This window comes from Amycolatopsis thermalba, assembly GCF_003385215.1.
GTDB lineage: Bacteria > Actinomycetota > Actinomycetes > Mycobacteriales > Pseudonocardiaceae > Amycolatopsis_E > Amycolatopsis_E thermalba.
In genome coordinates this window covers 1-57,421 of record NZ_PQHW01000020.1, presented here as the reverse complement: position 1 = coordinate 57,421, position 57,421 = coordinate 1, and the positions used below count along the sequence as shown (strand labels likewise).

The 57,421-nt window shown below is 72.0% G+C and carries 53 protein-coding genes and 1 pseudogene (1 of these 54 cut by a window edge); 32 read left to right on the top strand and 22 right to left on the bottom strand.

Annotated elements, in window-relative coordinates; all coding sequences use genetic code 11:
• A protein-coding gene (gene cobT / locus D0D15_RS11410) for a nicotinate-nucleotide--dimethylbenzimidazole phosphoribosyltransferase (protein WP_094004328.1) crosses the window boundary here: on the top strand, positions 1 to 624 show its 3' portion. The gene continues 420 nt to the left of window position 1, outside the view; 624 of the gene's 1,044 nt are visible here — the last part of the coding sequence; its start codon lies beyond the left edge, outside the window; the stop codon is at positions 622 to 624.
• 7 nt (positions 625 to 631) lie between these two features.
• Here cobT and D0D15_RS11405 read toward each other — a convergent pair whose 3' ends face one another.
• On the bottom strand, positions 632 to 1,114 hold the full coding sequence (locus D0D15_RS11405; protein WP_233157133.1) for a TipAS antibiotic-recognition domain-containing protein: 483 nt from the start codon (positions 1,112 to 1,114) through the stop codon (positions 632 to 634).
• A 42-nt stretch (positions 1,115 to 1,156) separates the two neighbouring features.
• Positions 1,157 to 1,432, bottom strand: coding sequence for a MerR family transcriptional regulator (locus D0D15_RS36985; protein WP_233157132.1), 276 nt, complete (start codon positions 1,430 to 1,432; stop codon positions 1,157 to 1,159).
• Positions 1,433 to 1,564: 132 nt separating this feature from the next.
• Between D0D15_RS36985 and D0D15_RS11400 the strand changes: the two genes are divergently transcribed.
• The gene (locus tag D0D15_RS11400; protein ID WP_233157131.1) at positions 1,565 to 2,503 is read left to right on the top strand and encodes an amidohydrolase family protein; all 939 of its coding nucleotides are present in this window, start codon (positions 1,565 to 1,567) and stop codon (positions 2,501 to 2,503) included.
• 238 nt (positions 2,504 to 2,741) lie between these two features.
• Here the strand turns inward: D0D15_RS11400 and D0D15_RS11395 are convergent, their stop codons facing one another.
• Positions 2,742 to 3,845, bottom strand: coding sequence for a branched-chain amino acid aminotransferase (locus D0D15_RS11395; protein WP_094004327.1), 1,104 nt, complete (start codon positions 3,843 to 3,845; stop codon positions 2,742 to 2,744).
• A 60-nt stretch (positions 3,846 to 3,905) separates the two neighbouring features.
• On the opposite strand from D0D15_RS11395, the gene D0D15_RS11390 reads away from it, so the two are divergent.
• Entirely contained in the window at positions 3,906 to 4,214 is a 309-nt protein-coding gene (locus D0D15_RS11390) for a hypothetical protein (RefSeq protein WP_094004326.1), read from the top strand.
• Here D0D15_RS11390 and D0D15_RS11385 read toward each other — a convergent pair.
• Entirely contained in the window at positions 4,183 to 5,151 is a 969-nt protein-coding gene (locus tag D0D15_RS11385; RefSeq protein ID WP_233157130.1) for a hypothetical protein, read from the bottom strand. The genes D0D15_RS11390 and D0D15_RS11385 overlap by 32 nt on opposite strands.
• Before the next feature lie 108 nt (positions 5,152 to 5,259).
• On the opposite strand from D0D15_RS11385, the gene D0D15_RS11380 reads away from it, so the two are divergent.
• Positions 5,260 to 6,765: a leucyl aminopeptidase gene (locus tag D0D15_RS11380; protein ID WP_115944415.1), complete on the top strand. Its 1,506-nt coding sequence runs from the start codon at positions 5,260 to 5,262 to the stop codon at positions 6,763 to 6,765.
• 92 nt (positions 6,766 to 6,857) lie between these two features.
• Positions 6,858 to 7,049: a hypothetical protein gene (locus tag D0D15_RS11375; protein WP_208646171.1), complete on the top strand. Its 192-nt coding sequence runs from the start codon at positions 6,858 to 6,860 to the stop codon at positions 7,047 to 7,049.
• Between the two features lie 2 nt (positions 7,050 to 7,051).
• Here the strand turns inward: D0D15_RS11375 and D0D15_RS11370 are convergent, their stop codons facing one another.
• On the bottom strand, positions 7,052 to 7,393 hold the full coding sequence (locus D0D15_RS11370) for an oxidoreductase (protein ID WP_094004322.1): 342 nt from the start codon (positions 7,391 to 7,393) through the stop codon (positions 7,052 to 7,054).
• A 138-nt stretch (positions 7,394 to 7,531) separates the two neighbouring features.
• Between D0D15_RS11370 and lpdA the strand changes: the two genes are divergently transcribed.
• The 7 genes from lpdA (at position 7,532) to lipB (ending at position 14,622) form a co-directional block, all read left to right on the top strand.
• Complete coding sequence (gene lpdA, locus D0D15_RS11365; protein ID WP_094004321.1) at positions 7,532 to 8,905, top strand: dihydrolipoyl dehydrogenase; 1,374 nt, start codon at positions 7,532 to 7,534, stop codon at positions 8,903 to 8,905.
• 41 nt (positions 8,906 to 8,946) lie between these two features.
• Complete coding sequence (gene sucB / locus D0D15_RS11360) at positions 8,947 to 10,713, top strand: 2-oxoglutarate dehydrogenase, E2 component, dihydrolipoamide succinyltransferase (protein ID WP_115944414.1); 1,767 nt, start codon at positions 8,947 to 8,949, stop codon at positions 10,711 to 10,713.
• A 66-nt stretch (positions 10,714 to 10,779) separates the two neighbouring features.
• Complete coding sequence (locus D0D15_RS11355) at positions 10,780 to 11,850, top strand: serine hydrolase (protein ID WP_094004317.1); 1,071 nt, start codon at positions 10,780 to 10,782, stop codon at positions 11,848 to 11,850.
• A gap of 16 nt (positions 11,851 to 11,866) precedes the next feature.
• Complete coding sequence (locus D0D15_RS11350; RefSeq protein ID WP_094004316.1) at positions 11,867 to 12,319, top strand: ArsR/SmtB family transcription factor; 453 nt, start codon at positions 11,867 to 11,869, stop codon at positions 12,317 to 12,319.
• 41 nt (positions 12,320 to 12,360) lie between these two features.
• Positions 12,361 to 13,239, top strand: coding sequence for a TIGR01777 family oxidoreductase (locus tag D0D15_RS11345; protein ID WP_094004315.1), 879 nt, complete (start codon positions 12,361 to 12,363; stop codon positions 13,237 to 13,239).
• Complete coding sequence (locus D0D15_RS11340) at positions 13,236 to 13,868, top strand: phosphatase PAP2 family protein (RefSeq protein WP_094004314.1); 633 nt, start codon at positions 13,236 to 13,238, stop codon at positions 13,866 to 13,868. The genes D0D15_RS11345 and D0D15_RS11340 overlap by 4 nt, the downstream gene beginning before the upstream one ends.
• A 10-nt stretch (positions 13,869 to 13,878) precedes the next feature.
• Positions 13,879 to 14,622 (top strand): lipoyl(octanoyl) transferase LipB, encoded by a 744-nt coding sequence (gene lipB / locus D0D15_RS11335; protein WP_369806775.1) that lies wholly within the window; start codon positions 13,879 to 13,881, stop codon positions 14,620 to 14,622.
• A gap of 28 nt (positions 14,623 to 14,650) precedes the next feature.
• Here lipB and D0D15_RS11330 read toward each other — a convergent pair whose 3' ends face one another.
• Both D0D15_RS11330 and D0D15_RS11325 read right to left on the bottom strand, forming a co-directional pair.
• Positions 14,651 to 15,583, bottom strand: coding sequence for an LLM class F420-dependent oxidoreductase (locus D0D15_RS11330; RefSeq protein ID WP_094004312.1), 933 nt, complete (start codon positions 15,581 to 15,583; stop codon positions 14,651 to 14,653).
• A gap of 182 nt (positions 15,584 to 15,765) precedes the next feature.
• Positions 15,766 to 16,359, bottom strand: coding sequence for a TetR/AcrR family transcriptional regulator (locus D0D15_RS11325; RefSeq protein ID WP_094004311.1), 594 nt, complete (start codon positions 16,357 to 16,359; stop codon positions 15,766 to 15,768).
• 128 nt (positions 16,360 to 16,487) lie between these two features.
• On the opposite strand from D0D15_RS11325, the gene D0D15_RS11320 reads away from it, so the two are divergent.
• The 4 genes from D0D15_RS11320 (at position 16,488) to D0D15_RS11305 (ending at position 19,744) form a co-directional block, all read left to right on the top strand.
• Positions 16,488 to 16,985 carry a hypothetical protein gene (locus D0D15_RS11320; RefSeq protein WP_094004310.1) on the top strand — a complete coding sequence of 166 codons (498 nt, stop codon included), beginning with the start codon at positions 16,488 to 16,490 and terminating at the stop codon, positions 16,983 to 16,985.
• Positions 16,986 to 17,004: 19 nt separating this feature from the next.
• Positions 17,005 to 17,949, top strand: a complete 945-nt coding sequence (locus tag D0D15_RS11315; RefSeq protein WP_094004309.1) for an oxidoreductase — start codon at positions 17,005 to 17,007, stop codon at positions 17,947 to 17,949.
• A gap of 36 nt (positions 17,950 to 17,985) precedes the next feature.
• Positions 17,986 to 18,987: a lipoyl synthase gene (gene lipA / locus D0D15_RS11310; RefSeq protein ID WP_094004308.1), complete on the top strand. Its 1,002-nt coding sequence runs from the start codon at positions 17,986 to 17,988 to the stop codon at positions 18,985 to 18,987.
• A 100-nt stretch (positions 18,988 to 19,087) separates the two neighbouring features.
• Positions 19,088 to 19,744, top strand: a complete 657-nt coding sequence (locus tag D0D15_RS11305) for a DedA family protein (RefSeq protein ID WP_094004307.1) — start codon at positions 19,088 to 19,090, stop codon at positions 19,742 to 19,744.
• A 181-nt stretch (positions 19,745 to 19,925) separates the two neighbouring features.
• Here the strand turns inward: D0D15_RS11305 and D0D15_RS11300 are convergent, their stop codons facing one another.
• Positions 19,926 to 20,633: a copper homeostasis protein CutC gene (locus D0D15_RS11300; protein WP_094004306.1), complete on the bottom strand. Its 708-nt coding sequence runs from the start codon at positions 20,631 to 20,633 to the stop codon at positions 19,926 to 19,928.
• Between the two features lie 19 nt (positions 20,634 to 20,652).
• The gene (locus D0D15_RS11295) at positions 20,653 to 22,578 is read right to left on the bottom strand and encodes an acyl-CoA dehydrogenase family protein (protein WP_115944413.1); all 1,926 of its coding nucleotides are present in this window, start codon (positions 22,576 to 22,578) and stop codon (positions 20,653 to 20,655) included.
• 154 nt (positions 22,579 to 22,732) lie between these two features.
• Between D0D15_RS11295 and D0D15_RS11290 the strand changes: the two genes are divergently transcribed.
• Positions 22,733 to 23,602 carry a patatin-like phospholipase family protein gene (locus tag D0D15_RS11290; protein ID WP_094004304.1) on the top strand — a complete coding sequence of 290 codons (870 nt, stop codon included), beginning with the start codon at positions 22,733 to 22,735 and terminating at the stop codon, positions 23,600 to 23,602.
• On the opposite strand, the gene D0D15_RS37785 is transcribed toward D0D15_RS11290, so the two are convergent.
• A complete protein-coding gene (locus D0D15_RS37785) occupies positions 23,589 to 23,987 on the bottom strand; it encodes a hypothetical protein (protein WP_420836369.1) in 399 nt (132 codons plus the stop codon). The genes D0D15_RS11290 and D0D15_RS37785 overlap by 14 nt on opposite strands.
• On the opposite strand from D0D15_RS37785, the gene D0D15_RS11285 reads away from it, so the two are divergent.
• On the top strand, positions 23,875 to 24,939 hold the full coding sequence (locus D0D15_RS11285) for a L,D-transpeptidase (protein ID WP_425266782.1): 1,065 nt from the start codon (positions 23,875 to 23,877) through the stop codon (positions 24,937 to 24,939). The genes D0D15_RS37785 and D0D15_RS11285 overlap by 113 nt on opposite strands.
• A gap of 40 nt (positions 24,940 to 24,979) precedes the next feature.
• Positions 24,980 to 25,735 (top strand): SIR2 family NAD-dependent protein deacylase, encoded by a 756-nt coding sequence (locus D0D15_RS11280; RefSeq protein WP_115944412.1) that lies wholly within the window; start codon positions 24,980 to 24,982, stop codon positions 25,733 to 25,735.
• A gap of 333 nt (positions 25,736 to 26,068) precedes the next feature.
• Here the strand turns inward: D0D15_RS11280 and D0D15_RS11275 are convergent, their stop codons facing one another.
• Complete coding sequence (locus D0D15_RS11275; RefSeq protein WP_233157129.1) at positions 26,069 to 27,469, bottom strand: MFS transporter; 1,401 nt, start codon at positions 27,467 to 27,469, stop codon at positions 26,069 to 26,071.
• A gap of 365 nt (positions 27,470 to 27,834) precedes the next feature.
• Positions 27,835 to 31,425, bottom strand: a complete 3,591-nt coding sequence (gene dnaE / locus D0D15_RS11270; RefSeq protein ID WP_094004301.1) for a DNA polymerase III subunit alpha — start codon at positions 31,423 to 31,425, stop codon at positions 27,835 to 27,837.
• A 138-nt stretch (positions 31,426 to 31,563) separates the two neighbouring features.
• On the opposite strand from dnaE, the gene D0D15_RS11265 reads away from it, so the two are divergent.
• The 4 genes from D0D15_RS11265 (at position 31,564) to D0D15_RS11250 (ending at position 35,119) form a co-directional block, all read left to right on the top strand.
• A complete protein-coding gene (locus tag D0D15_RS11265) occupies positions 31,564 to 32,136 on the top strand; it encodes a TetR/AcrR family transcriptional regulator (protein WP_094004300.1) in 573 nt (190 codons plus the stop codon).
• Between the two features lie 69 nt (positions 32,137 to 32,205).
• The gene (locus D0D15_RS11260; protein ID WP_094004299.1) at positions 32,206 to 32,961 is read left to right on the top strand and encodes an SDR family oxidoreductase; all 756 of its coding nucleotides are present in this window, start codon (positions 32,206 to 32,208) and stop codon (positions 32,959 to 32,961) included.
• A gap of 56 nt (positions 32,962 to 33,017) precedes the next feature.
• Positions 33,018 to 33,935, top strand: coding sequence for an asparaginase (locus D0D15_RS11255; RefSeq protein ID WP_233157128.1), 918 nt, complete (start codon positions 33,018 to 33,020; stop codon positions 33,933 to 33,935).
• Positions 33,936 to 33,940: 5 nt separating this feature from the next.
• Entirely contained in the window at positions 33,941 to 35,119 is a 1,179-nt protein-coding gene (locus D0D15_RS11250; protein ID WP_162830553.1) for an aminotransferase class V-fold PLP-dependent enzyme, read from the top strand.
• Between the two features lie 4 nt (positions 35,120 to 35,123).
• Here D0D15_RS11250 and D0D15_RS11245 read toward each other — a convergent pair whose 3' ends face one another.
• Positions 35,124 to 37,424, bottom strand: a complete 2,301-nt coding sequence (locus D0D15_RS11245; RefSeq protein WP_115944410.1) for an ABC transporter permease — start codon at positions 37,422 to 37,424, stop codon at positions 35,124 to 35,126.
• Complete coding sequence (locus D0D15_RS11240) at positions 37,421 to 38,128, bottom strand: ABC transporter ATP-binding protein (RefSeq protein WP_094004295.1); 708 nt, start codon at positions 38,126 to 38,128, stop codon at positions 37,421 to 37,423. Before D0D15_RS11240 ends, D0D15_RS11245 begins: the two co-directional genes overlap by 4 nt.
• 120 nt (positions 38,129 to 38,248) lie before the next feature.
• Here D0D15_RS11240 and D0D15_RS11235 point away from each other — a divergent pair, with 120 nt between their 5' ends.
• Together D0D15_RS11235 and D0D15_RS11230 are read left to right on the top strand one after the other, a co-directional pair.
• On the top strand, positions 38,249 to 39,046 hold the full coding sequence (locus D0D15_RS11235; protein WP_115944409.1) for a sensor histidine kinase: 798 nt from the start codon (positions 38,249 to 38,251) through the stop codon (positions 39,044 to 39,046).
• Positions 39,043 to 39,699, top strand: a complete 657-nt coding sequence (locus tag D0D15_RS11230) for a response regulator (protein WP_094004293.1) — start codon at positions 39,043 to 39,045, stop codon at positions 39,697 to 39,699. The genes D0D15_RS11235 and D0D15_RS11230 overlap by 4 nt, the downstream gene beginning before the upstream one ends.
• Here the strand turns inward: D0D15_RS11230 and D0D15_RS11225 are convergent.
• Positions 39,666 to 41,978, bottom strand: a complete 2,313-nt coding sequence (locus D0D15_RS11225) for a beta-xylosidase/alpha-l-arabinosidase (RefSeq protein WP_094004292.1) — start codon at positions 41,976 to 41,978, stop codon at positions 39,666 to 39,668. The two genes, D0D15_RS11230 and D0D15_RS11225, sit on opposite strands and share 34 nt — an antisense overlap.
• Positions 41,975 to 42,961 (bottom strand): LacI family DNA-binding transcriptional regulator, encoded by a 987-nt coding sequence (locus D0D15_RS11220; RefSeq protein WP_369806776.1) that lies wholly within the window; start codon positions 42,959 to 42,961, stop codon positions 41,975 to 41,977. The genes D0D15_RS11225 and D0D15_RS11220 overlap by 4 nt, the downstream gene beginning before the upstream one ends.
• Positions 42,962 to 43,154: 193 nt before the next feature.
• Between D0D15_RS11220 and D0D15_RS11215 the strand changes: the two genes are divergently transcribed.
• The 3 genes from D0D15_RS11215 to D0D15_RS11205 are packed head-to-tail and all read left to right on the top strand — an operon-like array spanning position 43,155 to position 46,188.
• Positions 43,155 to 44,441, top strand: coding sequence for an extracellular solute-binding protein (locus D0D15_RS11215; protein WP_094004290.1), 1,287 nt, complete (start codon positions 43,155 to 43,157; stop codon positions 44,439 to 44,441).
• Entirely contained in the window at positions 44,438 to 45,370 is a 933-nt protein-coding gene (locus tag D0D15_RS11210; RefSeq protein WP_233157126.1) for a carbohydrate ABC transporter permease, read from the top strand. Before D0D15_RS11215 ends, D0D15_RS11210 begins: the two co-directional genes overlap by 4 nt.
• Positions 45,370 to 46,188: a carbohydrate ABC transporter permease gene (locus D0D15_RS11205; protein ID WP_094004289.1), complete on the top strand. Its 819-nt coding sequence runs from the start codon at positions 45,370 to 45,372 to the stop codon at positions 46,186 to 46,188. Before D0D15_RS11210 ends, D0D15_RS11205 begins: the two co-directional genes overlap by 1 nt.
• Before the next feature lie 97 nt (positions 46,189 to 46,285).
• Here the strand turns inward: D0D15_RS11205 and D0D15_RS37780 are convergent, their stop codons facing one another.
• Together D0D15_RS37780 and D0D15_RS37775 are read right to left on the bottom strand one after the other, a co-directional pair.
• Complete coding sequence (locus tag D0D15_RS37780; RefSeq protein ID WP_369806777.1) at positions 46,286 to 46,414, bottom strand: hypothetical protein; 129 nt, start codon at positions 46,412 to 46,414, stop codon at positions 46,286 to 46,288.
• 277 nt (positions 46,415 to 46,691) lie between these two features.
• Positions 46,692 to 46,784, bottom strand: a pseudogene (locus tag D0D15_RS37775) (IclR family transcriptional regulator); the annotation flags it as partial.
• Positions 46,785 to 47,033: 249 nt separating this feature from the next.
• Between D0D15_RS37775 and D0D15_RS11195 the strand changes: the two are divergent.
• The 3 genes from D0D15_RS11195 to D0D15_RS11185 are packed head-to-tail and all read left to right on the top strand — an operon-like array spanning position 47,034 to position 49,917.
• Positions 47,034 to 47,924, top strand: a complete 891-nt coding sequence (locus D0D15_RS11195; protein WP_094004288.1) for an alpha/beta fold hydrolase — start codon at positions 47,034 to 47,036, stop codon at positions 47,922 to 47,924.
• Positions 47,921 to 49,072 carry a macrolide family glycosyltransferase gene (locus D0D15_RS11190; protein WP_094004287.1) on the top strand — a complete coding sequence of 384 codons (1,152 nt, stop codon included), beginning with the start codon at positions 47,921 to 47,923 and terminating at the stop codon, positions 49,070 to 49,072. The genes D0D15_RS11195 and D0D15_RS11190 overlap by 4 nt, the downstream gene beginning before the upstream one ends.
• A complete protein-coding gene (locus D0D15_RS11185; protein ID WP_115944408.1) occupies positions 49,069 to 49,917 on the top strand; it encodes an alpha/beta fold hydrolase in 849 nt (282 codons plus the stop codon). Before D0D15_RS11190 ends, D0D15_RS11185 begins: the two co-directional genes overlap by 4 nt.
• Here D0D15_RS11185 and D0D15_RS11180 read toward each other — a convergent pair.
• From D0D15_RS11180 to D0D15_RS11165, 4 genes are all read right to left on the bottom strand, one after another.
• Positions 49,853 to 50,785 carry an ADP-ribosylglycohydrolase family protein gene (locus tag D0D15_RS11180; protein ID WP_094004285.1) on the bottom strand — a complete coding sequence of 311 codons (933 nt, stop codon included), beginning with the start codon at positions 50,783 to 50,785 and terminating at the stop codon, positions 49,853 to 49,855. The two genes, D0D15_RS11185 and D0D15_RS11180, sit on opposite strands and share 65 nt — an antisense overlap.
• A gap of 618 nt (positions 50,786 to 51,403) precedes the next feature.
• Positions 51,404 to 52,783, bottom strand: a complete 1,380-nt coding sequence (locus D0D15_RS11175; protein ID WP_094008590.1) for an FAD-binding oxidoreductase — start codon at positions 52,781 to 52,783, stop codon at positions 51,404 to 51,406.
• Between the two features lie 73 nt (positions 52,784 to 52,856).
• Entirely contained in the window at positions 52,857 to 53,333 is a 477-nt protein-coding gene (locus D0D15_RS11170) for a hypothetical protein (protein WP_094008589.1), read from the bottom strand.
• A gap of 3 nt (positions 53,334 to 53,336) precedes the next feature.
• The gene (locus D0D15_RS11165) at positions 53,337 to 57,113 is read right to left on the bottom strand and encodes a DUF6531 domain-containing protein (RefSeq protein WP_244214950.1); all 3,777 of its coding nucleotides are present in this window, start codon (positions 57,111 to 57,113) and stop codon (positions 53,337 to 53,339) included.
• Between D0D15_RS11165 and D0D15_RS36980 the strand changes: the two genes are divergently transcribed.
• The gene (locus D0D15_RS36980) at positions 57,088 to 57,405 is read left to right on the top strand and encodes a hypothetical protein (RefSeq protein WP_244214923.1); all 318 of its coding nucleotides are present in this window, start codon (positions 57,088 to 57,090) and stop codon (positions 57,403 to 57,405) included. The genes D0D15_RS11165 and D0D15_RS36980 overlap by 26 nt on opposite strands.
• Positions 57,406 to 57,421: the final 16 nt, after the last annotated feature.

The window sequence follows — 57,421 nt, the reverse complement described above, 5'->3', positions numbered from 1 at the left end:
GAAGACGAGGTGCAGGCCGCGCTGCGGGCCGGGATGGCGATCGCGGACGCCGAGGTGGACGAGGGCACCGACCTGCTCGTCGCGGGCAGCGTCGGGGTCGGGGTGAGCACGCCGGCCGCGGTGCTGGTCGCCGCGCTGACCGGGGCCGAGCCGGTGGCCGTGGTGGGCCGCGGATCGGGCATCGACGACAACGCCTGGATGCGCAAGGCCGCCGCGATCCGGGACGCGCTGCGCCGGGCCCGCGCCGTGCTGCCCGATCCGGTCGCGCTGCTCCGCACGGCGGGCGGCGCGGATCTGGCCGCGCTGACCGGTTTCCTGGCGCAGGCCGCGGTCCGCCGGACCCCGGTGCTGCTGGACGGCCTCGCGGTGGGCGCGGCCGCGCTGGTGGCCGAGGAACTGGCGCCCGGCGCGCGCTCGTGGTGGCAGGCCGCCCACCGCGACGCCGAGCCGGCGCACCGGATGGTGCTGGAGCACCTCGACCTGAAGCCGATCGCCGACCTGGGCATCCGGCTCGGCGACGGCACCGGCGCCGCGACGGCGCTCCCGCTGCTGGTCACGGCCGCCCGGATGCTCACGGACCTGCCCACGCACGCCGAAGCCGGAGTCGCGCCGCCGAACGCTTGATCCGGCGTCAGGTCCCGGCTTCCCCCTCCGCCAGCCCCAGACGGCGCCGCGCGTAGGCATCGATGGCCGCGGCCAGCCAGGCCGGGAGGTCCGGGTCGGCCTCCTCGGCCATCGACCGTTGCGAGTCGGTCACGTACAACCCGCCCAGAGCGGCGTACGCCCGGGGCGTGGGTTCCCAGTGCAGGCGCACGGACTCGTAGTGATCGGCGACCGCGTCGAGTGCGGCGGGCTCGTCCGGCGCGGCCCCGGTGCGCATCACCCGGGCGAGCCGCCGGAACAGGGCCGCACTCCGGGCGGCGGCGTGTTCGTAGTCCGCGGCGGTGAGACCGTCCTGCGCGGCTTCGGCGGCGTCGAAGGCCGCGTCGGTTCCCTCGCCGAAGGTCGCCCGCAGGGTGCGCCGCATGGCGGCCCGGTCCTCCCGCAAGCCGGCGAAGAACCGCTCGGGATCGCGGATCCGGGCCTCGTCGAGGTCGGCGATGGTCTCCCGCACGGTGGCGATGACCTGGTCGAGGTGGCGCCGCTCGTCTTCCAGCTACGCCGGGTGCCCGCGCAGCGCGGCCGCCTCGACGATCTGGCTCCGCAGCACCTCGCCGATCTCCGCGAGCCCGAGGCCGAGGCGGCGCAGCATCATGATGCGCTGCAGCCGGAGCAGTTCCGCCCGGCCGTACCAGCGGTATCCGTTGCTGCTCACCGAACCCGGCGGGAGCAGTCCGATCGCGTCGTAGTGGCGGAGCATCCGCGCGGACACGCCGGAGGCCTTCACGACCTGGCTGATCGAAAACCGCTCGTCCACAAGCTTGACCTTCACATCGTGTCAACTTTTACCGTGGTCGTCACACGCCGCCCACGGTGCGCGTGGCGATGGCGCAGGGCGCGGGACCGGAGGCGGCCGACGTGCGGTCGTCCAGCATCGGCCACGGCTCCCGGCGGACATCCCACGATGATGTACGCGCCCTTCCCCTACGTGACGGGCCCGCAGGACGCGGCGGCGTTCGTCGCCGACCGGGTGGCCGAGGGAGCCACCCACCTGAAGGTCCTGTACGACGACGGCACGGGCGGCGGTCCGATGCCCATGCCGTCCCTGGACGTGCCGACGATCGCCGCGCTCGTCGAGGCCGCGCACCGCGCCGGCCTGGTCGTGGCGGCACACGTGTCCACGGCCCGCGGTGCGGTGGACCTGCTGCCGACAGGCGTGGACGTCCTGGCCCACGTGCCCTTCGACCCTCTCACCGAGGGCCAGGTCGAGGCCATCGCCGAGGCGGGCGTCGCGGTGATCACGACCTTGGCGGTGGCCGACGGCTTCCCCGGCGAGGACGGTCCCGGGGTGCCGCTGCTCGCCCGGCCCGCGCTGGCCCGGCTCCTGGGTCCGGCCTGGTCGGGGGTCCTCGAACGGCAGGCGGACCGGTGGATGTCCCCGGAACTCCCGGACTTCACGGTGCCGGCCGGCAACGCCCGCCGGCTGCACGAGGCCGGCGTGCGTCTGCTGGTCGGCACGGACGCGCCCAACCCCGGAACCGCCCACGGCGCGAGCGTCCACCGCGAACTCGAGCGTCTCGTGGCCGCGGGCATCGGCCCGGCCGCGGCCCTCACCGCGGCCACCGCGCGCACGGCCGACGTGTTCGGTCTCCGCGACCGGGGCCGGATCCGCCCGGGACTGCGCGCGGACCTGGTCCTCGTCGACGGGCGACCCGACCAGGACATCACCAGCACACAGCAGGTGGCGGCCGTGTGGAAGCAGGGCGTCCGCGCCGACCTCGGCGCCTACGTCGGCTCGGCCGACGAGCGCGACGGACTGGCCGCTCTCCGCGCGCAGACCGAGAAGGTCATGGCCGCCGTCCGGGAGCGGCTGGCCGAGTTCCACGGCAACCCGAGGAGTTGAGACATGATCACTTCGGACCCGACGATCAAGTGCCCCTGCGCGGGCTGGTCCATCAGTGGGTGCGCCCACCGGACGCGGAAGCGGTCCCGGCGCGCTTCCTGGATGCGGACAGGTTTCCAGCTCGACAGGCCCTCGTGGATCGACCCGCGAACCGTGCGCGTGCAGCGCCACCACCCGTGGTGACGCGACAAGGGCCACCTCACCGGAACCGGCGGGGTGGCCCTTGTCGAAACAACGATCAGGACAGCTTGTGCATCCAGCCGTGCGGGTCGGGGCGCGTGCCGTCCTGGATGCCGGTCAGCTCGGCGCGCAGCTTCATCGTCACCTCGCCGGGCTGGCCGCCCGCGATGGTGAACTCGCCGCCGGCGTGCTTGACCCGGCCGACCGGCGTGATGACCGCCGCGGTGCCGCACGCGAACACCTCGGTCAGCTCACCGGACGCGGCCGACTTCTCCCACTCGTCGGTGGAGATGCGGCGCTCCTCGATGCCCAGGCCGTGGTCGGCGGCCAGCTTGATCAGCGAGTCGCGCGTGACGCCGGGCAGCAGCGAACCGGACAGTTCCGGCGTGACGATCCGGGCGTCCGCGCCCGAGCCGAACACGAAGAACAGGTTCATGCCGCCCATCTCCTCGACGTAGCGGCGCTCCACCGCGTCGAGCCACACCACCTGGTCGCAGCCCTGCTCGACGGCCTGCGCCTGGGCCACGAAGGACGCCGCGTAGTTGCCGGCGAACTTCGCCGCGCCGGTGCCGCCCGGGGCCGCCCGCACGTACTCGGTGGACAGCCACACGCTCACCGGCTTGACCCCGCCGGTGAAGTACGAGCCGGCCGGCGAGGCGATCACCAGGTACAGGTACTCGGTGGCGGGTGCGTTCACGCCGAGCCCCACCGAGGTGGAGATCATGAACGGCCGCAGGTACAGCGTGTCGCCCGGGTTGGTGGGCACCCAGCGCTCGTCGACCGCCATCAGCTCGTGCAGGGAGCCGAGGAACAGCTCCTCGGGCAGCTCCGGCATCGCGATGCGGGCCGCGGACCGGCGGAAACGCGCCGCGTTGGCGTCCGGGCGGAACGCCGCGACCGATCCGTCCGGCTGCCGGTAGACCTTCAGGCCCTCGAAGATCGCCTGCGCGTAGTGCAGCACCGACGTGGCGGGGTCGAGCACGATCGGCTCGTAGGGGCCGACGTTCGCGTCGTACCAGCCGCGGTCGTTGCTGTACTTGATCGAGACCATGTGGTCGGTGAAGAACGTCCCGAAGCCCGGCTTCGCCAGTACCTCGGCTACACGCTCCGCCGAAGCGGGAGACGGGTGCGGGGTACGGGTGAAGGGCAACGTGGTCGTCATTCGACCAGGATAACGGTTAGTTGGACTTCCGAGAATCACCTACTCCCCTACCATGACCGCGTGACCGCCAACGTGCCGCAGCCCGCCACACCGAACTCGGTGTCCGCCGGACCCGCCTCCGACGTCAAGACGTTCCTCACCGCCATCCTGCTCACCTTCGCGGTGGGTGAGCTGACGCTCCTCGGCTACGCCCTGCTCGGGGTGTTCGGCGGGATCATCGGCCTGGTCGGCGGCATCTTCGGAATCGTGTGGTGGCGCAGCATCCACGACAAGAAGGTGTTCCCGCGCGACCTGCCGGCCAAGTCGGTGATCATCCTCGCGGTCGCCACCGCGCTGATCACCGTGGTGGCGTTCCTGCTCGTCGCGTGACGACGGTGCCCGCCGCGACGGCGGCGACCGTCCCCAGTAGATACACCGGCGGCAGCCAGGCCAGCAGCGTCACGGCCAGTACCGCCGCGATCACGGCGCGCACGGTGATCCCGGCGATCATCGACAGCACCGCGGTCACCAGCACCTCGGCCAGCGCGGCCGCGGCGGCCAGCAGCAGCGCCTGATCCGGGTCCAGCAGCACGGCCACCACCGCGGCGATCAGTCCACACGCGACGGACACCCGCGGCCAGGACAGTTCCGCCCGCGCCTCGCCCAGCGCGAGCAGCGCGGCGGGCACAGTGGACAGGACGACGACCCCGGCCAGCAACGGATCCAGCACCTGACCGTCCAGCGCCGCCAGCGCGTCGCGGACGGGCACCCCGGACAGCGCCAGCCGCACCGGGCCGAGCTGGTACAGCGCACCCGCGCCGATCGCCAGCACCGCCACCACCGAGCCCGCGAGCCAGGGCGGGTTGTGCCGGGGCAGCAACGGGAACAGCACCGCGCCCGCCGCGCACAGCCCGCCGATCGTGAACTGCGGCGCGGTCACCGGTTGCGCGGGCTCGATCGCGAAGCTCAGCGCCACGAACCCGGCCCCGGCGACCAGCAGGACACCCAGCAGCCACGCCCGCGCGTACCGGGCCAGCCGCAACCCGGCGGCGTCGGCGGCGGTGATCACGAGCGCGACGACCGCGCCCGCCCACGGCTGGTCCGGGAACAGGTAGGCGGCGAACACCGCGGCGAACAGCGGCACCAGCGCGAGCCGGGACACCAGGCGCGTCGCGGCCAGCAGCCGGGCCGGGTTCGGCTCCAGCGCGGGGGTCCGCGGCACGCAGAACGCCAGCAGCGCCGCCACCACCGCGCCACCGAGCAGCCACCAGCCGCCCGCCCGCGCGCCCACGGCCAGCGCGATCAGCAGCCCCGCCGCCAGCCGCACGCCCACCACCTGCCTCTCCCGCCGGGCTCCGTCCTCATTAGCATGGCTCACTACCCGGCCGGGTACCCGACCCGGCACGACCGTCGATGGATGCGCGAGGAGCCACAAGTGACCGTGCCGAAGTTAGCCCTGATCGAGAACACCGGCGCCGCGCTCGGCAAGAGCCGGGCCGAGGTCGTCGTGATCGGGACGCTGCAGGGCGACAAGGCCGTGACGCTGGCGCCGGGTGCCGAGGCCGTCGACGCGGCCTTCGACGGGAAGCTCGCCGAGCTGCTGGCGACCGTGGGCGCGACCGGCAAGGCCGAGGAGGTCGTCAAGCTGCCCACGCTGGGCAAGCTGCCCGCCGCGGTCGTGCTGGCCGTCGGCGTGGGCAAGGCCGCCGACGACGGCACCGTGACCGCCGAGCAGGTGCGCCGCGCCGCGGGCGCCGCCGGGCGCGCGCTGGCCTGCACCGCGCGGGCGGTGTGCACACTGTCCGCTGTCGACCTGCAGGCCGCGGTGGAGGGCACCGCGCTGGGCGCCTACAAGTTCACCGAGTACAAGTCCGAGCCCGGCGACGCGCCGGTGGCCGCGGTCGACTTCGTCTCGCCCGCCGAGGGCACCAAGCGGGCGCACACCGCGACGCTCAAGGCCGCGACGGCGATCGCCGAGGCCGTGATCATCGCCCGCGACCTGATCAACACCCCGCCGAACGACCTGTTCCCGGCCTCCTTCGCCGAGCGCGCCCGCAAGCTGGCCGAGGCCAACGACCTGGACTTCGAGGTGCTCGACGAGAAGCAGCTCAAGCGCAAGGGTTTCGGCGGCATCCTCGGCGTCGGCGGCGGCTCGTCCCGCCCGCCGCGGCTGGTGCGGGTGTCGTACAAGGGCCCGAAGGCGGCGAAGAAGGTCGCGCTGGTGGGCAAGGGCATCACGTTCGACTCGGGCGGCATCTCGATCAAGCCGGCCGCGAACATGGACCACATGACCTCGGACATGTCCGGGGCCGCCGCGGTGCTCGCCTCCGTGGTGCTCGCGGCCAAGCTCAAGTACCCGCTCGAGGTGACCGCCAACATCCCGCTCGCGGAGAACCTGCCCTCGGGCACCTCCTACCGCCCGGGTGACGTGCTGCGCATGTACGGCGGCAAGACCGTCGAGGTGCTCAACACCGACGCCGAGGGCCGCCTGGTGCTGGCCGACGCGATGGTCCGCGCCGCCGAGGACGACCCGGACTACCTGATCGAGACCTCGACGCTGACCGGCGCGCAGATGGTCGCGCTGGGCAACCGCACGGCCGGGATCATGGGCTCGGACGAGTTCCGCGACCGGGTGGCCGCGATCGCGCAGGCGACCGGCGAGGGCGGCTGGCCGATGCCGCTGCCCGAGGAGCTGCGCGGCGACCTGGACTCGCGGCTGGCCGACCTGGCGAACGTGACCGGGCACCGCTGGGGCGGGATGCTCGCCGCGGGCATCTTCCTGCGCGAGTTCGTCGCCGAGGGCCTGCCGTGGGCGCACATCGACATCGCGGGCCCGTCGTTCAACACCGGCGGCCCGTGGGGCTACACCGGCAAGGGCGGCACGGGCGTCCCGGTGCGCACCATCGCCGCGGTGCTGGCGGACATCGCCGACCAGGGCTAGCCCGGGGTCACGGCGCGGCGGACGGTTTCGCGGAGGAGCGCTCGGCGGCGGTCGTGGACGTCGCCGGGCTCCCCGGCCGTCGCGGCGTAGACGTGGCTAGCCCGGCGCAGGAAGCTCGCTCGGCGGGCAGCGGTGGCAGGCCCGCGACCGCCGCCGTGCTCGCCTCCGCGCCGCACGGGATCACCGCCGTCGCCGAGGTGCTCCCCTCGGCCAGGGTCAACGAGTGCCTGGCGCGGGGCGACGTCCGCTACCGCTTCGTCCTCGATCCGTCCGACCTGGACTGACGTCAGCCCCCGGCGCGCTTCTGCCGCTCTGTGTATTCGCGCATGCGCTTGGGGTAACCGACTTTCGCGACCTCGTAGACCGGGATCGAATGCTTGCGCCCGAACTGCTGCGCGGCGTCCAGGCTGCCGATCCGCCGCCGCGTCCATTCGCCGTCGTGCGCGACCAGGACGACCGTGGTCTCGGTGACCGTCGTCCGCGGCTCCACGAACGCCTCGACGCCCCGCCGCGCGGCCGCCCAGCCCTCCAGATGACGCAGGTCAGCGTCGCTGGCACGGCGCAGCGTGCCCGGTTTCCCGGCGCCGCGCCTGCGCTTCAGACCGTCGAACAGACCCACCTCGACCACCTCATCTCCGCCGGCCCTCCCCCGCCATTATCCCGGCGATCAGAAGTGCGCCGATTAACACACCCGGCTACCTCGCAGGGCCGGACTCCGTAGTGACAAGATGATGAGGGTTTGGACGTAAAACGAGGAGTAAATGACGTGAGCGACGCTGGCGCCGACCTGGTGATCCTCGGTGGCGGATCCGGCGGCTACGCCGCGGCTTTCCGCGCCGCGGAGCTGGGCCAGTCCGTCATCCTGATCGAGAAGGACAAACTGGGCGGGACGTGCCTGCATCGCGGCTGCATCCCGACCAAGGCACTGCTCCACGCCGCCGAGGTCGCCGACACCGCCCGCGAGGGCGAGCAGTTCGGTGTGAAGACCACCCTGGAGGGCGTCGACATCGCCGGCGTCCACAAGTACAAGGACGGGGTCATCAGCCGCCTCTACAAGGGGCTGCAGGGCCTGGCGAAGGCCCACAAGGTCACCGTCGTCGAGGGCACCGGCACGTTCGTCGGCGGCACCACGGTCGAGGTGGACGGCACCCGGTACACGGGCAAGAACCTGATCCTGGCCACCGGCTCGTACTCGAAGACCCTGCCGGGCCTGGAGCTGGGCGGCCGGATCATCGCCAGCGACGAGGCGCTGACCCTGGACTGGATCCCGGAGAAGGTCGTCGTGCTCGGCGGCGGCGTCATCGGCGTCGAGTTCGCCAGCGTGTGGGCCTCCTTCGGCGTGGACGTGACGATCGTCGAGGCGCTGCCGCGGCTGGTCCCGGCCGAGGACGAGTTCGCCAGCAAGCAGCTCGAGCGCGCGTTCCGCCGGCGCAAGATCGGCTTCAAGACCGGCGTGAAGTTCACCGGCGCCAAGCAGGACGACAACGGGGTGACCGTGTCCCTGGAATCCGGTGAGACGCTGGAGGCCGACCTGCTGCTGGTCGCCGTCGGCCGCGGCCCGAACACCGCGGGGCACGGCTACGAGGAGGCCGGCGTCAAGATGGAGCGCGGTTTCGTCCTCACCGACGAGCGCCTGCGCACCAACCTGCCGAACGTCTACGCCGTCGGCGACATCGTGCCCGGCCTGCAGCTCGCGCACCGCGGCTTCGCCCAGGGCATCTTCGTCGCCGAGGAGATCGCCGGGCTGCAGCCGAAGGCGATCGACGAGGCGGGCATCCCGCGCGTCACCTACAGCCACCCCGAGGTCGCCTCCGTGGGCCTGACCGAGGCGGCGGCGAAGGAACGCTACGGCTCCGACGTGAAGACCTTCACGTACGACCTGGCCGGCAACGGCAAGAGCCAGATCCTCAAGACTTCCGGCGCGATCAAGGTGATCAAGGCGCCGGACGGGCCGGTCGTCGGCCTGCACCTGGTCGGGGACCGGGTCGGCGAACTGATCGGCGAAGCCCAGCTGATCTACAACTGGGAGGCCTTCCCGGAGGACGTCGCTCCGCTGATCCACGCCCACCCGACCCAGACCGAAGCCCTCGGCGAAGCACACCTCGCCCTGGCCGGCAAGCCACTGCACGTGCACAGCTGAGCCGGACCGCAGCCGACAAGATTCAAGGGAGTCAATTCACGATGGCCTTCTCCGTCACACTGCCGGAGCTCGGCGAGAGCGTCACCGAGGGCACCGTCACCCGCTGGCTGAAGCAGGAGGGTGACACGGTCGCGGTCGACGAGCCGCTGCTGGAGATCTCCACCGACAAGGTCGACACCGAGGTCCCGTCGCCGGTCGCCGGCACGCTGCAGAAGATCGTCGCCCAGGAGGACGAGACCGTCGAGGTGGGCGGCGAGCTCGCCGTGATCGACGACGGTTCCGGCGGCGGTTCCGCTCCGGCGCAGGAGCAGGCGCCCGCGCAGCAGGCCGAGCCGGAGCCCGAGCCGCAGCAGCAGGCCGCCCCGCAGCAACAGGAGGCGCAGCCCGCCCCCAGTGGTTCCGCTCAGGGTGGTTCTGCCCAGGGTGGTTCTGCTCAGGGCACGCCGGTCACGCTGCCCGAGCTGGGCGAGAGCGTCACCGAGGGCACCGTCACCCGCTGGCTGAAGTCGGTCGGCGACACGGTCGCGGTCGACGAGCCGCTGCTGGAGATCTCGACCGACAAGGTCGACACCGAGGTCCCGTCGCCGATCGCCGGCACCCTGCTGGAGATCAGCGTGCAGGAGGACGAGACCGTCGAGGTCGGCGGCACGCTCGCCATCATCGGCGACGCGAGCGCCGCGCCCGCCCCGCAGCAGGAGCAGCAGAAGGCGCCGGAGCCCAAGCCCGAGCCGAAGCCGGAACCGAAGCCCGAGCCGGCCCCGGCCGCGCAGGCCCCCGCGCCGCAGCAGCCCGCGCCGCAGCAGCCGGCTCCGCAGCCGCAGGCCGCCCCGGCCGCGAGCGACGGCAACGGCAGCGGCCCGTACGTCACCCCGCTGGTCCGCAAGCTCGCCACCGAGCACGGCATCGACCTGGCGACGGTGACCGGCAGCGGTGTCGGCGGCCGCATCCGCAAGCAGGACGTGCTGGCGGCGGCCGAGGCGAAGCAGAAGCAGAGCGCTCCGGCTCCCGCCGCGCAGGCCCCGGCCGCCGCGCCGAGCGCCCCCGTGGCGAAGGCCCCCGCGGCCCCGTCGCCGGAGCTGGCCGCGCTGCGCGGCACCGTGCAGAAGGCGACGCGGATCCGCCAGGTCATCGCGCAGCGCACCCGCGAGTCGCTGCAGAGCTCGGCGCAGCTGACCCAGGTGTTCGAGGTGGACGTCACCAAGATCGCCCGGCTGCGCCAGCAGGCGAAGGCCGCCTTCCAGGAGCGGGAGGGCGTGAAGCTCACGTTCCTGCCGTTCTTCGCCAAGGCGACGGTCGAGGCGCTCAAGCAGCACCCGAACATCAACGCCTACCTGGACGAGGAGAAGAAGGAGATCACCTACTTCGGCGAGGAGCACCTCGCCGTCGCGGTGGACACCGACCGCGGTCTCCTCTCGCCGGTGATCCACAAGGCGGGCGAGCTGAACCTGGCCGGCCTGGCCCGGGCGATCGCCGACATCGCGGCGAGCAGGCGCGCGAACAAGATCAAGCCGGACGAGCTGTCGGGCGGTACCTTCACGGTGACCAACCTGGGCAGCAACGGCGCCCTGTTCGACACGCCGATCATCAACCAGCCGCAGTCCGGGATCCTGGGCGTCGGCGCGGTGGTGAAGCGGCCGGTCGTGGTCACCGACGCCGAGGGGCAGGACACCATCGCCATCCGGTCGATGGCCTACCTGGCCCTGACCTACGACCACCGCCTGATCGACGGCGCCGACGCGGGCCGGTTCCTGACCACGATCAAGAACCGCCTCGAAGAGGGCCACTTCGAGGACGAGCTGGGCCTGTAACCGCTTGACCGGGGACCCCCTCCGCCGGTATTCCGTAATTACGGAAAACTGGAGGAGGGGGTCTTCGTGCTTTCCCGGCGCACGCTGCTCGGCTCCGCGGCACTCGCCGGCGCGGCCACGCTCGCCGTGCCCGCGACCGCGGTCGCCGACACGTCCACCCCGCAGGGCTGGTTCGACTGGATCGCCCGGCACCGCGACCAGGTCGGCGCCTTGGCCGTGGACGCCGACGGGCGCCGGGTGGCGCACCGGCCGCACGCCCCGCAGGTCCTGGCGTCCACGATCAAGGTCGTGCACCTCGCCGCCTACGCCGCCGCGGTCGAGCATGGCCTGAACCCGGACGAGCCGGTGCGGCTCGGCGACTGGGAGGCGTTCTACCCGTTCGGCGGCGACGGCGGCGCCCACCTGTCCGCCCTCCGGGAACTCGGCATCCCGCACACGGACCGGGGCAACGCGCTCGACCCCGACGCGACGGTCCCGCTGGACCGGCTGGCCCGCGCGATGATCGTCTTCAGCGACAACGCCGCGGCGGACTACCTGCGCGACCGCCTCGGCGACCGGGCCCTGACCGCCGCGGCCGCCCGCGGCGGCTGGCTCCGGCCCGACCTCCGGTCGTTCTGCGGCGAGGTGCTCCTGCTGCTGTTCCCCGAGTTCCTCCCGCGCTCCCCCGCGCTGCGGCCCGCCGCGGGCGACCGGCTGGCGCGCCGGTTCGCCACCGAGCCGGCGTTCCGGGACGAGGTGCTCGCCCGCTTCCAGACCGCGCCGGGTGCCGACGCCCAGGTGGCCTGGACGCGCGGGCACGGGCGCGGGAGCGCGGCCGGGTTGTTCGCGATGCACCGCGCGCTCGCGTCCGGACGCTTCGGCGAGACCGTCGTGCGGCGGCACCTGGAGGAGCCCTTCGCCGCGCTCGTCCCGCCCGGCGCCGCGGCGGTCGCGTTCAAGGGCGGCAGCCTGCCGCGCGTGCTGACCGCCGGGATGACCGTGCGGTGGCCGGGCGGACGCGCCGCGACCCTCGCGCTCCTGCTCGACGACGTGGCCGACGCGGATTTCGCCCACCAGGGGCCGTTCGTGCGCGCCGGGCTCGCCGCACTGTCCACGCGGGAGGGTTTCGACGGGTTCGTGCGGGCACTGCGCGGCTGACCGTCATGCTGGGTCCGTGAACGACGACGTGCTCAACCGTCTGGCGGACCTGGAACGCCGGGTGGCCGCGCTGGAAAGCGGCGCCAGGGCGGACGGGACCGGTGTGGTCGCTTACCGCGGCCGCACCGAGGAGCCGCTCGAACTCGAGTGGGAGATCACCGTCACCCCGGCCCGCGCGCTGGCCCTGGACGACGGTCCGCGCGCGGAAGTCCTGGCGGCGCTGGGCAATCCGGCGCGCCTGGCGATCGTGCGGGCGCTGGCCGCGAGCGGGCCGCAGCCGGCCGCCGCCCTCCAGGAAGCCGCCGGCCTCGGCTCGACCGGGCAGCTCTACCACCACCTCAAAGCACTCACCGGCGCCGGGATCGTCGAGCCGGACAAGCGCGGCAGCTACCGGTTGCCCGCCCGCGCCACGATCCCGGTGCTCGTGCTGCTGACCGCGGCCGCCGACGTCGCCGGGCAACTGCGGTGAGGGAACGTGCGCGAACCGGCGGCGTGCGCAACCATCGGGGTATGCGAGTTCTGATCGCCGGCTCCAGCGGGCTCCTCGGCTCGGCGCTCGTCGCCGCGCTGCGCGACTCCGGGCACGACGTGCGCCGCCTGGTGCGGCGCCCGGCCCGGGCCGCGGACGAACACTCGTGGGACCCGCCGGCCGGGCGGATCGACGACCGCGCCTTCGAGGACGTCAGCACCGTCGTCAACCTGTGCGGCTCGCCGATGGGACTGCGGTGGAGCGCGGCCCGCAAGCAGATGATCCGGGACAGCCGCGTCGAGCCGACCGAGGTCCTCGCCGAAGCGGTCGCCGAGTACCGGATCCCGGCGCTGGTGAACGCCTCCGGCGTCGGCTACTACGGCGACACCGGCGACACGGTCGTCACCGAGGACTCGCCGCGGGGCGACGGCTTCCTGGCCGAGCTGTGCGAGGCGTGGGAGGAGGCGACGGCACCCGCGGCCGAGGCCGGTTCCCGCGTGGTCAACCTGCGCACCGGCCTGGTGCTCGCGAAGGGCGGCCTGATCGGGCCGCTGAAGCCGCTGTTCTGGCTCGGCCTGGGCGGGCGGCTCGGCGACGGCGGGCAGTACATGCCGTGGATCAGCCTGCGTGACCACGTGGCCGCGGTGCGGTTCCTCCTCGAACACGAGACGCTGTCCGGCCCGGTGAACCTGTGCAACCCGGAACCGGCGACCAACGCCGAGTTCACCCGCGCGCTCGGGCACGCGCTGCGTCGGCCGGCGCCGTGGTGGGTGCCCGGTTTCGCGCTGCGCGCCGCGCTCGGCGAGGTGGCCGACGAGATGGCGCTGATCTCGCAGCGCGCGGTCCCCGCGGTACTGGAGAAGGCCGGGTTCACGTTCGTGCACACCGACCTGGAGGGCGCACTGGCGGTGGCCCTGTGACCAGGTGGCTCCCGCTCGGCGGCGCGTTCTTCGTCCTGTTCCTCGGGCTGGGCGTGGCCGTCGCCCGGCCGCCGTACGCCGTCGACCGGGCCGTGGCGGGCCTGGTGCAGGGCTGGTGGCGGGACACCCCGGGCCGGGTGGCGCAGATCGTCAGCGACGTGTTCGGGCCGGTCGTGCCCGCGACGTTCGCGATCGCGCTGGCCATCGGGATCCTGGTGTGCTGGCGCCGCGGCATGCGCTACCAGGCCGGCGTCGGCCTGCGGGTGCTGGCCGTGCTCGCCACGACCCGGCTGGTGAGCGTGGTGTTCAAACCGCTGTTCGACCGTGACCGGCCGCGCGAGTACCCGGAGTTCAGCTACCCCAGCGGGCACGTGGTGTCGATCTCCAGCACCGGCCTCGCGGCGACGCTGCTGTGCCTGTGGCTGGCGCCGAAGCTGACGAAGTGGGTCGTGGTGTTCTTCTCGATCGCGACCGTGCTGTGCGCGGCCAGCCGGGTGGTGCTCGGGGTGCACTGGGTCAGCGACACCATCGGCGCCGTCCTCGGCGTGCTGGGCGTCGGGTTCGTCACCGGCTGGGCGGTGCGGTTGCTCCCGCCACAGCCCGTGCCGTCGCCGGCGCGGGCGGCGTAACCTGCCAGACGTGAGTCCACAGTCCTGCCGCGCCGCCGGCGCCCCCGTCACCGTCAAGAACGTCGGCACCATCGACTACCTGCGAGCCTGGGAGCTGCAGCGGGAGCTGGCGACCGCGCGGGCGGAGTGCGAAGAGGCGTCGGACACGCTCCTGCTGCTGGAGCACCCCTCGGTCTACACCGCGGGCAAGCGCACGGAGGAGTCCGACCGGCCCACCGACGGCACGCCGGTGATCGACGTCGACCGCGGCGGCAAGATCACCTGGCACGGCCCGGGACAGCTGGTCGGCTACCCGATCGTGAAGCTGGGCGACCCCATCGACGTCGTGCACTACGTGCGTCGCCTGGAGGAGGCGCTGATCCGGGTGTGCGACCAGTTCGGTGTCTACACCGGACGGGTCGAGGGCCGCAGCGGCGTGTGGGTGCCCGCCGACGAGCGCGGGCCGGAGCGCAAGATCGCGGCCATCGGCATCCGCGTGCAGCGCGGCGTGACGATGCACGGCTTCGAGCTGAACTGCAACGCCGACCTGACCGCGTTCGACAAGATCGTGCCGTGCGGGATCCGGGACGCCGGCGTGACGTCGCTGTCGTTCGAGCTGGAGCGGGACGTCCCGGTCGCCGAGGCGCTGCCCCTGGCCCGCGACGCGGTGCTGGCCGCGCTGGACGGCGAGCTGGCGGTGTCGGACGACCGGTGGCTGCGGCGCGAGGACTCGGCGCCCGCCGCGCCGGGCGTGACGTTCGCCCTCCGGCCCTGAGCCGCGCCCGGGGCCGGAGGACGCGCGGTCACAGCTGCGGGGCGACCTTCGACGCGATCAGCTCGAGGTGGTCCAGGTCGGACAGGTCCAGCACCTGCAGGTACAGCCGGGTGACGCCGGTGGCCTCGCGGAAGCGGCCGATCTTGTCGACCACCTCGTCGACGGTGCCGGCCAGGCCGTTCTGCTTCACCTCGCCGGTCTCGCGGCCGATGGCGGCGGCGCGGCGGGCGAACTCGGCGTCGTCCTTGCCGACGGCCACCACCTGAGCCGCGGACCGGATGATCTCCTGGGGGTCGCGGCCGATCTCGCGGCAGGCGGCGTCGACGCGCTCGAACTGGGCGGCGCCGGTGGCCGCGTCGACGAACGCGACGTTGAACTCGTTGGCGAAGCGCGCCGCCAGCGCCGGGGTGCGCTTCTTGCCGCCGCCGCCGATGATCACCGGCGGGCGCGGCGACTGGGCCGGCTTGGGCAGCCCGGGCGCGTCGGCGAGCTGGTAGTGCTTGCCGTCGAAGGAGAACGTCTCGCCCTCGGGGGTCTCCCACAGGCCGGTGATGATCTCCAGCTGCTCGGCGTAGAGGTCGAAGCGCTCCTTGATCTCCGGCATCGGGATGCCGTAGGCCTGGTGCTCGGCGTCGTACCAGCCGGAGCCGAGACCGAAGTCGACGCGGCCGCCGGACATCTGGTCGACCTGCGCCACGGAGATCGCCAGCACCGACGGGTGGCGGAAGGTGGCGGCGGTGACCAGCGTGCCCAGCCGGATGCGGGAGGTCTCGCGGGCCAGCGCGCCGAGGGTCACCCACGCGTCGGTCGGGCCGGGCAGCCCGGAGGCGGAACCCATCTTCAGGAAGTGGTCGGAACGGAAGAAGGCGTCGAAGCCGTTGTCCTCGGTCGCCTTGGCGACGCGCAGGAGATCGTCGTAGCTCGCGCCCTGCTGGGGCTCAGTGAAAATCCGAAGGTCCACGAGCCCACCCTAAGGAATATCCGGTGAACGGCTTGCGTGGCGGTGCGGGTGGCGGAACCTGAGGCGGCCCCTCGCTGTGGGATCGCCTCCTCATGAACGCCAGTTCACCACGTCGGCGCTGTCCTCGCGAGGAACCACCTCAGAACCCGCGGCGGTGCAAGCATGGCGGCGCGACGCAAAGGCTAGGCGGTGCGCCGAACCCGGTGCAGCAGCTGCACGATCACCGCTTCGATCTGGGCGCCGACCTTCTTCGGGTCCGGTGAGCTCGCGATCTCGGTCGCCGCGCTGTGCAGGGCTCCGAACAGCAGCCGCGCGGTGATCTCGACCGGGACCTCGTCCACCTCGCCCGCCTCGATCAGGTCCTCCAGGCTCGACCGGATCAGCCCGAAGCTCGCCCTGTCCTCGGCCTCCCGCCAGCGCTCCCAGCCCATCACCACCGGCGCCTCGTGGATCGCGATGCGCTGGTAGGCCGGGTCGAGGCAGCTGGAGATGAACTCGCGCAGCCCGGCCAGCGCCCGCTCCCACGGCGTGCCGCTGCCGCCCATGATCTCTTCCAGGCGCCCGAAGACCCGGCTCTCGACCTTCTCGAACGCCGCTTCGAAGAGCGCCTGCTTTCCACTGAAATGGTGATACAGGGCACCCTTGGTGACGCGGGCGCGCTTGGCGACCTCATCGAGCGAAGTGCTCGCGTAGCCCCGTTTGGTGAACAGCTCCACCGCGCTGTTCACCAGGGCCGACCGCGTGGACTCCGAATAGTCGAGACGCCTGGACCGCATTGTCACCACGCTCACAAGCTTACGCCGGTTTCCGTTTCCATACCCGTGGTATGTTCACTGTGTCGGCACCATACCGACAGTATGCTTCAAACCCAGAGTATGGCCGGGGTCACAACAGTGGAGGACCCATGAGCTGGAACGACTTCTACCGGCGGCGCGACATCCTGGACGCCGTCCTGACCGCGGCGGCCCGCGACCCGCGAGGCCCGCTGCCCTTCGAAGAGATCCCCGGAGCCGAGCAGGCCTTCGGCACGCGCGAGAACCTCATGGCCGCGCTGCACTACCGCTGGACCCAGCTGCTCAGCGGTCACCTGCGTGCCCAGACCGAGGGCGAGGACGACCACGTGGACGCGGTCAAGCGGGCGTTCACCGCTGCCGTGCGGCGCAACCGCGCGCTCTACGAGGTCGTCGCCACCCACCGGGACTCCTACCCCGCGCTGAAGACCGCGCACCGCGCCGAGCAGGCGATGCTCGCCGTCGCGGCCGGGCTCGCGGAGCCGGACGAGCCGGTGGAGGAGGTGGCCAAGGTCGGCGCCGCCTTCGAGGCCCTGCTGACCGAGGGCCCCGGCCTGCGTCCCGCGCGGCCGTTCAACCGCCTGCTGCGGATGCTGGCCCCGAGTGCGTGATCTTCCCTAGTATCCGGGCATGACAACCTGGACCGAGGCCGACATCCCCGACCAGACGGGCCGCACGGTGCTCGTCACCGGCGCGAACTCCGGCCTCGGTCTGCGAACCTCCCTCGTGCTGGCCGCCAAGGGCGCGCGCGTGCTGATCGCCTGCCGCAACCCGGAACGCGGTGAGCAGGCGCTGCGCACCGTTTCCGCGGCCGCGGCGGTCGCCCCCGAACTGATCTCCCTGGACCTGGCCGACCTCGCGTCGGTGCGCGCGGCCGCGCAGCGCACCGAGGAGATCACCGGCGGCAGGCTCGACGTCCTGATCAACAACGCCGGCCTGATGGCCGCGCCCAAGAGCCGCACCAAGGACGGTTTCGAGCTGCAGTTCGGCACCAACCACCTGGGGCACGCGGCACTGACCTGGCTGCTCATGCCCGCCCTGCGGCGCGGCACGGACGCCCGGGTGGTGACGCTGTCCAGCCTCGCCGCCACCGGTGGCCGCGTCGACTTCGACGATCCCGGCTTCGAGCACCGGCGCTACAACCCGGCCGCGGCGTACGCGCAGTCGAAGATCGCCAACCAGATCTTCGCGCTCGAACTGGACCGCCGCCTGCGCGCCGCCGGTGACGACGTGATCAGCGTGGCCGCCCACCCCGGCTACACGGCGACCAGCCTGAACTCGAACATGGCCAACGCGCAGGGCCACCCGGTCGTGCGCGCGATCGTCGGCGGGGTGACCTTCCTGGGTGACCTGCTCATCGCGCAGGGTGTCCGGACGGGCGCGCTGCCGTCACTGATCGCGGCCACCGCGCCGGACGTCAACGGCGGTGACTACATCGGCCCGCGCCTGTTCCGCGGCATCCGCGGCAACCCCACCGTGGTGCCGCCGCTGCGCCCCGCGCTGGACCGCGAGACCGGCCGCAAGCTGTGGGAGCTGACGGCCAAACTGACCAGCGTGACCCCCGACCCAGCGTAGGTCGTCGCCCCCTGCCGAGAGCGTACGCTGGGGCGCGTGACTGTTGTGCCTGAAGGTCGGAAACTGCTGCGGCTCGAGGTCCGCAACAGTGAAACCCCGATCGAGAAGAAGCCGTCCTGGATCAAGACCCGCGCGAAGATGGGGCCGGAGTTCACCGAGCTCAAAGGCCTGGTCCGCCGGGAGGGCCTGCACACGGTCTGCGAAGAGGCGGGCTGTCCCAACATCTACGAGTGCTGGGAGGACCGCGAGGCGACGTTCCTCATCGGCGGTGACCAGTGCACCCGCCGCTGCGACTTCTGCCAGATCGACACCGGCAAGCCGGCCGCGCTGGACCGCGAGGAGCCGCGCCGGGTCGCCGAAAGCGTTCAGGCGATGGGCCTGCGCTACTCGACCGTCACCGGTGTCGCCCGCGACGACCTCGATGACGGCGGCGCGTGGCTGTACGCCGAGACCGTCCGCCAGATCCACGCCCTCAACCCGGGCACCGGCGTCGAGCTGCTGATCCCGGACTTCAACGCCGACCCCGGCCAGCTGGCCGAGGTGTTCGGCTCCGCGCCCGAGGTGCTCGCGCACAACGTCGAGACCGTGCCGCGGATCTTCAAGCGCATCCGCCCCGGCTTCCGCTACGCGCGGTCGCTGGAGGTCATCACCCGCGCCCGCGAGGCCGGGCTGGTCACCAAGTCGAACCTGATCCTCGGCATGGGGGAAACCCCCGAGGAGGTCGAGCCGGCGATGCGCGACCTGGTGAACGCGGGCTGCGAGATCCTGACGATCACCCAGTACCTGCGCCCGTCGGTGCGGCACCACCCGGTGGACCGGTGGGTCAAGCCGGAGGAGTTCGTCGAGCACGCCAAGGTCGCCGAGGGCCTCGGGTTCGCCGGGGTGATGGCCGGGCCGCTGGTCCGCTCGTCCTACCGGGCCGGCCGGCTGTACGCCCAGACCAAGCGGCACCGCGGCGAGGCGCTGCCGGAGAACCTGGCCCACCTGGCCGAGGCCGGGCCCGCCGCCCAGGAGGCCAGCAGCCTCCTGACGCGCTGAAAGTCGGGGGAATTCCCTGACGAAAGTGCGCCGCGGGCCCGATACCGTGCACGGTAGTTTGAAGGGGTCAGCAGGGGCGTAACGGACAGGGGAATCGCACGTGGCGTTGGTAACCGACATCCTGGAATGGCTGCAGGCACTACCGCAGCCGGCGTTGGTCGGCGCGACGGGCGCGCTCGTGTTCGCCGAGTGCACGATCGGGCTGGGTTTCATCGCCCCGGGCGAGTCGGGACTGCTGGTCGCCGCGACCACGGCCAACACCGCGCCGCGGTTCCTGATCCTGTGGGCGGTGGTGTCGGTGTGCGCCACCCTCGGCGACTCGCTCGGGTACGCGATCGGGCGGAGGTTCGGGCCGCGGCTGCGGGAGACCAAGCTGATCCAGAAGTACGGCACCGACGCCTGGGACAAGGCGACCGACGTGCTGCACCGCAGAGGCGCGTGGGCGGTGTTCTTCGCGCGGTTCCTGCCGGTGATCCGGACGCTGACCCCGGCCGCGGCGGGCACCTCCGGCCTGGAGTTCCGGAAGTTCCTGCCGGCCGCGGCCGCGGGCGCGATCAGCTGGTCGCTGCTGCACATCAGCCTGGGCGCCGCCATGGGCGAGGCGGCCAAGCGCATCGAGGGCATGCTGAACACCGGCGGCCTGATCGTGGTCGGCGTCCTGGTCGCGGTGGGCGTGTTCTTCCTGCTGCGGTGGAAGAAGAAAAAGGCGATGGGCAAGCTCGAGCAGCGCACCACGGAGCCCAGCAAGGCCGAGTGAAGCAGCGCACGAACGCAGAACTCACCTCCCCGAACGCAGAACTCACCTCCCCGAGCGTGGGACTCGCGGTCACGAGCGTGGAACTCGCGGCAGCCGCGAGTCCCACGCTCCGGCGCGCGAGTCCCACGCTCCGGCGCGCGAGTTCTGCGTTGCGGCGCGCGAGTTCTGCGCTCGTGTGCGGTCAGCGGGCGGCGGCGATCAGCGCCTTCGCCGCGGCCACGTCGAGCGTCGCGTGCACACCGAAGTCCACGGTCGTCGTCGGCGTCGGTTCGGCCGGGCGGCGGGGTGCGGCGTGCACGTGCCGGACCCTGGTGGCGTCGAGCACCTGGCGGACGTTGTGCGGGCGGATCCCGCCGCACGCCATCACCGTCAGCCGGTCCCCGGCGGCCGCCGCCATCCGCGCCAGCACCGGCGCACCCTCCACCGCGGTCCTGGCCTGACCGGAGCTGAGCACGCGCCGCACGCCCAGCTCCGCCAGCACCTCCAGCGCCGCGAGCGGGTCCGCGCACACGTCGATCGCCCGGTGGAACGTCACCTCGCGGCCGTCCGCGGCGGCCACCAGCTCCCCGACCACGCCCCGGTCGACCTCGCCGGCCGCGGTCAGCGCCCCGACCACCACCCCCGGCGCCCCGGCCGCGACCGCGTGCCGGACGTCGGCGAGCATGGCGTCCACCTCGGCCGGCGCGTAGCGGAACCCGCCGTCCCGCGGGCGGATCAGCACGTGCACCTCGGCCAGCGCGCAGCGGGCCAGCGTGGCCGCGAGCAGCCCGGGGCCGGGCGTCAGTCCGCCGAGCGCCCCGGCGGCACACAGCTCGACGCGGTCCGCGCCGAGCCGGTCCGCGGCGATCGCACCATCCACCGTGTCCGTGCTCAGCTCGACGAAGGCCATCGCCGAGTAGTACCACGGCTCAGCCGGTCGCGTACCGCCGCGCGACGTTGTCCTCGGTGGACGCTCCCGCCCGCCAGTCGGCGATCCACGGCCCGGTGCCCTCGCTCGGGTCCAGCACACCCTCCTCGAGCCAGGTGTAGGCGCCGCCCAGGACCCGGTCGGTGAGCCGGCGGTCGGCGTCCTCGGTGTTGCGCCACAGGCCCTCGAACAGCACCTCGATCCGCACCCGCGCCTGACGGCAGAACACGTCGGCCAGCTCGTAGGCGGCCTCGCCCTCCCGCACGTCGTCCTCGCGCTGCATCTCCGCCCGCACGCACGCCGCGGACATGGCGAACAGCTCGGCGCCGATGTCGACGATCCGGCCCAGGAAGCCCTGCCGCTTCTCCAGCCCGGCCTGCCAGCGCGCCATCCCGTAGAACGTCGACCGCGCCAGCTTGCGCGCCGTGCGCTCGATGTAGCGCAGATGCGGCGCGAGCTGCCCGAACTCGGCGAACGACGTGGGCACCTGGCCGCGGCCGGTGACCAGCTGCGGCAGCCACTTCGCGTAGAACCCGCTGGCCTTGGCGGCGGCCTTGGCCTTGGCGGGCAGGTCCGCCTCCAGGTCGGCGAGCGCCCCGGCGGCGGCCAGGTGCGCGTCGACCGCTTCCCGCGCGATGAGCAGGTGCATGATCTCGGTGGAACCCTCGAAGATCCGGTTGATCCGCAGGTCGCGCACCAGCTGCTCGACGCCGGCCGCGCGTTCCCCGCGCGCGGCCAGCGACTGGGCGGTCTCGTACCCGCGGCCGCCGCGGATCTGCATCAGCTCGTCGGCGATCTTGCAGGACATCTCGCTGGCGTAGAGCTTCGCCAGCGCCGCCTCGATGCGGATGTCGTTGCGGCCCTCGTCGCTCATGTGCCCGGACAGCTCCTGCACGCTCTCCAGCGCGTACGTGGTCGCGGCGATGAACGAGATCTTGTTCGCCACCGCGGCGTGCCCGGCGATCGGCTTGCCCCACTGCACGCGCGCCGCGGACCACTCGCGGGCGATCTTGAGGCACCACTTGCCCGCGCCCGCGCACATCGACGGGATCGACAGCCGGCCGGTGTTCAGCGTCGCCAGCGCGATCTTCAGCCCCTTGCCCTCGCCGCCGACGACCGCGTCCGCGGGCACCCGGACCTGGTGGAAGCGGGTGACGCCGTTCTCGATGCCCCGCAGGCCCATGAACGCGTTGCGCCGCTCGACGGTGATGCCGGGCGAGTCCATCTCGACGATGAACGCGGTGATCCCGCCGGGGTGCCCCTCGCTGCGCGGCACGCGCGCCATGACGACGACCAGCTCGGCGACGACCCCGTTGGTGGTCCACAGCTTGACGCCGTCGAGCAGGTAGCCGCCGTCCTCGGTCGGGGTCGCGGTGGTGGCCAGGCGCGCCGGGTCGGAGCCGACGTCGGGTTCGGTGAGCAGGAAGGCGGTGACCGCGCCCTTCGCGCAGCGCGGCAGGAACTTCGCCTTCTGCTCGGGCGTGCCGGCCAGCTTGAGCGGTTCCGGCACGCCGATCGACTGGTGCGCCGACAGCAGCACGCCCAGCGTCGGGTGGACCGAGCGGCGCAGCGCGAGCGCGCGGTTGTAGGCGACCTGGGACAGCCCGAGCCCGCCGTACTCCTCGGGGATCTTGATGCCGAAGCAGCCCAGCTCGGCCAGGCCCTTCACGTACTCGTCGGGGATGCGCGACTCGCGTTCGATCACCGTGCCGTCGAGGGTCTCGGCGTACTCGCGCAGGCGGGTGAGGAACTGCTCGGCCTTCGCCGCGGCGGCCGGTTCGGCACGCGGGTGCGGGTGGACGAGGTCGAGCCGGAAGCGGCCGAGGTACAGCTCCTTGGCGAACGACGGCTTGCGCCAGCCGCTTTCCCGGGCCTCCTCGGCGACCGCGCGGGCTTCCTTCTCCGTCACCTTCGGCTGATCAGCCACCGGACACCTCCGCGCTACGCCGTCAATGGTTTGTGACCAGTGTTACTCGCTGGTAGTGCGGAAGGGAAGCCCCTTGCCCGAGGTGGTGAACGCCACCTGACCTCCGATGGCGACGCCGGGGAACGCGGAGCACCATGCGAGTGGAGGTGGTCCGATGCCCGAGGTCGACCTGCCCCGCCCGGTCGGGTTCGTGCTCGGCGGGGGCGGCAGCCTGGGGGCGATGCAGGTCGGGATGCTGCGTGCCCTCGGCGAGGCCGGGATCAAGCCCGACCTGGTGGTCGGCACGTCCGTGGGCTCGCTCAACGGCGCGGTGCTCGCGCTGGATCCGGACGACGCCGGCGAGCGGCTGCGCAAGACGTGGACCCACATGACCCGCCACGAGGCCTTCCCGGGCGGCGTCCTCAGCCAGGTCCGCACGCTGCGGCACAGCAAGACCCACCTGTTCCCGAACATCGGGCTGTCCACGATCGTCGACGACCACCTCGGTCCGGGCACCCGGTTCGAAGACCTGGCGCTGCCGCTGGGCGTGGTCGCCACCGAGGTGGACACCGCGGAGGCCCGGCTGTTCACCTCCGGCGACCTGCGGCCACCGCTGCTGGCGAGCGCGGCCATCCCGGGCATCTACCCGCCGGTCGAACACGACGGGCACCTGCTCTACGACGGCGGCCTGGTCGCGAACGTGCCGATGCGGCAGGCCCTCACGCTCGGCGCGCGGTCGCTGGTCGTGCTGGACTGCGCGTTCCCCGGTCAGATCCCGTCGCCACCGCAGACGTTCGCCGAGGTGCTCATGTACACCGCGATGGTGAGCATGCGGAACCAGGCCGTACTGGAGGCGCCGATCGCGGCCGCCGAGGTGCCGGTCGTCTACCTGCCCGGCCCGCGCCCGGTCCGCCTGAGCCCGTTGGACTTCAGCCGCACCGAAGACCTGACCGACCTCGCCTACCAGGCCGCGCGGATCTACCTGGACGGCCTCACCATCGACGGGCCGGGCCTCTACGGCGGCCCAGGCGTCAAGATCGGGTGAGCCCGCGGAAAACGCGGTGATCCGGACCACTCCGGTACAACAAACCGGGTGCGGGCGCGTCTATCCGGCGCGGTAGTTTTGCTTGCTCACCCACCATTTTCCCAAAAAGAGACCACATGACAGTCAAGAAGACTTTACTTTTCTCCCGCAGGGCGCCGATCGCGGCCGGACTGCTCGCCGTGGCACTCTTTCTTCCGGCCTGCACTTCCGGCAATTCCGGCAATTCAAACAACGGCACGGCCGGGCCCGCGGGTTCGAGCCAGGCGGCCGCGGTGACGGTGTCGATCGAGCCCGCGAACGCGACGAACATCAGCCCGGTCACACCGATCGTGGTGAAGGCGGCCAACGGCACGCTCACCGGCGTGACCGTCCAGAACACCGCCAAGCACACCACGGTGAAGGGCGAGTTCTCGGCCGACAAGACCACCTGGACCTCGTCGGAACCCCTGGGCTACGGCAGCACCTACGCCATCGACGCGCACGGCGCGGACAGCAGCGGCAAGACGGTCGAGCAGCAGGGCCAGGTGACCACGGTGTCGCCGTCGAAGCAGGCCAACCCGAACATGATCCCGGCGCCGGCCTCGGTGGCGCAGACCGGGGTCGGCGTCGGCCAGCCGATCGTCTTCCAGTTCACCTACGCGGTGAAGAACAAGGCGGACGTGGAAAAACAGCTGTCGGTGGTGTCGAATCCGCCGCAGGAGGGCAGCTGGTACTGGATCGACGACAAGAACGTGCACTACCGGCCGAAGGAGTACTGGCAGCCGGGCACCACGCTGACCGTTTCGGCGAAGATCTACGGCGTCGATTTCGGCAACGGCGTCTACGGCGCGGAGGACCGCACCGAGACCTACCACGTGCACGATTCCTGGATCGCGAAGGCCGACGGCAACACCGAGCAGATGCGGATCTTCCACAACGGCCAGGTGGTGAAGACCATGCCGATCTCGATGGGCAAGGACTCCACCCCGACCCACCTCGGCCCGCACGTGATTTCGTTCAAGGCCGAGAGCTACCACATGGACTCCTGCACCTACGGGGTCTGCAAGGGCGATCCGGGGTGGTACAGCTCCGACGAGAGGTGGTCCGAGCGCATCTCCAACGACGGCGAGTTCGTCCACGAGAACCCGAACAGCGTGGGCGCGCAGGGCAGTTCGAACGTCTCGCACGGGTGCATCAACCTCAACGCCGAGAACGCCGAGTGGTTCTTCCACAACCTGGGTCTCGGCGACGTGGTCGAGGTGACCAATTCCGGCGGGCAGCAGCTCCCGGTGTGGGACCTCTACGGCGACTGGGCGTTGTCGTGGGAGCAGTGGCAGCAGGGCAGCGCGCTGAAGTGAGCAGGTGGTGATCGCGGTTCCGGGACGGCACGATGGGGGCATGACCGCCCCGGAACTCGATCACGCGCGACTGCTCGTGGACGGCGCTTCGCGGATCGTCGCGCTCACCGGCGCCGGCGTCTCCACCGATTCGGGCATCCCGGACTTCCGGGGGCCGCAGGGGGTGTGGACGAAGAACCCGGCCGCGGAGAAGCTGTCGCACATCGACGACTACGTCGCCAGCCGCGAGGTGCGCGAGCAGTCCTGGCAGGCGCGGCTCGGCCACCCGGGCTGGTGGGCCCGGCCGAACGCCGCGCACCTGGCCCTGGTGGACCTGGAGCGGCAGGGCAGGCTGTCGGCGATCCTCACGCAGAACATCGACGGGCTGCACCAGAAGGCGGGCAACTCACCGGACCGGGTCGTCGAGCTGCACGGCACGATGGCCGACACGATCTGCCTGTCCTGCGACGACCGCCGCGACATGCACGAGACGCTGGACCGGGTGCGGGCCGGGGAGTCCGATCCGGAGTGCGAGGTCTGCGGCGGGATCCTGAAGTCCGCGACGGTGTCGTTCGGGCAGATGCTCGACCCGGAGGTGGTGGACCGCGCCCGGGAAGCCGCGATCACCTGCGATCTGATGCTGGCGCTGGGCAGCTCGCTGACCGTGCACCCGGACGCCGGGCTGGTGGACGTCGCCGCGGCCGCCGGGGCGCCGGTGATCATCGTGAACGCCTCCGAGACGCCCTACGACGACGTGGCGACCGCCGTGCTGCGCGAACCGCTGGGCGAGGTGCTGCCGAAGCTGGTCAGCCGCTGACCGGTTCGCCGTGGCCGGCGATCACCGTGGTCGCCACGAGCGCGGGGATCGGGAAGCCGATCACGATCGGACGGCACACCTGGCGGGTGGGCCCGGCTCCCCCTCGTCCGGGCCCACCGCGTGGGTGCCTTCTCACCGCCGTACGGTCCCCCGCGGACGCCGACGGTACCGGCCGGAGTGACCCTGAGTGTCCGATCTCGAGAGCCCGGAGCACGGTCCCCATCCCCGGGACCCGCTCCATCTCGCCACTGTCCGTAGCTGATACCCGGACCGTGAAGGCTAGACAAGGTTTACCCGGTCGCTCTCCGTAGAGCTAGCACCTTCAGGGAACTCTCACTCGTATGGAGCAGCAGTTGTGGCGCTGAGTAGTTGATCGTTCGAGCCCCGTGCTCGCCGGGTCCGCAGTTCCGCGATCGCGAGCGCCAGCGCGACGACGACGAACCCGACGGCGCACAGCAGCGACAGGGCGAGCGCGGCCGGGAAGTCGTTGTCCGAGGCGGGAAGGACCGCCCGGAACACGGACGCGAGCACCGCGGTGCCGATCGCCGTGCCGATCCGCTGCCCGGTCTGCAACGCTCCCCCGGCGACACCGGCCATGCGCATCGGCACGCTCTCCAGGGTGAGGGTCGTGTTGGGTGAAATCACCATGCCACCCCCGATCCCGGCGACCAGCAGCGGCAACGCGACCACCAGCCCGAGGTCCCGCCCCGGCGCGAGCCACGCCAGCAGCGCCACGACGCCCAGCCCCAGCGCGACGAGGAACAGGCCGGCGACGGTGAGACGGCGGCCCCACCGCGCGACGAGACGCCCGGCCACGGCCGCGGACACCGCCGCGCCGACCGCGAACGGGGTCACCGCCAGCCCGGACTGCAGCGGCGTGTACCCCAGGCCCTGCTGGAAGAACATCGCGAACACCAGCCAGATCCCGGCGAACCCGCAGAAGTAGACCGCGCCGATCGCGGCACCCGGCGTGTAGCCGGGGGTTTCGGTGAACAACCGGACGTCCATCAGCGGCGGGCGGTCGTGCCGCACGACGCGTCGCTCCCAGCGGACGAACGCGAACCCGAGCGCGGCCGCGACCGGGAACAGCCACCACAGCCGCCGCGGACCGTCCTGTTCGGACTCCACCAGCGGCAGGAGCACGCACAACACGGCGAGCCCGAGCAGCAGCACACCGAGGAAGTCGATCTCCGAGCGCAGCCGCGCGGGACGGCCCCGCGCGGGCGGCAGCAACCGCAGCGCCAGGACGAACGCGAGCGCGCCGATCGGCACGTTGACGAAGAACACCCAGCGCCAGCCGTGCTCCTCCCCGAACACGGCGAGGATGAGTCCGCCCAGCACCGGGCCGACCGCCGTGGAGATGCCCACGACCGACCCGAACAGGCCGAACGCCCGGCCGCGCTCGGCACCTTGGAACAGGTCCTGGATGAGACCGGAGTTCTGCGGCGTGAGCATCCCGGCCGCGCACCCCTGCAACAGCCGGGCGACCACCAGCACCTCACCCGTCGGCGCGGCCCCGGCGAACGCGCTCATCGCGACGAACGCCGCCAGCGCGATGAGGAACATCCGGCGCCTGCCCAGCGCATCACCCAGACGGCCACCGGAGACCAGGACCAGGCCGAAGGTGAGCGCGTACCCGGAAACGACCCACTGTGCGGTGCCGGCGTCCCCGCCGATGCCCCGCTGGATCGAGGGCAGGGCGACGTTGACGATGCTGACGTCCAGCAGGCCCATGAAGCCCGCGGTGAGACTGACGGCGAGGGCCTTCCAGCGGCGCGGGTCTGGTTGCCGGGTGAGGGTCACCTGTCCATGGTGACTTGTGGTTGCTGATGGCGCGCGCTTTGGAGCCGCTACGCGGGTGTTTGCGCTGCACGCGGCTGAAAGCGCCGGCTTCGCTTCGCTACGCCCGGATCTGCCCCTACCGAACCCGGTCTTTCAGTGTTCGGTTGCCGAGAAGCGGCGTCAAGGCTGGAAAGAGTACCTTGACCCCGCTGCTCGGCAACCGATTTGGGCTGGGGATCGGGTTGCGGGAGAGGTGTGGCTCGGGCGGTGGGGCCGCTTGCGTTGCCGAGTGGCGGTTTGGGTGGGTTGTTGTTCTGTCAGGTGCCTGCGGTGATGCCGGGGATGCCCTTCAGTTCGCCCATCAGCATGGAGCTGACCTTGACCGGGTAGTCGTAGAGGGCGAACGTCGTCTCGCGTTGTTTGCCCACCAGCTTCAGCCGGACGGGTGTTTCGCCGCGGTGGGCGAGCAGCGTCGACTTCAGCTCGCCGACCACGCTCTTGTCCAGGCGTTCCGCGGTGCACCGCAGCACGAGCGGGGGCTCGTCCTCCCCGTTGCCGATCTCGGACAGGTCCAGTGGTACCAGGCCGCCGCCGAACACCGACATCTTGTCCTCGCGCCAGTTGACCCGGCCCTTGACCAGGACGGCGTTGTCCTCGATCAGGTCCGCCGAGAACATGGCGTAGGCCTTGGGGAAGAACAGGACTTCCAGCGAGGCGTCCATGTCCTCCACCGTGCAGATGGCCCAGGGTTCACCCTTCTTGTTGACCCGCCGCTCCAGCGAGGTGATCAGGCCGGAGATGACCAGCTCACCTTCCTTGGGCGGGTTGTCCAGGATCGCCGCGATCGGACGCGGGGCGTGCTTGCGCAGGATCCGCTCGGCGCCGTCCAGCGGATGCGCCGAGACGTACAGGCCCAGCATCTCCCGCTCGTAAGCCAGCAACTGCTTGCGTGGCCATTCCTCGTCGCCGAACTTCAGGTGCGCCAGCGGCGACGACGACGGTGCGGCTTCGGCCGCGTCGCCGTCTCCGCCGAAGGCCCCGAACAGGTCGAACTGGCCCATCGCCTCCTGGCGCTTGAGCGGCACGACCGCGTCGACCGCGTCCTCGTGGACCTGGATCATCGACAGGCGGGTGTTGCCGAGCGAGTCGAACGCACCGGCCTTGATCAGGGATTCGATGACCCGTTTGTTGCAGGCCACCAGCTCCGACTTGTCGAGGAAGTCGGTGAAGGAGGTGTACTTGCCCTTCTCCTGACGGGTCTTGATGATCGATTCGACGACGTTGGCGCCGACGTTGCGCACCGCGCCCATGCCGAAGCGGATGTCGTTGCCGACCGCGGCGAAGCGCTGGCCCGACTCGTTGACGTCCGGCGGCAGCACCTTGATCCCGAGCCGGCGGCACTCCGACAGGTAGACCGCGGACTTGTCCTTGTTGTCACCCACCGAGGTGAGCAACGCCGCCATGTACTCCGCGGTGAAGTTCGCCTTGAGGTACGCCGTCCAGTACGACACCAGGCCGTACGCGGCCGCGTGGCTCTTGTTGAACGCGTACCCGGCGAACGGGAGGATCGTGTCCCACAGCGCCTGGATGGCCTCGTCGGAGAAGCCGCCGGGAACGAGGTCGCTGGCCTTCATCCCCGCGGCGAAGCCCTCGAACTCCTTGTCGAGGACCTCCTTCTTCTTCTTGCCCATCGCGCGGCGCAGCACATCCGCTCGGCCCATCGAGTAGCCGGCGACCTTCTGCGCGATGTGCATGATCTGCTCCTGGTAGACGATCAGGCCGTAGGTGTCGGCCAGGATCTCCTTCAGGGGCTCTTCCAGCTGGGGGTGGATCGGCTTGACCTGCTGCCGGTTGTTCTTCCGGTCGGCGTAGTCGTTGTGGGCGTTCATGCCCATCGGACCGGGCCGGTACAGCGCGCCGACCGCGACGATGTCGTCGAACACCGTCGGCTGCATGCGGCGCAGCAGGTCCCGCATCGGGCCACCGTCCAGCTGGAACACGCCGAGCGTGTCACCGCGGGAGAGCAGCTTGTAGGTCTCCGGGTCGTCGACGCCCAGGGTGTCCAGGTCGATCTCGATGCCGCGGTTGGCCTTGATGTTGTCGATCGCGTCGCCGATGACGGTGAGGTTGCGCAGGCCCAGGAAGTCCATCTTCAACAGGCCGATGGCCTCACAGGAGGGGTAGTCCCATCCGGTGATGATCGATCCGTCGTCGCGCTGCCACAGCGGGATGGCGTCCATCAGCGGCTCGCTGGACATGATGACCGCGCAGGCGTGCACGCCGGCGTTGCGGATCAGGCCCTCGATCCCGCGTGCGGTGTCGAAGATCGTGGAGACCTCTTCGTCGGTCTCGATCAGCGTGCGGACCTCGGCCGCCTCGCCGTAGCGCTCGTGCTGCGGGTCCACGATGCCCGACAGCGGGATGTCCTTGGCCATGATCGGCGGCGGCAGCGCCTTGGAGATCTTGTCCGCGATCGCGTAGCCCGGCTGACCGAAGTGGACCCGGGCGGCGTCCTTGATCGCCGCCTTGGTCTTGATGGTGCCGAACGTGATGACCTGGGCGACCTTGTCCGCGCCGTACTTCTCGGTGGCGTAGCGGATCATCTCGCCGCGGCGGCGGTCGTCGAAGTCGATGTCGATGTCGGGCATCGACACGCGCTCGGGGTTGAGGAACCGCTCGAACAGCAGCTTCTGCGGGATCGGGTCCAGGTTCGTGATGCCCAGGACGTAGGCGACCAGCGAACCCGCCGCCGAACCACGGCCCGGGCCGACCCGGATGCCGACCTTGCGGGCGTAGTTGATGAGGTCGGCGACGACGAGGAAGTAGGCCGGGAAGCCCTTGCCGATGATGACCTCGAGCTCCATGTCCAGCCGCTCGCGGTACCCCTCCGGTGCGCCGTCGGGGAACCGCCACGCCAGGCCGCGGTCGACCTCGGCGCGCAGCCAGGACGCCTCGTCGTGGCCCTCGGGCACCTCGAAGACCGGCATGCGGTCCTTGTGGGTGTAGACGTCTTCGTAGGACTGGACGCGTTCGGCGATGAGCAGGGTGGAGTCGGCGGCGCCGGGCACCTCGGTGTCCCAGTACTCGCGCATCTCCGCGGCCGACTTCAGGTAGTAACCGTCGCCGTCGAACTTGAACCGGTTCGGGTCGTTGAGCGTCTTGCCCGACTGCACGCACAGCAACGCCGAATGCGAGGCGGCCTGGTCCTTGGTGACGTAGTGCGAGTCGTTGGTGGCCAGCGGCTTGAGGTCGAGCAGCTTGCCGATCTCCAGCAGCCCCTCCCGCACCGACCGCTCGATCGGCAGGCCGTGGTCCATCAGCTCCAGGAAGAAGTTGTCCGCCCCGAAGATGTCCTTGTAGTCCGAGGCCGCCTGGATCGCCTCGGCCTTCTGACCCAGCCGCAACCGCGTCTGCACCTCACCCGACGGGCAGCCGGTGGTGGCGATGATGCCGGAGGCGTTCTCCGCGATCAGCTCCCGGTCCATCCGCGGCTTGCGGTAGTACCCCTGCATCGAAGCCAGCGACGACAGCTTGAACAGGTTCCGCAGACCCGTCGCGTTCTCCGCCAGCATCGTCATGTGGGTGTAGGCACCACCACCGGAGACGTCGCCGCCCTCACCGAACTCGTCCGAGCCCCGCTGCGACGCCTGCCCCCAGAACACCGGCTTCTTGTGGAACCGCGACTCCGGCGCGATGTAGGCCTCGATGCCGATGATCGGTTTCAGCCCGGCCTTGCGCGACTGCTGGTAGAACTCGTCCGCCCCGTACATGTTGCCGTGGTCGGTCATCCCGACCGCGGGCATGCCGAGACGACTCGCCTCGGCGAACAGCGGGGCGATCTTCGCCGCACCGTCGAGCATCGAGTACTCGGTGTGCACGTGCAGGTGGACGAAGGAATCGTTCGACACCAGCAAGAACCTCCCCTGTGTTGCGCGCTGACTCCCGGCCTGGAGGATCAGCGTAGCTCGCGGCACCGACAAAAAATCGCCGACGTGCCGAGCGAAGTTTATTTGACCTCTAGTTCCAGTTTGAGCTACGGTCGCGGCGTGGCGAGAGCGAAGGCCTTCGACGTGGACGTGGCCGTGGACCGGGCGATGGAGGTCTTCTGGGCGAACGGGTTCGGCGGCACCACGCCCCAGCAGCTGGTCGACGCGCTGGGCATCGGCCGCGGCAGCCTGTACAACGCGTTCACCAGTAAGCACGCCCTCTACGAGCGGGCGCTGCGGCGCTACTACGAGCGGGAGACCGTCCGGCTGATCGAGATCCTGGACGGGCCGGGGCCGGCCCGCGAGCGGCTGCGCGCGGCGGTCGGGCTCGTCGTCGAGGCGGCCCGCGAAGACCGGCGGGGCTGCATGATGGCCAACGCCGCGGTCGAGTTCGGCGAGGCCGACGAGGTGGTCAACCACCTGGTGCGGCGCACCTTCGAACGGCAGGAGGCGGCCTTCCGCAGCACCATCGAGGAGGGGCAGCGAGCGGGCGACATCGATCCCGACGCCGACGCCGGCGCGCTCGCGGCGTTCCTGCTCACCACCATCAACGGCATCCGCGTGCTGGCCAAGGCCGACCCCGACCCGCGACGGCTGGCGGGCCTCGCCGAGACGGCGTTGCGCGCGCTCTGAACCCACCTGCTGGCGGCGCGCCGTGCGCTGCGCTCATTTTGTAACTCTAGTTCAAGAAAGAGAGAACACGTGGACCTGCAGCTGGAGGGCAAGACGGCGGTCGTGACCGGCGCGAGCAAGGGGATCGGGCTGGCGATCGTCCGGGCGCTGGCCGCCGAGGGCGTGACCGTGTTCGCGGCGGCACGCACGGTGAGCGAGGGCATCCCGGTCCGGGCCGACCTGACCACCCCCGAGGGGGTGACGCTGCTCGCCGAACGCGCCGGGGACGTGGACATCCTGGTCAACAACCTCGGCGGGGTGACCACGACCAGCATGCGGGCCGGCGGTTTCCTCGACATCGACGACGAGGCGTGGCAGCGGACGTTCGAGCTGAACCTGTTCGCCACCGTGCGGGTGACCCGGGCGCTGCTGCCCGGGTTGCTGCGGCGGCGTGGAGTCGTGATCAACATCTCGTCGATCGGCGCGCGTGCGGCGTTCCCGCCGGTGGATTACGGCACGGCCAAGGCGGCGCTGACGAACCTGACGAAGGCGCTGGCGGAGGAGTTCGGCTCGCGCGGCCTGCGTGCGCTCACGGTCAGCCCGGGCCCGACGCGGACCGCCAACTGGGCCGACCCGGACGGGTACGCGGGTGAGCTGGCGGCCGCCGCGGGCGTCCCGCTGGCCGAGTACCTGGCCGGCGTACCGGCCGCGATGGGCATCACGACCGGCAGGCTGACCGAGCCCGAGGAGACGGCCGCGCTGGTGACGTTCCTCGCCTCGCCGCGGTCGGGCAACCTGACCGGCGCCGACTACCTGGCCGACGGCGGGGTGATCAAGACCGTGTAGTGACGAGCATCCGCTTGACAGGGTGGAAGCGGCGCGGCGAGCCTCGGGGCGTGGTGATCCCTCTGGTTCAGGTAGTCCGCGACGGGCTCGTGGAAAGTGTCCACTTCGGATCGCGGGTCGTCCTCGGCCCCGGTGGCGAGGTACTGGAGGCCGGGGGTGACGTCGACCAGCCGGGTTACCCCCGGTCGACGGCGAAGCTCATGCAGGCCACCGGCATGGTGCGGCTCGGTCTCGACCTGCCGCCCGACCTGCTCGCCCTGGCCGCCGCCAGCCACTCCGCCGAGGAGTTCCACCTGGCCGGCGCGACCCGGATCCTGGACGGGGCCGGGCTCACCGAGGACGACCTGCGGTGCCCGGCGCACCTCCCGCACGACCCCGTCCTGCACGACCGGTGGATCGCCGAGGGCCGGGCGCCCCGGCGGCTCGCGCACTGCTGCTCGGGCAAGCACTCGGCCATGCTCGCCACCGCGAGGCTGAACGGCTGGTCCACCGGCGACTACCTCGACCCGGCGCACCCGCTGCAGGTGCGGCTCGCCGAGACGGTGGCCGAGCTGGCCGGGGAACCGGTCGCGCACACCGCCGTGGACGGGTGCGGCGCGCCGCTGTTCGCGATCTCCCTGCGCGGCCTGGCGCGGGCCGTCCAGCGGGTCGCCACCGCGCCGCACGGGACGGCCGAGCACCGCGTGGCCGAGGCGATCCGCAAGCACCCGGAGATGCTGGCCGGCCCGAACCGGGACGTCACCCAGCTCATGACGGCCGTGCCCGGGCTGATCGCCAAGGACGGCGCCGAGGCCGTGCAGATCGCGATCCTGCCGGACGGCACCACGGTCGCGGTCAAGATCGCCGACGGCTCCGAGCGCGGCCGCATGCCGGCGACCCTGGCGGCCCTGCGCCGCGTCGCGCCCGAGTACGACTGGGACGACGTGGTAAAGCGTTGTCCCCGCCTGGACGCGCCCAATATGGTCGGGCTGTGACAACACTGCGCGAAGAAGACGTCGACCGCCTCCGCCGCGACACCCCGGGCACGGACGCGGTCGTGCACCTCAACAACGCCGGTTCGTCGCTGCCGCCGCGGCAGGTCACCGACACCGTGCTCGACTACCTGCGGGAGGAGTCGGTGCGCGGCGGCTACGAGACCGCCGCCGCGCACGCCGACCGCATCCGGGGCGTCTACGACGGCATCGCCCGCTTCCTCGGTGCCGACGCCGCCGACATCTCGGTGACCGACAGCGCGACCCGCTCGTGGCAGGCCGTCTTCTACGCGTTCCGCTTCGCACCGGGCGACCGCATCCTGACCGGCCGTGCGGAGTACGCCAGCAACGCCATCGCCTACCTGCAGATCGCCCGCCGCACCGGCGCGGTGGTCGAGGTCGTCGAGGACGACGAGAGCGGCCAGCTGGACATCGCCGACCTGGAGCGCCGGCTGGACGACACCGTCAAGCTCATCGCGATCACGCACGTCCCGACGCAGGGCGGCCTGGTCAACCCGGCCGAGGAGGTCGGCGCGCTCGCCGAGCGGGCCGGGATCCCGTTCCTGCTCGACGCGTGCCAGTCGGCCGGGCAGCTGGACCTCGACGTGCGCCGCCTGCGCTGCGACGCCCTGTCCGCCACCGGCCGCAAGTACGTCCGCGGCCCGCGCGGCACCGGTTTCCTCTACACGCACCCGCGGCTGCGGGAGCGGCTCGAGCCCGCGATGCTCGACCTGTACTCGGCCACCTGGACCGCGCCGGAGGAGTTCGAGATCGCGCCGGACGGCCGCCGCTTCGAGACCTGGGAACGCAACTACGGCCTCGTGCTCGGCCTCGGTGCCGCCGTCGACTACGCGCGGCGGGTCGGGCTCCCGGCCATCGAGGAACGGGTGACCGCGCTGGCCGCCCGGCTGCGGGCGGACCTGTCCCAGATCGCCGGGGTCACGGTGCACGACCAGGGCAAGCGCAAGTGCGGGATCGTCACCTTCAGCGTCGCCGGGACCGAGGCCGCGGAGGTCCAGCAGCGGCTGGCCGCGGCGAAGATCAACACCTCGATCACGCGCCCCACCTCCTACCAGTACGACCAGGAGGTGCGGAACCTGCCCGCCATGGTGCGGGCTTCGGTGCACTACTACAACACCGAGGACGAACTGCGCGCGCTGACCGAAACCGTGGAGCGGCTCGCGTAGCCGGTCACTCGCTGCGCAGGACGGCGGCGATGGGCGTCCGTGCGGCGCCCCGCGCCGGGATGACGGCCCCGGCCACCGCGATGACGATGCCGGCCAGCACCAGCCCGGCCGCCGTCGGCACGCGGTAGACGTCCACGACGAAGCCGAACACGTCGGACTGGGCCGCGCGCATCATCGCGGGGGCGACCACCCGGTGCGCGAGGATCCCGAGCGGCACGCCGACGAGGCCGCCGACGAGGCCCAGAGCGCCCATCGAGGTCACCATCATCACCGTGACCTGGCGGGGTGTCATGCCGATCGACTTCAGCATGCCGAGGTCGCGGCGGCGTTCCCGGGCGTCGAGGACGACGGTGTTGAACACGCCGAGCGCGGCGACGGCCCCCAGCACCAGCGTCAGCAGCGTGGCGGAGCCGACGAGCACCTGGGCCTGGCTCGACGTCCCGTCGCGCGGGGGCAGCACCACCAGGCCCGGGTCGCCGTCCGCGACGGCGGCCCGGTACGCCTCCTGGTCCGTGCCGGGCGCGAGTTCGACCCGGTAGGTGTCGGCTCGTGCATCCGGGTCGAGCAGCGCCAGGGCCGTCCAGTCGGCGAAGATCGTGTCGGCGTTGTTGACCAGCACCACGCCGACGATCCGCATCGCGGCGCGCTGCCCGGCGAGTTCCACGGTGACGGTGTCACCGGTCGCGAGCCCGCGCTGGTGCAGGAACCTCGACGGGACCGCCACCTGCCCGGGTCCCGCCGGCCAGTGCCCGCTCGCGAGCCGCGGGGCGAGGGCGGCGGAGTCACCGCGGAAGAACTCGGCCCGCGCGGTCTGCTGCCCGCCGACCACGTTGACGTTCTTGGCGGCCACCGCCGCCACCCGCCGCGCACCGGGGGCCGAGCGCAGCAGGGCCTCGTCCTCGGCGTCGCTCAGCGCCGGCGTGACCGCGCCGCCGGGCGCCGGCCCGCCTGCCAGCACCTCGATCCGGTCCGGATAGGACGGACGCATCGCCGCGTTGTAGGCGTTCACCGACAACGTCACGCCGATCGCGAGCGTCACGGTGGTGACCCCGATGACGACCGCGGCCAGCGTCAGCCCGCTGCGCGCCGGGCGGGCCAACGGCACCCCGAGGCCGAGGCTCACCGACCGCGGCAGCCGCAGGCCGGACAGCCACCGCTGGACCACGAGCGCGCGGCCGGGCCGGGGTGCGCTGCCCGCGCTGATCGCCAAGGCCGCGGGCAACCGGCGGGCCCGCAGCGCGGACAGGAGCGCGGCCAGGACGACCACGGCGGGCAGGCCCAGCAACGCCACCACGGTCACCCACGGGTCGATGCCCGCCGCGCCCGCGCCGAAGACCTGGAACGCGTCGGCCAGCAGCGGCCGCGCGACCAGGTTGCCGAGCACCGTGCCCAGCACGCACCCGGCCGCGGACGGGACGGTGACCATCACCAGGTAGACCGCCATTACCTGGTTCGGGGTGAAGCCGAGCGCCTTGAGCATCCCGATGTCGCGGAACCCGGCCACGACCGCGCCGCCGACCACGTTGGCGACGATCAGCACCGCCACCACCAGCCCGAGGACCCCGAAGACGACCAGGAACGGCACGTACACCCCGACCTCGGCGACGAGCTGCTGCCGCACCGTGAGGGAGGACTGCGCACCCAGGAGTGCCCCGGGCGGCAGCCCGGCCGTCACGGCGGCCTGCCCCGCGGCGACGTCCTTCGCGGTCGCGTCCGGGGCGAACCGGTAGAGCATCTGGGTGGCGGTCGGCCGCAGCGCCGCGGCCTGCTCGGGGGTGACCCACGCGTCGGCGGACGCGCTCACCGTGTGGGCGAACCCGACGACGGTCAGGACGGGCTGCCCGGGGACCTCGATCCGCGAACCGAGGGGCACCAGGGTCGTGCCGGGGGCCAGGTTGAGGACGATCTCGCCCGGTGCGGTGGCCCACCGGCCGTCCCAGACGTCCACCCGGTCGACCGGGCCGCCGGGGTCGGCGCGGCCCACCGTGGTCAGGGCCGGGCCGACGAACTGCGTGCTCTGCGAGGTGTCGAGGGTGAGCTGGGCGAACGGCCCGGCCACCGCGTCGGCCCGGGCGCCGGCCCGCGTCAGCTCCTCGTCGGTCACCTGGGCGCGGTCGAACACGGCGACCAGGTCGGCGCCGCTCTGCCGTGCGTGCGCCCGGTCGAAGGGAGCCGACGAGGACACCAGCAACCCGAGCGCGAGCACGATCGTCGCCGTGGAGATCGTGACCACCAGGCCGATCACGGTGGTCTGCAACCGGCGCCGCCCGACCGCGGCCCGCGCGACCCGCCACACCGCGCTCACGGGGTCCGCTCCACACTGGTCTCGCGCGCGACCCGGCCGTCGACGACCTCGACCACGCGGCTCGCACACCGGGTGGCGAGCCGCTCGTCGTGGGTCACCAGCAGCAGCGTCTGCCCGATCTGGTTGAGGTCGAGCAGCAGGTCCATCACCTGCTCGCCGGCGCGGCTGTCCAGCGCGCCGGTCGGCTCGTCGGCCAGCAGCAGCGCGGGCCGGTTCATCAGCGCCCTGGCGACCGCGACGCGCTGCCGCTCACCGCCGCTGAGGCGGGCCGGGTAGACGTTGCGCCGTCCGGCGATGCCCAGTTCGCCGAGCAGTTCGAGCGCACGCTTGCGTGCCTGGCCCGCCGGGGTGCCGGTGAGCTGCGCGGCCAGCGCCACGTTGTCCAGCGCGGGCAGGTCGTCGAGCAGGTTGAAGAACTGGAAGATCATGCCGATCCGGCGGCGGCGGAACAGCGCCAGCCCGGTCTCGTTCAGCTTCCCCAGGTCCTCGCCGTGCACGACCACCGTGCCGGAGGTCGGGCGGTCCAGCCCGGCCACCAGGTTCAGCAGCGTGGACTTGCCGCTGCCGGAGGGTCCCATCACCGCGACCGCCTCCCCGGCGTGGATCTCCAGGGAGATCCCGTCCAGGGCAACCGAGTCGCTGTATTCCTTGCGCACGGCGGTCAGCCGCACGACCGCGCCGTCATCTCTGGTCACAGCGGCCATCCTGCGGGCCGCGGCCCGGTGCGGGCATCGGCCCGGGGAGGTAACCCGCCGCGCGGGTCATCCCGGGGATGTAGTCCGGAGGTGGATGCGGATCGCGCGCTGTCCTGGAAGAGTTGCCCCGTGGTGGAACCGGTTGTCGCGGCGGTGGCGTGCCTGGTGGCCGCGGTGCTCGCGGTCCGGCGCGCCTGCGCGCGGCGGGCGTTCGCCAGAGCACTGGAGGAACGCGGCTGGCTGCTGGAGCGCGAACGGGAAAGCGCGGCACGCAGCGCGGTGGACGCCGAACGGGCCCGGATCGCGCGGGAGCTGCACGACATCGTCAGCCACAACGTGAGCGTCATGGTGGTGCAGACCGGGGCCGCGCGCCGGGTGCTCGCGACCGAACCCGGGCAGGCCGCGACGGCGCTGGAAGCGGTCGAGGCGGCGGGCCGGGACACGATGACCGAGCTGCGGACCCTGCTCGGCGTGCTCGCACCACCTGCCGACGGGGACGAGCACGCCGACCTGTCCCCGCAGCCGAGCCTGAGCAGGCTCAGCCCGCTCATCGACCGCATCGCGTTCGCCGGGCTGCCGGTGGAGGTCCGCGTGTCCGGGGAACCGCGGCCGCTGCCCTCGGGCGTGGACCTGACGGCGTACCGGATCATCCAGGAGGCGCTCACCAACGCACTCAAGCACGGCGACGGGCGGCAGGCCGAGGTGACCGTGCGCTACGCCGACCGCTACCTGCGGGTCGAAGTGCGCAACAGCGGCCCCAGCGTGCTGACCGGGGACGCGCCGGCGTGGCCGGGCGAGACCGAGGAGGGACGCGGTCTGCTCGGGCTACGGCAGCGCGTGGCGGTCTTCGGCGGCGACCTGGACGCCCGGCGGCGCCTCGGCGGCGGGTTCCGGGTGCGGGCGAAGATCCCTCTGGAACGGCCGTGACCGAACCGCGCGTGGTGATCGCCGACGACCAGGCGCTGGTGCGCACCGGCTTCCGGATGATCCTCGCCTCCGGCGGCATCGACGTGGTCGGCGAGGCGGCGGACGGCGCGGAAGCCGTCGCCACCGTCCGCGACCTGGACCCCGACGTCGTGCTCATGGACATCCGCATGCCGGCGATGGACGGCCTGGAGGCGACCCGCCGCATCCTGGCCCGCTCCCCCGGCTGCCGGGTGCTCATGCTGACCACCTTCGACCTCGACCGCTACGTCTACGACGCCCTCGCCGCCGGGGCCAGCGGCTTCCTGCTCAAGGACGTCACCCCCGAGCACCTGGTGGCCGCGGTGCGCCTGGTCGGCACCGGTGACGCGCTGCTGGCGCCGTCGATCACCCGGCGGCTGGTGGAGCGCTTCGCCGCGGGGCAACCGCGCCCGGCGCTGCACCGCGACCTGGCCGTCCTGACCCCGCGCGAACTCCAGGTCCTCACCCTCGTCGCGCGGGGCCGGTCGAACGCCGAGATCGCCGCGGAGCTGACGCTCAGCGAGGCGACGGTCAAGACGCACGTGGCCCGCATCTTCGCCAAGCTGGCGTTGCGGGACCGCGCCCAGGCCGTCGTCCTCGCCTACGAGACCGGGCTCGTGTCACCCGGCGAGTGAACCGGGGTGGTCAGCACGCGGTCGGGCCCGGCCTCGCGCACCGGGCCGGTCAGCTCGAACGTGGCGTGGCAGGGCAGGTCACCCGCCGAGCGGCCGGCGAAGACCTCGATCGTGCCCGGCTCGACGATCCGGCGCAGGTCCAGTCCGGTGAACGCGAGCCGGTCGGCGTGCAGCCGGAACACCACGGTCCGGCTCTCCCCGGCCGCCAGGGTGATCCGCGCGAACCCGGCCAGCTGCCGCACCGGGCGGGTCACCTGCGCCAGCACGTCGCGCACATACAGCTGCACCACCTCGTCCCCGGCGCGGTCACCGGTGTTGCGCACCCGCACCGAGACCTCGACCTCGCCGTCGGTGGGCACCTCGCGGGCGCTCAACGCCAGGTCGGAGTACTCGAACGTGGTGTAGGACAGGCCGTGCCCGAACGGGAACAGCGGGCTCGGGTCGAGGTTGCTGATGCCCTCGCTGTTGCCGCCCAGCGGCGGCTGCAGGTAGGTGCTCGGCTGCGCGCCGGCCACCCGCGGCACCTGCACCGGGAGCCGTCCGCCGAAGTTCGTCCGTCCGGACAGGACAGCCGCCAGCGCGGGGCCGCCCTCCTCGCCGGGCATGAACGCCTGCACCAGGGCCGCCGCCCCCGTGTGGTTTCCCAGCGCGTACGGCCGCCCGGACACCACGACCACCACCACCGGCGTGCCGGTCGCGAGCAGTTCGGTCAGCAGCTCGTCCTGCACGCCGGGCAGCCGCAGGTCCGGCGCGTCGCAGCCCTCGCCGGAGGTGCCCTCGCCGAACAGGCCCGCCCGGTCGCCAACGACCGCGATGCACACGTCGGCGTCCCGCGCGGCTTCCACTGCTTCGGCGAAACCGGACCGGTCCTCGTCGCGGATCGGGCAGCCGGCCGCCGAGGTGATCACTGCGTCCGGCAGTTCCGCGCGCAGCGACTCCAGCAGCGACGGCGCCGCCACCCCGATGCCGTGCCCGGGATACCGCGGCAGCACGTGGTTCGGGTAGGAGTAGCAGCCCATGAACGCGAGCGGATCGTCCGCGCACGGGCCGACCACGGCGATCCGCTTCGCGCGCAACGGCAACTCGCCGTCGTTGGACAGCAGCACCACCGACTTCTCCGCCAGCTCCCGCGCGATCGCCCGGTTGCGCGGCGAGTCCAGGTCCACCGGACGCGCCCGCGGCGCCCAGTCCGCGTCGAGCAGGCCCAGCTCGGCCTTCTGCCGCAGCAGCCGACCGGCCGCGCGGTCCACAAGGGACTCCGGCACCTCGCCGGAGCGCACCAGCTCGACGAGTTCCTTGCCGTAGCAGAGGGTGTCGGGCAGCTCCACGTCGATGCCCGCGGCCAGCGCGAGCGCCCCGGCCTGGCCGGTGCTGTCGGCGACCCGGTGCATGCTGCCCAGGAACGCGATGGCCCAGTAGTCGGACACCACCACACCCTCGAAACCCCACTCGTCCCGCAGGATCCCGGTCAGCAGCGGCACGTTCGCCGCGGCGGGCACCCCGTCGAGGTCGACGTAGGCGTTCATCACCGACCGCGCCCCGCCCTCGCGGATCGCCATCTCGAACGGCGGCAGGATCACGTCCCGCAGCTCCCGCGGGCCGATCGACACCGGCGCGTGGTTGCGGGCCGCGCGCGACGCCGAGTACCCGGCGAAGTGCTTGAGCGTGGCGATGATGCCGTTGCGCTCCAAGCCCCGCACGTATGCCGCGCCCAGCGTGCCGACCAGGTACGGGTCCTCGCCCAGGGTTTCCTCGACCCGGCCCCACCGGTAGTCCCGCACGACGTCCAGCACCGGGGAGAGCCCCTGGTGCACCCCGCAGTTGCGCATGTCCTCCGCGATCGCCGACGCCATCCGCTCGACCAGCTCCGGGTCGAACGTCGCCGCCCACGCCAGCGCCGCCGGGTACACCGTGGCGCCGTAGGTGGTGAAGCCGGTCAGGCATTCCTCGTGCACGATCGCCGGGATGCCCAGCCGGGTCTCCTCGACGATCTCCCGCTGCAGCGCCTCGACCCGCGCCGCGCCTTCGGCCGCGCTGACCGGCGCCGTGCCGAACACCCGCGTCAGGTGCCCGATGCCGTTCTCCCGCGCCTGTTCGAACGGCACCCCGCCGCGCGCGAACACGTCCTGCATCGGCGCGACGTTGCCGTTCAGCTGCTCGTTGCCTGGCCACGCGCTGCCCAGCTGCGCCACCTTCTCCTCGAGGGTCATCTCCGCCAGCAGCGCCTCGGCTCGGGCGGCGGCGGGCAGCGCGCTGTTCCGCCAGGTCGGTTCCGTCATGGTGCTCCTCGCAGGTTCGTCGTCGAATCGCGCACCACCAGGTTGGTGGCCAGCTCCACGTGGTGTGAGTCGAGGGTTTCGCCCGCGGCCAGGCGCGTCAGGGTGCGCAACGCGACGCGGCCCATGTCCTGCAGCGGCTGCCGCACGGTGGTCAGCGCGGGCGTGGCCAGCTCGGCGAGCATGGTGTCGTCGAACCCGACCACGGACAGGTCCTCGGGCACGCGCAGGCCCCGCCGCCGCGCGGCCTCCATCACGCCCAGCGCGGTCGCGTCGCTGCCGGCGAACACGGCGGTCGGCGGTTCCGGCAGGTCGAGCAGCCGGCCGCCCATCTCCAGGCCGTCCGGGTAGCCGAAGGCGCCGTGCAGGATCAGCCGCGGATCGACGGTGACACCGGCGTTCTCCAGCGCCGCGCGGTAGCCGTGCTGGCGGGCCTGGCTGCACGAGGCCTGCACCGGCCCGCCCGCGTAGGCGATGCGGCGGTGGCCCAGCCGCAGCAGGTGCTCGGTGGCCGACACCCCGCCGTTCCAGTTGGTCGCGCCGACGCTGGTCACCTCGACGCGCGGCAGGTTCAGCGGGTCGATCACCACGAGCGGCAACCCGGCCCGGTCGAAACCCTCGACCTGGGCGCGGGTCAGCTCGGAGGTGACCACGATCAGCCCCTCGCGCCCGGCCAGGCGCAGGCGCCGCGCCCAGTCGTCGTCCCCCTCCTCGGGCAGCCGCCCGACCACGACGTCCACCCCGGTTTCCGCGCCTGCCTCCGTGACCCCGCGCAGGACCTCCAGCGAGTAGGGGCTCACCAGGTCGTCGAACACCAGGTCCACCACGCGCGCCGGGCCGACCGTGCGCCGCCCGGACTGCGGCACGTAGCCCAGTTCCCTGAGCACGTCCTGAACCCGCTGCCGGGTCGCCGCGGCCACGTCGCCGCGGCCGTTGAGCACCTTGGACACCGTCGGCAGCGAAACCCCGGCGGCTTCCGCGACCATCGCGAGCGTCGCGCGCTGGGAACCGGCAGGCACCGCACCCTCCAACCAGGTTGTTGCCGAAAAGTTTCAGGCGACTATAACGCTATTTTCCTTGGCGAAACAGCTCTTGACGCCCCGGTACCGGCGGAATATCTTCCGACACACACCAGAGTGTTTCCGAAAACTTTCGGACCTTCGATGGGGAAGGCGCATCATGACACTGGTCAAGCGGCGCACCGCCGTGATCGCGGCCGGGCTGGCCGCGGTTCTCTCCCTCACCACCGCGTGCGGCTCCAGCGGCCCCGCCGGCGGCAACGGCGCCACCGCGTGGGCGCTGACCGGCGGTGACGAACAGACGTTCCGGACGTCCTTCGAATCCTCCGGCATCGACGCGCAGTACTTCGGCAACGACGCCTACAAGCAGAAGATCCGCACCGCGATCGGCGCGAACGAGGCTCCGACCCTGGTCTTCAGCTGGAGCGGCGGCCTGCTGAAGTCCTGGGTGGACTCCGGCAAGATCATGGACCTGTCCGGTGAGGCCGCGAACGACCCGGCGTTCGTGAACCGCTTCCTGCCCTCGGTCGCCCGCACCGGGGTGATCGACGGCAAGACCTACGCCGTGCCGAACAACGGCATGCAGCCGGTCGTGTTGTTCTACAACAAGGAACTGTTCGACTCCATCGGCGCGCAACCGCCGAAGACGTGGGACGACCTGATGGCCCTGGTGCCACGCTTCACCGCGGCCGGCATCGCGCCGTTCGCGCTGGGCGGGCAGAGCAAGTGGCCGCAGCTGATGTGGGAGGAGTACCTCGTCGACCGCATCGGCGGACCCGAGGTGTTCGACAACATCGCCGCGAACAAGCCGGGCGCCTGGTCGGATCCGGCGATCATCCGCGCCAACACGATGATCCAGCAGCTGGTCGACGCCGGCGGCTTCGTCCGCGGCTTCAACTCCATCGCGACCGACAGCAACGCCGACACCGCGCTGCTGTTCACCGGCAAGGCCGCGATGTACCTGATGGGCTCCTGGGCCTTCCCCACCATCAAGCAGGCCGACCCCGAGTTCATCGCCGGCGGCAAGCTCGGCTGGACGACCTTCCCCACCGTGCCCGGCGGCAAGGGCGATCCGGCGAACATCGTCGGCAACCCGGCCAACTACTGGTCCGTCTCGGCCACCGCGAGCGAGGAGCAGAAGCAGGCGGCGCTGCGGTACCTGCGCGAGGACCTGATGAACGACTCCTACGTCGACTCGCTGCTCGCCGGCGGATCGGTGCCGCCGCTCACCGGCATCGAGGACAAGCTCGCGAAGACCGAGGACCCGCAGTACCTGTCCTATGTGTACGAAATGGCGAGCAAGGCGCCGAACTTCCAGCTGTCCTGGGACCAGGCGCTGTCCCCGGGCCAGGCCGACGCGCTGCTGACCAACCTGGAGCAGCTGTTCCTCAAGCAGATCACGCCGGAACAGTTCTCCGCCAACATGAACGCGACGATCGGGCGATGAGCACCGTGCTCGAACGGCGGGACCGGGCGCCGGCACGCACGCCGGCGCCCGGCCGGGGCCGGCTGCGCACCGGCCCGAGCCCGCTGATGGCGGTGCCGGCGCTGGCGTTCTTCGCGGTGTTCGCGATCGTGCCGCTGGGCGGGGTCGCGGTGCTGAGCTTCATGGAGTGGGACGGCATCGGCGACCCGTCGTGGGCCGGCCTGGCGAACTGGGCGGCGGCCCTCGCCGATCCGGTGACCTACCACGCGATCTGGCTGTCGGTGCAGGTGATGGTGGTCAGCTGGCTGGTGCAGACGCCGATCTCGCTGCTGCTGGGGGTGCTGATCGCCGGGCGCGGCCGGTACCGCGCGGTGCTCGGCGTGCTGTACTTCCTGCCGATGCTGCTGTCCGCGGCGGCCATCGCGATCGCGTTCAAGGCGCTGCTGGACCCGAACTTCGGCGCCAGCAGGGCGTTCGGCCTGGACTTCCTGTCGCAGGACTGGCTCGGCAGCCCGACGCTGGCGCTGTACGTGGTGGTCTTCGTGATCGCCTGGCAGTTCGTGCCGTTCCACACGCTGCTCTACCAGGGCGGGGTGCGGCAGATCCCGAGGTCGCTGTACGAGGCGGCCGAGCTGGACGGCGCCGGGCGGGTGCGGCAGTTCTTCCACATCACGCTGCCGCAGCTGCGCTACACGATCATCACGTCGTCGACGATGATGCTGGTCGGCTCGCTGACCTACTTCGACCTCGTGTTCGTGCTGACCGGCGGCGGCCCCGGGGACGCGACGCGGATGCTGCCGCTGGACATGTACCTGTCCGGGTTCTCCGGCAACGACATGGGGCGGGCCAGCACGCTGGCCGTGCTGCTGGTGGTCGCCGGGCTCGCGCTGGCGCTGGGGTTGTCGAAGCTGTCGAGTTTCCGCCGCGGCAGCCAGCTGGAGGGGGCGTGATGCGGACCCGTCCGAACTACCTGGGTGGCCTGGCCGGTTTCGCCTGGCTGGCGATCGTGCTGGTGCCGGTGTACTACGTGGTGGTGACGAGCCTGCGCAACCAGCGCGGGTTCTACGACGCGAACCCGTTGTCGCTGCCCGCTCCGCCGACGCTGAGCGCGTACGAGCTGGTGCTGCGCAACGACTTCTGGCGGTACTTCGCCAACAGCGTGGTGGTGACGCTGGCGACGGTCGCGATCGCCGTCGCAGTGGCGTTGATGGCCGCCTACTACGTGGTGCGCGGCACGACGTGGTTCTCGCGGTTCACCTACCGCGGCTACCTGCTGGGCCTGGCGATCCCCATCCAGGCGACGATCATCCCGGTGTACTACCTGATCACGCGGGCGCAGCTGTACGACACGCTGCTGGCGATCATCCTGCCGTCGGTGGCGTTCGCGATCCCGCTGTCGGTGATCATCCTGGCGAACTTCCTGCGGGACGTGCCGAACGAGCTGTTCGAGTCGATGCGGGTGGACGGGGCCGGGGACTGGCGGATGCTGTTCAGCCTGGTGCTGCCGATGATCCGGCCGGCCGTGGTGACGGTCGCGGTGTACGACGGGCTCAACGTGTGGAACGGGTTCCTGTTCCCGCTGATCCTCACGCAGAGCCCGGACCAGCGGGTGCTGCCGCTCGCGCTGTGGTCGTTCCAGGGGCAGTTCCGGGTGAACATCCCGGCGGTGCTGGCGGCGGTCGTGCTCTCGACGCTGCCGGTGCTGGCGCTGTACGTGCTCGGGCGGCGGCAGCTGGTCAGCGGCCTGACGGCGGGTTTCGGGAAGTGAGGCCGCCGCGAACTCCCGCTCGCCGGGAAACGCGACGAGGTGCGCCTCGGTGCGGTCGTCGAGGGAGCGGACGCGGCGTTCGAGGCGCCCCGGTGGATCACCGCCCGCGCACCACGCCCCGCACATCCGCCGCCGACGGCGCGCCCAGCGCTCGCGAGAGCCCGCGGGCCGCGGCGGTCATCACCGGCACCACGGCCCGCGGCTCGCACTCGTCGAGGTGCACCACCAGTCCCCAGCGTGGCGACCACCTCGTCGCCCTGGCCGCGGATCGGTGCCGCGATCGCCACCGCCTCCGGCGTCAGCTGCTCCTCCAGGTGCACGTGCGCCCGCGTGGAGTGGAACAGGTCCCCCAGGAACGGCTGGGCCAGCTCACGCAGCTCCAGCCCGCGCGGCGCGAGCGCGGCCAGCTCCAGCAGGTGCAGCCCGATGCGGTAGCGGCCGTCGTCGTCACGTTCGAGGGCGCCCCAGTTCACCAGCTCACCGGCGAGCCGGTGCGCGGTGGTCAGGGAAAGCCCGGCGCGGCGGCTGATCTCGCTCCACGTCAGCAGGCTGCGGCCCGGGGTGAACGCGTCGAGCAACCGCCCCGCCGCCGTCATGGGAGTCGGTCTCCGCAAGGCCCTGTCCACGGCGGCTCCCTCGGGGGGGCGGCGCTGACTCCGTCGGTTCCATCCTTGATCGTGTGCCGCCGCTGATACGACCGGCCTTCCGCATGGTGGAAGCCCTCTTGCGTGACGGTCACACGCGCGAGTGGTCAAGTTGGCTCGATGGAGTTTCCGTGGCGCGCCCGATCGCCACGACGTGATTACGTGGCGGACCCGAAACCGACCACCCGAGGAAGATCGCTTGTGACGGCAACGACCATCCGGCAGGAAACCGTCCCGCTCACGTTCGGCGGATTCGAGTACGCGGGCCGCATCGTGCGCGGGGGCGGCAGACTCGCGCCGATCGTCCTGGTGGGCGGCGCGTTCCAGCACAAGGACGCGTGGGGCCGGGTGGAACGCGACCTGCTCCGGCACGCCGACGTGATCACCGTCGACCTCCCCGGCTGGGGCGCGGCGGACCGGCTGCCGCCCGAGTACGGCGTGGATTTCCTCGCCGGCGCGCTGAACCACCTCCTCGGCCACGTCGCACCCGAGCCGGTGCACGTGGTCGGCGCCTCCTACGGCAGCGGTGTCGCGCACCGGTGGGCGCAGCTGCGTCCGGAACGGGTGCGCCGGCTACTGCTGGTGGGCACGATGACGCACGTGACCGGCCGGTTGCGCACCCGCATCGCCCGCAGCGTCGAGCTGGCCGAACAGGGCAGGCACGCGGAGTTCACCGCCGAGGTGCTGGACCTGATGCTGAGCCGCGAGCCGGGCGTGCGGCGGCAGGCCGCGGTCCGCCGGTGCCTGACCGGCCTGGTGGGCGCGATGACCGACGCCGACATCGCCAAGTACCTGGACAACACGCGGCGGCTGCTGGACCACCCCGGCGACGACGGCCGCGTCCTGCCCGTCCCGGTGCTGGTCACGACCGGCGAGCACGATCCGCTGACCACCCCGCGGCTGAGCCGGGAGGCCGCGGCGAGGTGCGCCGACGCCAGGTTCACCGCGATCCACGACGCCGACCACCTCGTGCACCTGGAACGGCCGGCCGAGGTCGTGGACCTCGCGCTGCGGTTCTTCGCCGGGGAACCGTTGTCCGGCCTGCCCTACTGCACCCCGGTCGAGCACGTCGTCTGCGGGGTGGCGCGGTGAAGCACGTCCTGTTCGTCAACGTCGCCGACCACGGGCACGTCAACCCCACGCTCGCCGTGGTGTCCGAGCTGGTGTCCCGTGGCTGGCGGGTGAGCTACGCGGTCGGCGCGGACTTCGTCCCGCAGGTGCGCGCGGCCGGGGCGGAACCGGTGGTGCTGCCGGACGTCCGGGACGGCGGCCCGCCGCCGGAGGACCTGATGGCGGGCGTGGAGATGTACCACCGGGACGCCCAGGCGGCACTCCCCGTGCTGGAAACGCTCGATGATCTTCCGGACGTGATCGCCTACGACTTCGTCGCGTTCGCGGGCAAGGTCCTGGCGCGCAAGCTGGGCGTGCCGATGGTGCAGCTCTCGCCGACGCACGCGTTGTTCCCCGGCTGGGAGCGCATCGCGTTCGGCGTGACGAGCGTGTCGGAGCTGCCGGTGTACCAGCGGTTCCAGCGGTTCCTCGACGACCAGGGGCTCGGCTGTTCGGTCGAGGAGTTCCAGGCGATGGACGACCCGAAGGTGGTGTTCGTGCCGCGGGCGTTCCAGATCTCGCCGGAACTGCTCGGGCCGGAGCACACCTTCGCCGGTCCCGCGCTGGGCGACCGGTCGTTCCAGGGGTCCTGGCGCCCTCCGGTGGGCAAACCGGTGCTGCTGATCTCGCTCGGCTCGTGCTTCACCGACCAGCCCGGGTTCTTCCGCGCGTGCCTCGACATGGCCGCGGGCCTGGGGTGGCACACCGTGATGGCGATCGGGCGGCACGTCGATCCGGCGGCGCTCGGGCCGGTTCCGGACGGTGTCGAGGTCGCTCCGATGGTGCCGCAGCTGGACGTGCTGGCCGCCGCGTCGGCGTTCGTCACGCACGCCGGGATGGGCAGCCTGCTGGAGGCCCTGCACCACGGCGTGCCGATGGTCGCGGTCCCGCAGATGGCCGAGCAGCGGCTGAACGCGGCCCGGCTGACCGAGCTGGGCCTGGGCGTGACGCTCGACCGCGCGGAGGTGTCGGCGCAGGCGCTGCACAACGCGGTGCTGCGGGTGTCGTCCGACGCGGGGATCGCGGCGAACGTGCGGGGTATGCGGGAGATCGTGCGGGCGTGCGGCGGGGCGGTGGAGGCCGCGGACGTCATCGAGAAGACCGCGATCCGGGACGGAGCCGCGCTGTGACCACGCTGGAAAGCCCGGTGCGGAGCGTCGTGCTGGAGACCGACCGCGGCCGGTTCGCCGCGCACCGGGCCGGGTCCGGGGAGCCGGTGGTGCTGGTCGGCGGGTATCTGGGGTCCAAAGAGGACTTCGCGCCGCTGTTGCCGCTGCTGGCCGCCGCGGGGTACGCGGCGTGGGCGGTCGACCACCACGGCCAGCACGAGAGCCCGGGCCCCGACGACCCGAGCGCCTACACGCTGCCGGGCATGGCGCAGGACCTGCTGGCGGTGATCGGCGAGGTCGGCGAGGGCGAGCCGGCGCACGTGGTGGCGCACTGCGCGGGCGCCGCGGTCGCGAACGCCGCGGTCGTCGCCGCGCCGCGGGTAGTGCGCAGTTTCGCGCCGCTGGGCAGCTTGCTGTCCGGTTCGGACAAGGAGACCGCGTTCCTCACCTGGTGCGCCGACGCGGTGGCCACCGAGGGGGCCGCGGGCTTGCGTGGCTTGATCGACCACTGGGCCCGTGCCGAGCCGGACCGGCTGGACCTGATGACCACCCGGTTGTCGACCACCCGCACCGGTCACCTCATCGGGTTCCCGCGGCTGTTGTGCGGTCCGCGGGCGGGGGTCGGTGAGCTGGCCGGGTCCGGGGTGCCGTTGCTGTTCGTGCACGGCATGGACGACGAGTTCACCGGCTCGCACGAGGAGTACCAGCGCCTGGCTCGCCGCTTCGGCCGGGACGCGGTCGGCATCGACGGCGCGGGGCACTGCGTGCAGCTGGACCGTCCACAGGAGACGGCCGAGGCGCTCATCCGGTTCTGGCGCGCAGTTTCAGCAGACCGTCGGCCAGCTCCGGCAGCGGGAGGTCGTTGACCTCGGTGACCGTGCGGACGGCGTCCTCGGGGAACGCGTCCGCTCCGGTGCAGGCGCCCGCGATCGCGCCGGCCATGGCGGCGATGGTGTCGGTGTCCCCGCCGAGGCTCGCGGCGGTGCGGCAGGCGTGCCACGGGTCTTCGGCGTGGTGCAGGACCGCGAACGCGGCGGGCACCGATTCCTGGGTGGCGACGCTGGTGCCGATCAGGGCCGGGATGTCGGCGGCGGGCATGGTGCGGGACCACCGGATCCGGGCGGCGACGTCCCCGGCCGCGACCCAGTTCCCCCGCTGGGCGGCCAGTTCCGCGGCCGCGACGGCGAAGTCGATGGCCTCGGGCAGGCTCGCGCCGTCGATCCCCGCGCTGACCGCCGCGGCGACCGCGGCCGCCCCCGCCAGGGCGACGCCGGTGTTGTGGGTGACCCAGCTGGCCTCGACCACGCTGTCGACGAGCCGGCCGAGGTCGGCCGGAGTGGCGATCCCGACGGGGGCGATGCGCATGGCCGCGCCGTTCGTGGTGCCGTGCTTGCCGGCCTCTTCGAGGGAGGCCCCCGCGGCGACGGCGTTGAGCGCGGCGCGCGTGGAGGGCCCGAGCAGCCCCCGGATGCCGCGGCTGCGCAGGTCGCGCTCCCACGCCAGGAGCGCATCCGCGAGCCGGTGCGGATCGATCCGCCCATCCCCATCGATCAACAACCGCGCGACGATCACCGCCTGCTGCGTGTCGTCGGTGACCCCACCGGCCGGCAACCCCCGAGCCGCCGCGAAGCCGGTGACGGGCACGATCTCGGCCGGGGACAACCCTTCGGTGGGCATGCCGAGCGCATCCCCGATGGCAAGGCCCGCCAGGGCCGCGAGCGCACGTTCCCTCACCCCGCCACGATCTCACCGGCCGCGGCAGCGGAGCAAACCCAAGGTAGCTGGGTGGTCATCCCGTCGCCTGACACGTGACGATCACTTTGAGCCAGGGCCGCAACCTCCCCGCTCACCGGCAGCCGAGCTACGCAACCTTGCGGCCCTGGCTCAAGGTGATATGCACAAACCGGAAGGCGACGGGATGACCACACAGCGACCACCTGCCCGAGGTGAGATAACAACGGTCCCCCGTCATCCCGGAGCCTGCCCGTCCGGCGAGGACATCTTTTGATCTTTAGAGGTGACGTTGGGCAGGCGACGAGCCCGCCCTGCGGGCGGGAGCGCCTACGGCGCCGAACGGTCACCTTACGACCACCCCCGCCCCCGATGCCTGATTGTGTTTCAGTCGCCGAGCAGGCGTGTCAAGGCGGGAAAGAGTACCTTGACACGCCTGATCGGCGACCAAAGACCGGCTGTGGATCGGGGGCGGGGGAGGTCTGGTTGGGGTAGTCGGTGCTGTTGCGTTGCCGGGCTGCGGTTCGCAGGGCTGCCGCGCGGGCAGCTTTGGGCCGGGGCCAGTCGCGTTGCCGGCTTGCGGTTTGCAGGGCTGCCGCGCGGGCAGCCACCGATCCCCTTCTAGACGAAAACCTTCCCCGGGTTCAGGATCCCCAGCGGGTCGAGCGCGCCCTTCACCGCCCGGTGCAGCTCCAGCACCTCCGGGCTCACCTCGCGCCGCAAGCCGCCGCGCTTCAGCAACCCGATTCCGTGCTCCCCCGTCACCGTGCCGCCCAGTTCGACCGCGTCCGCGATGATGTCCTCGAACGCCGCCTGTGCGCGTCGCCTTGCTGCGTCGTCGCCGATGGGGGTTATCAGTAGCGGGTGGAGGTTTCCGTCGCCGGCGTGGGCGATGTTCGCGATCAGCGTGTCGTGTTCGGTGGCTGCCTTCTCGATCCGCGCCAGCATCTCCGGCACCAGCGCTCGCGGCACGCAGACGTCCTCGGTGAGCACCGGGCCCAGCCGCTCCAGCGCGGGGTACGCCAGGCGCCGGGCGTCGAACAGGGCTTCGGCCTCCTGCTCATCCGTGGACAGCGCCGCCCAGCTCGCGCCGGCCTGCTCGAAGCACCGCAGGATCGTGCGGGCCTCCTCCTCGCCCGCGTGACCAGGGGTGTCGACGCGGCCCAGGAGCACCACGTTCGCCTCCGTGGACAGGCCCATGTTCTTCCACGCGTCGACCGCCTCCAGGCAGTGCCGGTCGACCAGCTCCAGCGCGGACGGGATCACCCCGGACGCGGACACCGCGCTGACCGCCTCACCCGCGGCGATCACCGAGTCGAAGTACCCGGCGATCGTGCGCTCCGGCTCGCGCCGCGGCCGCAGCCGCACGGTCACCTCGGTGATCACGCCGAGCGTGCCCTCGGAGCCGACCATCAGCCCGCACAGGTCGTACCCGGCGACGCCCTTCGCGGTGCGCCGGCCCAGGCGGACCACCTCGCCGCGCCCGGTGACGACCTCCAGCGCGAGCACGTAGTCCCGCGTCACGCCGTACTTCACGCAGCACAGCCCACCGGCGTTGGTGGCCACGTTCCCGCCGATCGTCGACCACGGCGCGCTCGCCGGGTCCGGCGGGTACCACAGCCCCTGCTCGGCGCAGATCGCCCGCAGGTCGTCGTTGATCACGCCCGGCTGCACGACCGCGAGCCGCTCGGCGGGGTCGATCTCCAGAACGGAATCCATCGCCTCGAACGAGATCACGATGCAGCCGTCGACGGCGTTCGCCCCGCCGGACAGGCCCGTCCCAGCCCCGCGGGGCACCACCGGGATCCCGTGCTCGCCCGCGAACCGCACGACGTCGCGCACCTCGCCGGTCCCGCGCGGCCGCACCACCGCGGCGGCTTGCCCGTACTCGGCCCACTCCGCGTGGTCCTGCAGGTAGGACTCGACCACGACCGAGTCGTCGACCACGTGCTCAGCAGGCACGACCCGCCGCAGGGCGGCCACCAATGTCGGGGAATCCATCACAACCTCCACCAGGGAGGCTACCGCTGTGACGACGGCCTCCGGACTCGTCGAGCCGCAGGTGAGACTCCCGCTACAGCAGGCGGCCGTCGCCGTCCCGGAGGTGCCCGGGAGCCACCAGGAACGCCTGGTACTCGTACTCCTCCTCGTAGAACACCACGAGACGGTCCTTGTCCGCGCCGATGGCCGTCCAGCCGTACCCCAGCACGACGCCGATCTCGTCGGCCCACCGATCGTCGCGCGCGGCGCAGTAGAGCCACGGGAAGTCGTCGACGCCGGTGAGCACGTACACCCGGCCGTCCAGCCCGGCCCGGACGGCGAACTCCGACTGCCAGTCCCGGATCTCCCGGTCGTCCGCCGACTCCGGCAGCACCGAATCCGGTTCGGCGGTCGTCCGGCGGGTCTTGACGAACTCGTCCCGGAGCCACTGCGGGAAGTCCGACCACTGCGCGAACTCACCGGTGTCGAAAGCGGACAGACGGTCCTTCAGCTGCTCGGCCTTCTTCGCCTGCAGCAACCGCAGCCGCCGGTCCCGCGCGGACTCGGTCACGGCTCAGTCACCCGCCGGCCAGCTCGGAGCATGATCCCCATAGTAGTAGTGGTGCGGGCCGCCGACCCGGTCGTACTTCTCGCCGACCACCACCCCGTCGTGGCCCGCCTTCGGCTGGTAGGCGTGGAAGTGCGGGTGCGGCGCGCGCGGATCGTCGGTGTGCTCCGCGATCACCCGTGGCCCGTTCGGCGTCTCGTACTCGTAGTAGCGGCCGTGCGCGCCGGGCGCGGGGTCGTAGTGGTAGTTGCCCCTCCCCTGCAGGGCCGGGTTGTCGCCGACGGTCCACTGCCGGACGGGTGACGCGCTGTTGGGGATGCCGGCCCGGTCGCGCGCCGCGTTGAACGCTTCCCGCCGCTGGTCGAACCACCGGTTGTCGCCCTTGGGCAGTTCTTCCTTCTGGGCGTCGCAGTCGCGGCACGGCACGAGCCCCAGCGGGTCGAGCCACGTCATCGGGTTCGGCACGTACGCCTGCGGGTTCGGCCCCGCGACCAGGCCGAGCGGGTCCTGGCTCGCGTACCGCCCGAGTTCGGGCACGTAGTAGCGGTGGTAGTTGTAGTCCAGACCGCTCTCCGGGTCGTGGTACTGCCCGGGGAACCGCAGCGGCGTGTCCGCGACGCCGACACCGGCGACCTGGCCCCAGACCGTCCGGCTCGCCCGCCAGGCCAGGTTGCCCGCGGGGTCGACCAGCTCCGTCGGGGTGCCGATCAGGTCGGAGACGATGCCGTAGAACTCGCGGTCGACCCAGGCCTGGTCGTGCCAGACCCGCTCGGTCTGGCTCACCGGCTGCAGCGTGTCCGGCAGCCAGTGCCACGACCTGGTCCGTCCCGCGGATTCGATCTGCTCCACCAGGACCGTGTCGTCCCAGACGAAATCGGTCCGCTCGGCGACGGTGCGGCCGTCCGCGGCCAGGCGCTGCTTGCTGATGCGCCGCCCCAGCGCGTCGTAGGCGTACCGCCAGCGCGTCCCGTCGGGCGTGACGACACCGACCAGCCGGTCTTCGCCGTCCCAGCTGAAGTGCCAGTTGTCCGGCTTCGCGGACAACCGCTTCCGCTGCCGGAGCACCATGCGCCCCTGCCGGTCGTAGGCGTACCGGACGTTCCCCGCGGCGATCGTCAACGTGCCGCTGACCTGACGCGGCCCGCTCGTCTCGGGGTCGCCCGGGCTGTGCGCGGCCTGGAGGTTGCCGACGCGGTCGTAGTCGTAGTGCTCCGCCCAGCCCGCGCCGCGGACGCCGACGACCCGCCCGGCCGGGTCGAGGTCGAACTCGCGCAGCCCCCCGATCTGCTCCGCGACCGACACCAGCTGGTCGTCCGCGCGGTACCGGTAAGCGCGGTGCTGGATCCGCCGGACCGACGGAACCCCCGCCGACACCGCGGACAGCGTCTGCGCGAGCAGGCGGTTACCCGCGTCCCACTCCTGCGCCAGGGAGACCCCGGTGTCGAGCAACCGTTCCACTTCCCGGCCCGCGGTGTCGTAGCGGAAGCTCAGGGTCCGGCCTGCGGCGCTCAGGACCGAGGGCCGGCCGCCCGCGTCGTAGCTCCACCGGCTCTCCGCGCCGGTCGGGGTGCGCTGGTACACCGGCCTGCCGAGCAGGTCGTAGCGGGACTCGACGGTGCGGCCGTTGATCGTTTCGGCCACCACCCGCCCGGCCGCGTCGCGCTGGAAGCGCACGTCGGCGTCGGCGTTCACGGCGCGCACCAGCCGCCCGGCCGCGTCGTAGGTGAACCGGGCCCGCGGCGCGTCCCCGGTCTGCCGCTCGACGAGGTTGCCCACGAGGTCGTGGCGGAACCGCGTGGTCTCGCCGGCGCCGTTCGTCCGCGACACCACCTGCCCCGCCGCGTCGTAGGTGTAGACCAGCGTCCGGCCGTTGAAGTCCGTCTCGCGGACGAGGTTGCCGACGGCGTCGTAGACGTACCGCCATTCCGAGCCCGCCGCGTTGCGCACGACGACCGGGCGCATCTTCTCGTCGTAGGTGTACTCCAGGCGGTTCCCGTCCGGGGTCGACACCACCGCGGGCAGGTCGAAATGGGTGCTGACGACGTGCGTCAGCTCGCCCGCGGCACCCGCCTCGGCGGTCTGGTTGCCCTCGCCGTCGTACTGCCAGCGCTCGACCGTGCCGTCCGGACCGGTGCGCGACAGCAGCAGCCCTTCCACGCTCCAGGTGTAGGTGGTCGTGGCGCCCGACGGGTCGGTCCGGGACCGGATCCGGCCGAACTGGTCACGGCCGAACAGGTTCACCGCGCCGTCCGGACCGGTCACGGCGATGGGCAGGCCCGCCTCGTTCGTGTCCACGCGGTACACGCCGCCCAGCGGGTCGACGATCGCCGCCAGGTGGTGGCGTTCGTCGTACCGGTACCGGGTCACCGCGCCCACCGGATCGGTGACCGCGACGAGGTTGCCGGCCTCGTCGTAGTCCCGCCGCGTCACGGCGCCCGTCGGCTCGACCGTGGCGACCAGCTGGTTGTCGCTGTCGTAGCTGAACAGCCGCTGGGTGCCGTCCGGGCGGGTCAGGGTGACCAGGTTGCCGGACTCGTCGTAGGTGTAGGACGTGGTGCGGCCGAGCGGGTCCGTCCGGGACAGCAGCCGGTCGTAGCGGTCCCATTCCGAGCACGTGCTGCCGCCGAGCGCGTCGACCTCCTCGACGATCTGCCGCAGCTCGTTGAACCGGTAGGTCGTCTCGTGCCCGGCCGCGTCGGTCCAGACCGAGACGAGGGCGTCCCGGTCGATCCGCAGCGTTCCGGTGTGCGCGCCGCCGGAGCCCTCGGTCCGGACGCACCGGCCCAGGCCGTCGTAGTGGAAGCCGTACCACTCGCCGTTGCGGTCCACCCAACGGGTGAGGCGCCCCGCGCGGTCGTAGCTGAAGGTCAGCGGCCGGTTCGACGAGTTGGACACCTCGGTGAGACGGCCCTCGTCGTCGTAGGCGTACCGGAGCAGCGGCACGTCCGGCGCGCCGCCGGTGCCGCGGAGGGTCAGCGCCGTGATCCGGCCGCCTTCCGTGCTGATCGCGATCCGGTAGTTCCCGGAGTGCCGGAGCTCGCGGGGAGCGCCGTTCTCGTACTCGAAGTCCAGCCGTTGCCCGGTCCGGCCCTCGACCGAGCGCAGCGGCAGCAGACCGGCCGGCGCGCCCGCGACGGGCCCGAAGGTGTACCGCTCGCGGTTCTGCCGGTGGGTGACGACGTACTCGTCCCCGGTGCGGACCAGCGGCCAGCGGGCGCCTTCGACCGGGAACACGGGCTGACCGTCGCGCACCGGATGCGGGTAGACCAGGACGCGGCCGTCCTCGGTGACGAAGTAGATGCCGTCGTCCTCGACCTCGAGCCGCTGGTCGAAGGTCGAGGCCCAGGTCCGCCCGAACCAGCGGCCGAGCCGGTACGCCGAGGCGTGCCGCCGCCGCACGGTCAACGGCAGGACCGCCGGGAGGCCGACGTCGGTCTGCGGCAGGATCACCTCGCCGGTGAAGACGTTGATCGGGTCACCGTTCGTGCAGGTCGAGTCCTCGTCCTGGCCGGACCTGCGCGGGTCGTCGGCCGAGTCCCTGGCCGACGACGGACCGTCACCGCCGGCCCGGCTGCCGCCCGGGGTGCCGTCCGCGCCGTCGGGGCTGTTGGGAGCATCCGGGCTGGTCGGGCCGTCCAGATCCGGCGTGTCGACCTTCCCACCACCGCCGGACGCGGCCGAAGGAGTGGTGCCATCACCGCCGCCGAGTTTGCGGCCGATCTTGCTCAGCTTCTGGATGATCTCATCCAGCTTGCCGATGACCCGGCTGATCCGCGGCGACACGTTCCCGATCGTCTTGACCAGCTTCCGGATGAAATCCGCAATCCGAGTCACCGCCGACGAAATCGCCGCCGTCGCCTGCGCCGCGATCAACGGCGTCGCAAACCCCAACGTGCACGCCGCCTCCAACGCCCACGTGATCAGCTTCCCCACCAGCTCGGCCACGATGTCGCGCACCATCTCGCGCACGAAACCCACCACCGTGCCCATGATCATCACACCGGTGGAGATCCCATCCGCCAACGCCGCCGCACCCGCCAGCGCCTCCGCCTGCACCGCCCCCGACCGGCGATAGGTATCCGCCCCCTGAC

What these genes read in the sequence shown, in the direction of transcription:
- D0D15_RS11345 (WP_094004315.1), top strand. Translation starts at nt 12,361, where the DNA reads ATGCGAGTTCTGATCGCCGGCTCCAGCGGGCTCCTCGGCTCGGCGCTC.
- D0D15_RS11205 (WP_094004289.1), top strand. Translation starts at nt 45,370, where the DNA reads ATGCGGACCCGTCCGAACTACCTGGGTGGCCTGGCCGGTTTCGCCTGG.
- D0D15_RS11325 (WP_094004311.1), bottom strand. Translation starts at nt 16,359, where the DNA reads ATGCGGTCCAGGCGTCTCGACTATTCGGAGTCCACGCGGTCGGCCCTG.
- D0D15_RS11395 (WP_094004327.1), bottom strand. Translation starts at nt 3,845, where the DNA reads ATGACGACCACGTTGCCCTTCACCCGTACCCCGCACCCGTCTCCCGCT.
- D0D15_RS11240 (WP_094004295.1), bottom strand. Translation starts at nt 38,128, where the DNA reads ATGGCCGCTGTGACCAGAGATGACGGCGCGGTCGTGCGGCTGACCGCC.
- D0D15_RS11215 (WP_094004290.1), top strand. Translation starts at nt 43,155, where the DNA reads ATGACACTGGTCAAGCGGCGCACCGCCGTGATCGCGGCCGGGCTGGCC.
- D0D15_RS11290 (WP_094004304.1), top strand. Translation starts at nt 22,733, where the DNA reads ATGCCCGAGGTCGACCTGCCCCGCCCGGTCGGGTTCGTGCTCGGCGGG.
- D0D15_RS11275 (WP_233157129.1), bottom strand. Translation starts at nt 27,469, where the DNA reads ATGGGCCTGCTGGACGTCAGCATCGTCAACGTCGCCCTGCCCTCGATC.
- D0D15_RS11315 (WP_094004309.1), top strand. Translation starts at nt 17,005, where the DNA reads ATGACAACCTGGACCGAGGCCGACATCCCCGACCAGACGGGCCGCACG.
- D0D15_RS11300 (WP_094004306.1), bottom strand. Translation starts at nt 20,633, where the DNA reads ATGGCCTTCGTCGAGCTGAGCACGGACACGGTGGATGGTGCGATCGCC.
- D0D15_RS11225 (WP_094004292.1), bottom strand. Translation starts at nt 41,978, where the DNA reads ATGACGGAACCGACCTGGCGGAACAGCGCGCTGCCCGCCGCCGCCCGA.
- D0D15_RS11320 (WP_094004310.1), top strand. Translation starts at nt 16,488, where the DNA reads ATGAGCTGGAACGACTTCTACCGGCGGCGCGACATCCTGGACGCCGTC.
- D0D15_RS11280 (WP_115944412.1), top strand. Translation starts at nt 24,980, where the DNA reads ATGACCGCCCCGGAACTCGATCACGCGCGACTGCTCGTGGACGGCGCT.
- D0D15_RS11400 (WP_233157131.1), top strand. Translation starts at nt 1,565, where the DNA reads ATGATGTACGCGCCCTTCCCCTACGTGACGGGCCCGCAGGACGCGGCG.
- D0D15_RS11175 (WP_094008590.1), bottom strand. Translation starts at nt 52,783, where the DNA reads ATGGATTCCCCGACATTGGTGGCCGCCCTGCGGCGGGTCGTGCCTGCT.
- D0D15_RS36980 (WP_244214923.1), top strand. Translation starts at nt 57,088, where the DNA reads ATGACCCGGCTGATCCGCGGCGACACGTTCCCGATCGTCTTGACCAGC.
- D0D15_RS11210 (WP_233157126.1), top strand. Translation starts at nt 44,438, where the DNA reads ATGAGCACCGTGCTCGAACGGCGGGACCGGGCGCCGGCACGCACGCCG.
- D0D15_RS11220 (WP_369806776.1), bottom strand. Translation starts at nt 42,961, where the DNA reads ATGGTCGCGGAAGCCGCCGGGGTTTCGCTGCCGACGGTGTCCAAGGTG.
- sucB (WP_115944414.1), top strand. Translation starts at nt 8,947, where the DNA reads ATGGCCTTCTCCGTCACACTGCCGGAGCTCGGCGAGAGCGTCACCGAG.